This is a genomic window from Prosthecobacter sp., assembly GCF_046154365.1.
Lineage (GTDB): Bacteria > Verrucomicrobiota > Verrucomicrobiia > Verrucomicrobiales > Verrucomicrobiaceae > Prosthecobacter.
On the sequence record NZ_JBJXFV010000099.1, the window covers coordinates 1 to 57,671 of the forward strand.

The window sequence follows — 57,671 nt, forward strand, 5'->3', positions numbered from 1 at the left end:
GCAAGAAAACCTGGTCCATCGACCCCAGCGGCCAGTTCTACAACGGCCCCGCCTTCCAAGACTACTTCCAGCTCCGCGACCTCATCGCCGACAAGAGCGAAGACTTCGCCCGCGGCTTCACCGAAGCTCTCATCGAGTATACCCTCGGAAGACCCTATGGCTTCACCGATGCCGCGCTCGCGGAGGACATCGTAAAGCGTGCGAAGGCGAAAAGCTTCGCGATGAAGGAGTTCTTCGTCGCCCTGGCCTCCAGCAAAGAATTTCACAGGAAATAGCCCCTCGAACTACGTTCAACTCTCCTCGCCTCATGAAAACCCGTCGCCACTTCCTTCAATCCAGCACCTCGCTCATCGCGCTGCCGATGCTCGAATCGCTCGGCTTTCGCCGCTTTGCCTCTGCGGCGGCTGTAATGGCTCCACCGAAGCGACTGATCTTTCTCGGCTTCGGTTGGGGCATCACCGACACGACTTGGTATCCCGATATCAAGACGCCCGGCCCGGACTATGCGCTGACCACCGGCCTCAAGCCGCTGGAGCGGCACAAAAAGGACTTCAGTGTCGTGCAGGGACTTTGGAACAAATACAGCAACGAAGGCCACTGGGGCAGCACCATGTGGCTCACCGGTGCGAACCGCTATGCGCAGCCCGGCCAGAGCTTTCACAACAGCATCAGCGCGGATCAGGTCGCTGCGGCGCAAATCGGCCTGCAGACACGTTTTGCCTCCCTTCAGTTCAACAGCAGCGAAAACGGCGACATGAGTGGCCACGGCCCTGGACTCTCGATGGCCTGGGATGTGAGCGGAAAGCCCGTCGGCGGCCAAAATGGCCCCGTGGCGGCGTTTCATCGTCTCTTTGCCAAAGACAGCACGCCGCTCTCACAGCAAAAGGCGATGCTCGCGCAGAAGCGCAGCGTGCTCGATGCCGTGATCGATAACGCGAAGTCGCTCCAGCGCGGTCTCGCGAAAAACGACAACGCCAAGCTCGAAGAATACTTCCAGGGCATCCGCGACATCGAAACGCGCCTCTCCAAGGAGGAGCAGTGGATGGACGTGCCGCGTCCGATCGCCCCAATCAAAGAACCTGCCGCCACCGCGCAAGGCAACGGTCGCAGCGAAATCGAACTCATCTACGACATCATGATCGCCGCCATGCAGACGGACAGCACGCGCGTGATGACCTTCCGTCAGCCCGTGGCCACGCTGCTCACCGCCATGGACATCAAGGTGCATCCGCACGACATGAGCCACTACCACACCACGCTCGGCGAGAAGCTCGACGCCTCCCAGCGCCGCGACATCTCGCAGAGCGAGCTGCTCGCCGGATTCCTCGACAAACTCAAAGCGACGAAGGAAGCCGATGGCTCGTGCCTTTTCGACAACCTCGCCCTCGCCTATGGCAGCAACATTCGAACCGGTCACGAACTCTCGAACTGCCCGACGATTCTCACCGGACGCGGCGCAGGCATCAAACTCGGCCACAGCATCGTCGCACCCAAGGACACCCCGCTCTGCAACGCCTGGCTCACCATGCTCCATGGCATCGGCGTCAATGCCGAGCGCCACGGCGACAGCACCGGCGTGCTGAAAGAGATCGTTGCCTGACAAAAACTTCGTCGGGCGGACACTTTCTTTGTCCGATTACAGAGGCTCGTGCGGGATGGAGAGTCCGAATCGTCTCTATTGTCGCAAAATGTGGCGACAAACTGGCGACTTAGCAGCCTTCCAATCACATGAAACACATCCTCATCTTCCTGTTCACGTTTGTCTCGTTTGCGACTGCCACGCCGCTGATGTTTGAAGGCGCCGAAAGCCCAGGCATGGGCGAGAAAATCGTGCTCATGGCGGAAGACCATGAGCATCGCTCGGAGGAGTCGCTGCCTCAGCTTGCGCCCATTTTGGCAAATCATCAGGGCTGCAAGTGCACGGCGCTCTGTGACATCGACCCGGATGGCAACATCGCTGCGGGTATGCCGCAGCATGATTGAGCGTCCGATGTGCGTTCTATTTGCCCCTCAAACCTGAGGCTCACATCTCTCAATCATGAAGTTCATTTACATCGTCTGCTTTTTGATGTCGCTGCGTGCGGCATCTGCGGCTGACTCGCTGCGCTACAATCGCGACATCCGCCCGATCCTGTCGGATAACTGTTTTGCGTGCCATGGGCCTGACAAAGGCAATCGCAAAGCAGAATTGCGGCTCGATTTGCGTGAAGTGGCAATCCAACCAGCCAAATCGGGCGATACGGCCATCGTGCCGGGCAAGGTTGAGGAGAGCGCGCTCGTGGCACGCATTTTGAGCGATGATGAAGACGAGATCATGCCGCCGACAAAGTCGCACAAGAAGATCAGTGAGGCGCAGAAGGTGATCTTGAAGCGCTGGGTGGCTGAGGGTGCGGTGTATGAGAAACATTGGGCGTTTGAGCCGCCACAGCGCGCGACTTTGCCAGCGGTCAAGACGGCGGGCTGGGTGCGGAATCCGATTGATGCGTTTGTTCTCGCCGGATTGGAAGAGGTGGGCCTACAGCCAGCGGCAGAGGCTGACCGTCGGACTTTGGCACGGCGCTTGTCGCTGGATATGACTGGGCTGCCACCGAAGCCCGAAGAGGTGGAGGGCTTTGTGAATGACAAGTCGCCGGATGCTTTTGAAAAGCTGGTGAAGCGGCTGATGGACTCACAGCAGTGGGGGGAGCACCGTGGACGCTACTGGCTGGATGCGGCACGCTATGGCGATACGCATGGCATTCATCATGATGCATACCGCGAGATGTGGCCGTATCGCGATTGGGTGATCAGCGCCTTCAATAAGAACATGCGCTTTGATGCCTTCACGGTGGAGCAGATCGCGGGTGATCTGCTGCCGAACCCGACGCGAGAGCAATTGATCGCCACGGGCTTTCACCGCTGCAACATCACTACCGCCGAGGGTGGCACCATCGCTGACGAAAATCTGGCGATGTATGCCAATGACCGCGTGACGACGACTTCCTGGGTCTGGCTGGGCCTCACGGCAAACTGCGCCGCCTGTCACGACCACAAGTTCGACCCGATCACGCAAAAGGACTTCTATTCGATGGCCGCATACTTCAGAAACACCACGCAGGGTGCCATGGATGGTAATGTGAAGGACACGAAGCCGATTATCTACCTGCCGGAGTCAAAGGACGAAAAGCGCTTCGCTGAATTGCCAAAGCTCATCGCCGCTGCCAATGCCGCAGTGACCCAACGCCGCCGTGATGCCGCTAAGGATGCTGAAGCGTGGGCTGGCATCGTCACTCCGGAGAAGTTCGGCATCAGCGCAGAAGCGCTGGTGGACAATGTCGATGCCGCGAAGCCTTTCTCGGTGGCCGCACGCGTGAAGACGAGCAAAGACGGAGTCATCGCTGGCCAATTGTTCGTGCAAGGCAAAAAGTTTGGACTGCAAGCAGGCAAGCTGATCGCCATCTCGAAGCGCGATGTCATCACGCCCGGCAAAGAGCAGCACCTCATGGCCAGCTTTGACGGGAAAAATGGCATCGTGCTCTACCTCGATGGCAAAGAGGTGGAATCCGACCGCAAAGGTAAGATGACGGCCAAAGAGCAACTCGAAGGCGCGACCGATCTAAAGATGTATGCTCGCACACTCAGCAAGACCGACGCGCTCTCGTTGAATGATGAGGCTCGCTTGCGCAAAACGGTCGCCATCGCACTCGATAAACGAAATCCAAAGCAGAAGACCGAACTGACCGACTTCTACTTCCGCAGCGTGGATGAGCCATCCATGGAACTTGCAATGCAGATCGATTCACTGACTGCGGAAGACGCGGCGATCCGTGCGAGATCAACGCTGACACACGTTCAGGAAGAAAAACAGGGCGAGGCGATGGCCAACATCCTCATGCGCGGCGCTTATGACAAAGTGGGCGAAAAAGTCACCCCCGCTGGTTTCAGTGCGCTGCACGAGATGCCGAAGGATGCACCCAAGAATCGCCTCGGCCTCGCGCAGTGGCTTGTATCGCCGCAGAACCCTCTCTCCGCGCGTGTGACGGTGAATCGCTTCTGGCAGGAGCTTTTCGGCACAGGGCTCGTGCGCACGGCGGAGGACTTTGGTTCGCAAGGCGAGCTTCCGTCGAATCCCGAACTGCTCGATTGGCTGGCGGTGGAGTTTCGTGAGTCCGGCTGGGATGTGAAGAAACTCTTCACGCTAATGGTCACCTCCTCGACGTATCGTCAGGCCAGCAAGATCACGCCCGAAAAACTGGCGCGTGATCCACAAAACCGAATGCTCTCACGCGGACCACGCTTCCGTATGGATGCGGAGATGATCCGCGATTATGCGCTGGCAGTGGGAGGCACGCTGTTGCCCAAAATGGGCGGCCCCGGCACCAAGCCGTATCAACCGAGCAACATCTGGGAAGTCGTCGGCCTTCACGGCTCACGCTACACGCAGGACAAAGGCGAGAACCTCTATCGCCGCACGATTTACAACTTCTGGAAGCGTCAGGCTCCATCGCCAAACATGGAGGTCTTCAATGCCCCCACTCGCGAAGTCTGCACCGTGCGCCGTGAGCGCACCAACACACCGCTTCAGGCTCTCGTGACGCTGAATGACCCACAATTTGTCGAAGCGGCACGTCGTCTGGCTGAAGCCGTGATGAAGCAAAAGAAGGACGCGCCCGCCATCATCACTGAACTCGCCTCGCGTGTGCTCTTGCGCCCTCTGAACGATGCCGAAACGAAAGTCGTGAATGCGACGCTCGCAGAACTCGAGACCGAATTCACCGCGCATCCCGAGCGTGCCACCGCTTTCCTCAACATCGGCGAGACCAAGGCCGATGCCAGCCTGCCTGCGCCAAAACTCGCCGCCTACGGCATGATCGCCAGCCAACTGCTCAACCTGGACGAAGCGCTGAACAAATAACACGCCATGACCTGCAACTCCCATCTCTTTGATCATCTGCCGCACGAGACACGTCTGGAACTCACGCGCCGCCAGCTCTTTGGACGTGGTGGCAGCGTCGTCGGCGCCGCAGCACTCAGTTCTCTCATGGGCGAGAGTTTCGCGAGTTCGGGCAAGCCTGCGCTGCCGCATTGGCCGACGAAGGCGAAGAACATCATCTACCTGCACATGGTTGGCGGCCCTTCGCAGATCGATCTCTACGATCATAAGCCGAAGATGGTCGAGATGTATGACAAGGATCTGCCAGACAGCATCCGCAATGGTCAGCGACTTACCGGCATGACCAGCGGACAGGCGCGCTTCCCTGTCGCCCCATCTAAATGGAAATTCAGTCAGGCGGGCAAGTGCGGCTTGTGGATGAATCAGGAGTTGCTGCCTTACACCGCGAAGTCCGTCGATGACATGGCATTCATCCGCTCAATGAACACGGAGGCGATCAATCACGAACCCGCCATCACCGCCATGCAGACTGGCTCGCAGGTCGCCGGACGTGCCTGCATCGGCTCATGGCTCAGCTATGGCCTCGGATCCGTGAATCAGAATCTCCCGGCTTTCGTTGTGCTCATTGCTGAGCCCTCGCAAGGCGGTGCCATTCAGGCCATCTCCGGCAAGTTGTGGTCCAGCGGCTTTCTTCCAGGAGAACATGCCGGTGTGAGCTTCCGCAGCGCGGGTGATCCCATTCTCTACATCAACAATCCCGACGGTGTCACGCCGCAGATGCGCCGCAAGCAGCTCGATGGCATAAATCAACTCAATCAGATGGCGTATCAAAGTCTGGGCGATCCAGACACCAACGTGCGCATCCAACAATACGAGATGGCCTTCCGCATGCAGGCCAGCGTGCCCGATTTGACCGATATCAGCAAGGAACCCGACCACACCTTCAAGCTCTATGGCGAGACCGCACGCAAGCCCGGCAGTTTTGCCAACAGCGCGCTCATGGCCCGCCGACTCACGGAGCGCGGTGTGCGCTTCGTGCAGATTTATCTCAACGGCTGGGATCAGCACGGCAATGTCGGTGGCAAGTTACCGACGCAATGTCTCGACATCGATCAAGCCACTCACGGCTTGATCGAGGATCTCAAGCAGCGTGGCCTCTTTGAAGACACGCTCATCATCTGGGGCGGCGAGTTTGGCCGCACGATCTACTCTCAAGGCGGACTCTCAAAAGAGAACTACGGCCGCGATCACCATCCGCGGTGCTTCACCATGTGGATGGCTGGTGGCGGCGTCAAAGGTGGCACCATTTACGGTGAAACGGACGATTTCAGTTACAACATCGTCAAAGACCCCGTTCACGTGCGCGACTTCCACGCCACCATCATGCACCTGCTTGGCATCGATCACGAGCGCTTCACTTTCCGAGCGCAAGGTCTCGACTTTAAGCTGACTGGCGTCGATCCCGCTAAGATCGTGAAAGCCGTCCTCGCCTAAATTGCTCCTCATCCATTTCCAATACCCAACCCTCATGAAACACATCCTACTCATACTTTTCACCCTCGTTTCGCTCGCCAGCGCTGCACCGCTTGTCTTTGAAGGCACCGAAGGGCCCGGCAAAGGCAAACACATCGTCTTTTTGGCCGGGGATCATGAGTATCGCTCCGAAGAAACGCTGCCTGCTATCGCACGTATTTTGTCGAAGCATCATGGTTTTAAATGCACGGTGCTTTTTGACATCGACCCGGAGGGCAACATCGCTGCTGGTGAGCCGCAGAACATTCCTGGCATGGAGGCGCTCGACTCCGCGGATCTTGCCGTCATCTTTCTGCGCTTTCAGGGCCTGCCGCCTGAGCAGATGAAGCACCTCGATGCTTATCTCAATCGCGGTGGACCCGTGATCGGTCTGCGCACGGCCACACATGCATTCAAAGGCACGCCAGAGCCTTATGCCAAGTATGACTACAATTCCAAAGTCGCGGGTTACGAGTCCGGCTTCGGCCATCAGGTGCTCGGCCAGACGTGGGTTGGCCATTACGGCAAAAACCACTCACAGAGCACGCGTATCGCCATCGTGCCTGACAAGGCAGCGCATCCGATCCTTCGCGGTGTGAAGGACATTTGGGTGCAGGCAGGTGGTTACGTTGGCAAACCGACCGATGGTGAGATTTTGACGATGGCGCAGCCGCTGGATGGCATGACGCAGGATTCACCTGCGTCCAAGACACAGCCGCCACAGCCCAGCGAGTGGACACGCTCTTATAAAAGCGCTTCGGGCAAAGTAGGCCGCGTTTTCACCTCCCTTTACGGAACATCAGAGGACATCACAAACGAAGGCTATCGACGCATGATGGTGAACAGTTGCTTCTGGGCCGTGGGTCTGGAAGACGCGATCAAAGCGGATCTCAACGTCGCATTTGTCGGTGCGGCGAAGCCGAACACTTTTGGCGGCGGCGCTTATGCACGTGGGATCAAGCCAGAGATGTATGCAGGCTTTGAAAGCCCGATCCCGGCGAACAACAACACGCAGGGACCCGCGAAGTCGAAAAAGGAAGAAAGGACGGAGAAAAAGGCCGAGAAGCAGGCTGCTAAAATCGAAGTCTCTGCCAAGCCAACCGTCGCGACCGGCAAACCGGCTCGTTTTGTCCGCATTGAAATCCCCGGCGAGAAGAAGTGCCTGCAGATCGCCGAGATCGAGATCCTGAGCGGTGGCAAAAACATCGCAAAGGGCGGCAAGGCCAAGCAATCGACCACCGGACACGGCGGCGATGCAAACCGTGCGATGGATGGCGACAAAAACCCGAACTATGGGAATGGCATGACGCACACGCAGGAGAACCAGCCGAATCCTTGGTGGGAAGTCGATCTCGGTTCCGCACAGCAAGTGGATGCAATCAGCCTGTGGAGCCGTCGGGGCTTCCCGGATCGTCTTGGCGATTTCACGCTGCAATTGCTCGATGAAGGGCGCAAAGCGGTGTTCGAGCTGAAGAATGTGGCCGCTGGCGATTCGCTCACGATTGATGTTAAAGGCGGCGGTAAGATCGCCTACCTCTCCTTTGAAGGTAAGCCCGGCAAACCGGCAGAGAAGGGCAGCGGCGGCGGTCGTTCCGCGCCAGCAGCGGCGAAGGAGCCTGCGCTCGTTGAAGTTCCTGCGGACTACAAAGACACGCTGCCCTTTGCTTTCCAAAAAGGCGAAACCGTCGCCATCCTCGGTAACGGACTGCCGGATCGCATGCAGCACGATGGCTGGATGGAGACGCTGCTGCAAAGTGCCCTGCCAGAGCTGAACGTGAGTTTTCGCAACATGAGCGCCAGCGGCGACCGCCCCGGCTCGTATCCGCGCAGTGGTGGGCATATGCACATGACGGATTATTTGAGGCATGTGAAGGCGGACACGGTATTCGCGTTCTTCGGCTACAACGAGTCCTTCGATAACAAGCCGGACGATTTCAAAAAGCAGCTCGTTGATTTCGTGAAGTACATCCGTGGCACGCAGCCGAATGGCAAAAGCTTCCCGCGCATCGTGCTCTTCAGCCCCATCGCGCATGAAGACACGCGGAATCCGAACGTGCCGAACGGTGCGGAGCACAATCCGCAGCTCGAAGCCTACACGCTGGCCACCGAGGCAGCGGCGAAGGAAGCCGGTGTGGGCTTTGTCGATCTTTTCCATCCCTCGCTCGCTCTTTTCAAAGCTGCAAAGGAGCCACTGACGCTCAATGGCGTGCATCTCAGCGCTGAAGGTGATCGCCAGCTCGCGGAAGTCATCGCGAAGGCCTTGCTCGGCAAAGAAGTGACCGCGTCCGCCTCGCTGGAGGAGCTGCGTGAGGCCGTGCTCGACAAGGATATGCACTGGAACGCCCGCTACCGTGCCCGCGATGGCAATGACGTGTGGGGTGGCCGTTCGACGCTCGCTTTCACCGATGGTCAAACCAACGCCGCCGTGCTCCAGCATGAGCTGAGCATGTTCGATGTGATGACGGCAAACCGTGATGCGAAGGTCTGGGCACGCTCGAAGGGCGGCGACCTAAAAGTCGATGATAGCAACGTGCCGATGCCCGTGCCCGTCATCTCGAACGTCGGCGGCAAATCGAAGTCATCGAGTGCGGTGAAGGAAGGCCGCACGAGCTACATCAGCGGTCAGGAGGCGATCCAGCACATGGCCTTTGATCCACGCTTCGAAGTCGGCCTTTTTGCCGATGAAGCGAAGTTCCCACAGCTCATCAATCCCGTGCAGCTCCAAGTGGATAGCAAAGGCCGACTCTGGGCCGCTGTGTGGCCGACTTACCCGATGTGGGAGCCGCTGAAGAAGATGTCTGACGCCCTCGTCATCTGCCACGACGACAACTCCGACGGCCAATGCGACCGCATCACGGAATTCGCCAAAGTGCAGAACCCGCTCGGCTTTGAGTTCTGGAATGGCGGCGTCATCGTCACCTGCAATCCTGAGATTATTTTCCTCAAAGACACCGACGGTGATGACGTGGCCGACGTGCGCGTGATCATGCTCCAGGGCACCGACAGCGCCGACACGCATCACGGTGCGAACAACCTCATCATGGGGCCGGACGGCGGCATCTATTGGCAGAGCGGTGTCTTCATGGTGCATAATCACGAGCATCCGTGGGGGCCGTCGTTGCAGACCGGCGCGAGCGCGATGTATCGCTTTGACCCGCGTCGCTTCACCATCGCGAAGCACGCGGACAACTCGCCGAATCCGCACGGCATCAGCTTCGACGGCTGGGGCTATCATTACGCCACCGACGGCACCGGCGGCCGTGCTTACCAAGTCCGCCCTGATGGCAACGGCTTCAAAATGCACGAGCTGCTGAAGAAGGAAGTCCGCCCCGTCACCGCCAGCGAGATCGTCAGCAGCACCCACTTCCCCGAAGACATGCAGGGCGACTTCCTCATCTGCAACGTCATCGGCTTTCTCGGCATCAAGCACTACGACCTAGTCCGCGATGGCGAGAAAGGCAGCGTGTGGGGCGAGCCTGCGGGCGCGGAACTCACTGTCAAAGTCACGCAAGCCGACGGCAGCATCACCGAGGACAAATCCCGCGGCCTGCTCATGAGCGGCGACAAAAACTTCCGCCCCAGCGACGCCGTTTTCGGTGCCGATGGCGCGATGTACATCGCCGACTGGCACAACGTCATCATCGGTCACATGCAGCACAACGTGCGTGACCCGAACCGCGACCACAAACACGGCCGCATCTACCGCATGACCGCCAAAGGCCGTCCGCTACAAGCACCCGTCGCCATCGACGGCGCACCCGTCGCCGCCTTGCTCGAAAATTTGAAGCATCCCGCCGATGGCGTGCGCCACCGCACCCGCGTGGAACTCAGCGAGCGCCCCACCGCCGAAGTCATCGCCGCCACCAAGGAATGGATGAAGCAATTCGACGCCACCAAGAAAGAAGACGCGCACCACTTGCTCGAAGCGTTGTGGATTCACCAGCAGCACAACATCCGCGACACCGCGTTGCTCGCCAAACTGCAAACCTCCCCCGAACCCCACGCCCGCAACGCCGCCAACGTCGTGCAGCAACTCTGGTTCAACGTCGAAGCCAGCATGAAAGGTGGCGTCATCGCCGCCGAGAAAGAAGCGAAAGCGCAGAAGTCCGGCATCCTCAGCGACACGCCCGAGCTAACCACCATCCGCATCGGCACCGTGCCCGAGCGCCTCATGTATGACGTGAAGGAACTCACCGTGAAGTCCGGCAAGAAGATCAAGCTCCTCTTCGCCAACACCGACGTCATGCCACACAACCTACTCATCGTGAAGCCCGGCCAAGCCGACGCCATCATGAACGCCGCCATCGTCATGGGTGCCAAAGGCTTCGAAAACGGGTTCATCCCCGACGGAGACAGCATCCTCTGGCACACCAAGCTCCTCGACCACGGCAAAGAAGAAGTCCTCGAGTTCACCGCCCCCGCCGCCGGAGATTATCCCTTCGTCTGCAGCTTTCCCGGCCACGGCATCATCATGCGCGGGGTGCTGCATGTGAAGTAATTGGACATTCTTGTTCGTCATTGCTGGGGCCTCTTTAGGCCCCAGCACTTTTGGCATTGCCCAATCACGTTGCGACGAAGCGTTAATCCCACTCTATGACTCGACGCCTGATTTACGCTGCCACGCTGCTGGCCACTCTTCTTCACGCTCAGGAGCCAGTGGTGCTGCTCGAAGGTGAGCAGCTCAAGGTTTTGAAGTACACCGGGCAGGCGCGGCTGCAAGATTTGCGCTCGTATCGTCACATCACTTGGAGTGGGATGGCTCACCTGTGGTGGACGGGGGCGAAGCCGGGAGATGTGCTGGAACTCGCGCTGCCAGTGGCCAAGGACGGCGTGTATCGGCTCGGTGCGGGGTTCACGAAGGCGGTGGATTATGGCGTGTTTGAGTTCGCGCTGGATGGACAGCCGCTCGCGGGGGCCATTGACCTCTTTAACAGCAGCGTGATGCACGCAGGCACCGTTCCGCTTGGCAAAGCGATCACGCTGAAGGCTGGCGAGCATCGTCTGAGCATCACAGTGAAAGGTGCCAACGCTGCGGCAAAGAAGAGCTACATGCTGGGGCTCGATTACCTCGTGCTGGCGGCGGGAGCCGATGCGGATGTGGTGGCGCTGGCGAAGCCGCTCATCATCACTCAGCCAAGCAAACCTGCAGCACCGGAGGAGAAGCCCCAGCGCGACATCAGCTACAACAATCTCGAAGTGCAGCCTCTGAAGGCGGCGGAGCAACGGAAGAAGTTCACCGTGCCCGAAGGCTTCGAGGTGGAACTGGTGGCGAGCGAAGAAACCGGGCTGCCCAAGCCCACGATGGTCGCCTTTGATGATGCCGGGCGCATGTGGTCGGCCACGGCAACGGCGTATCCGTGTGACAAGGACAACATCATCTGGACGCAGCCGGGCAAGGATCGCATCGTCGTCTTTGATACGCCTACCGCTCGCACGCCGCAGACGGCACGCACTTTTGCTGAGGGAATGGTCATGCCCGTGTCGGTGCTGCCGCATGGACAGGGCGTGTTTGTCGCTCAGGGGCCGGAGATCTTTTATCTCGATGATCGCGATGGCGACGGCCACGCCGATGAGCGGCGCGTTTTGGCCAAAGGCTTCGGCGTGCAAGACACGCACACCGTTCCGCATCAGCTCACATGGATGCCAGGCGGACGCGTGACGTTTTCTCAGGGCCTGCTGAACAGCGGACGCATGACGGATGCGGAAGGAAAGATCTTCGTCTTCAATCGCACACTCGTCGCCTCCATGAAGCCGGACGGCACCGACACGCGCATCCTGAGCGCCGGACTGAACAACATCTGGGCCTGGGCGCATGGGCGCACGGGGCGTGTGTTCATCCATGAGGCAAACGACCTCGGCTACAGCGTCGTGCCGTTTGAGGAAGACTCGACCTATCCCGGCTTCGTGGCGATGAAGCTGCATCCGTCCTCGCCCATTCATCCACCGACAGCGCAGGACCTCAATCTCGGCGGCACCGGCTTCAGCGGACTCGCCATCTGCGATGACAAAAGCGGCAGCTTCCCCGCGCCATGGCACGGGCTGCTCTACATCGCGAATCCCATCCTCGGGAAGATCCACGCCGTTGCCGCCACGCTGGATGCACGCGGCGTGTGGACCTTTGAAAAGCGCGGCGATCTCGTCTCCTGCGCCGATCCGATGTTTCGCCCTGTCGCCATCACCTTCGGCCCGGATGGCTGCCTCTACATCACCGACTGGTATAATCGCATCATCTCGCACAACGAGATCCCGCGTGATCATCCCGCACGCGACAAAGAGCGCGGTCGCGTCTGGCGCATCCGCCACAACTCACAGAGCAGCGCAAAGGTGTCAGACATGACACGCGTGCCCGCGGGCGAACTGCCAGCGCATCTCAAAGCCCACAGCACCTGGGAAATGCGTGCCGCATGGCATCAGATCGGCCAGCGTGGAGGCAAAGAACTCATCCCCGCGCTCACGCAGTTGGCGGCGGACGTGAAAACCAGTGTCGATGCCCGCATTCACGCGCTCTGGTCGCTGGAAGAGCTGGGCCACTTCGATGCAGCACTGTGGGCGACGTTCCTGACCGATGTCTCGCCCGACCTTCGCCGCGAAGCCGTGCGCTCACTCAGCACGCTGAAGGTCGGCGAAGACGCCGCGTTCGAATTGCTCCAACCGCTGGCCGACGAACGCGAATGGACCGTGCGCTATGAAGTGCTGCGCTTCTTCCGCCGCGCCGCTGGGCCGGTGAATCCAGTGCACATCGCGTGGTTGAAACGCTGGAGCGCGAACCCCGCGCCCAAGACCGAGGTCAAAGGCTGGAACGGCACCTATCTCGCACTCGGCGGCAGCTACGAGCGAGCTTTCCAAGACTTCCTGCTCTCGCTCGCAGAAACGAAATCACCCGCCGCCGTGCTGAACGAATCCAAGTGGGACAAAACCATCGCCACAGCGCCTGAACCCACTGCGGATGAGGTCGCGGCACTCGCCAAGCGCATCGCCGCCGTGAAAGCTCTCCTGCCGAACGCGAAGCCCGATCAAGGCCGGCCCATCGTCGAAAGCACCTGCCTTGCCTGCCACAGCGCTGGCGGGAAAGGCATCTCACTCGCGCCGCCTCTCGATGGTTCGTCCAAGCGCGACACCGACGGCCTCCTCACCGCCATCCTCGCCCCCGACGCCGCCATTGAGCAGGTGTTCCGCCTCTACCGCATCGAGACTCTGGACGGTGGCAAATATGAAGGCTTCAAAAAGAACGAGAGCGACAAAGACATCACCCTCATGCTCATGGGCGGCGCCACGCAGGCCGTCCCCATCGCCAAGATCAAAAGCGCAGGCTACGTGGCCGGAAAATCCGTCATGCTGCCCATCGCCACCGGTTTCAGCGATGCGCAACTCGCCGAAATCGTGCGCTATTTGCAGACGTTGCAGTGATTCCTCGCCCCCACCTTCATGCCTGCCCACTACGCCCGCTATCCCTCGCTCGTTGATCGCACCGTCTTCATCACCGGAGGCGCAGATGGCATCGGCAGTGCGGGTGAATACCGTGCTCCCCGGCTGGGTGCCCACGGAGCGACAACTCACCAAATGGTGGTCGTCCGAAGGCGAAGCCGGAACCATGCGCGATCAAGCCCTCAAGCACCGCATCATGTCCGACGAATTCGCCCAGATGGTTCTCTTCGTCGCCGCCGATGATGGTGCCGCCTGCACCGCGCAGCAGTTCATCGTCGATGGCGGAAGCTTCTGAACCGAATCGCCCATTCTTCACCACTCATCCCGAACTCATGACAACCTCACCTCACGTCCTCTGCGCAATCTTCCTGGCTGCCCTAGCCCTCCCATGCACCGCTCAAGACTCCGCGAAGAGGAGTCGCGGCATCGGAGCCGACGCTCCCGCTGGCAAACCCTACATCTACAAAGAGAGCGCCGGAAAGCCGCGCCAGATGGAGATCTACTTCCCGCCGAATCATGATCCCGCAAAAGCGAAGGTGCCCGGCATGATTCTCTTCCATGGCGGCGGCTGGGAGGGCGGCTCGCTGGTGCAATTTCGCATCGCATGTGCTTACTTTGCCAGTCGTGGACTCGTCTGCGCCACGGCGGAGTATCAAATGCTCAGCAAGGCCGACATCGCGAAGCTTCCCGCAGTCCAAGCACGCAAACGCGTCTGCGTCACCGATGCGAAAAGCGCCATCCGCTGGTTCAAACAGCATGCGGGTGAGCTTGGCATCGACCCGCAGCGCATCATCACCGGCGGCGGCAGTGCGGGTGGACACATCAGCGCCCTCGCCACGATGAATCCCGGCCTCAACGACCCTGCCGACCCGAAGGGCATCGACACCAGCGTCGTCGCCTACCTGTGGTTCAATCCCGCTTTCGCCAACGGAGGAGACGACGAGCATGACCCTGAAATCGACGTGTTGCGTCATTTGAAAGCCGATCTCCCGCCCGCCATCACCTTTTTCGGCGACAAAGATGCGTGGAAGCCAGGCTGGGACATCGTCCACGCCAAATGGATGTCCCTCGGCACAAGGACCATCGACCTCCAGATCGCACCCGGCCAATCCCACAGCTTCTTCAACAGCGGTCCCTGGCAAACCGTCACCCTCATCGCCGCCGACCAATTCCTCGTGAAGCACGGTCTCCTCGCCGGCGAGCTGACGAAGACGATGCCTGCTAGTGGGGAGAAGCTCGTGCCAGAGAGTTCAAAGCCGTAAGCGTTACTTCGCCGCCATCAGCTATGTCGATGCCCAGGTCGGCCGCCTGCTCGCCGCGCTGGATGAAACCGGCCTCGCCAAGAACACCATCATCGTCTTCTGGAGCGATCACGGCTACTACATGGGCGAGCACACCTGGTGGGGCGCGAAGCACAACAACTACGAAGGAGCCACCCGCAACTGCCTCATCGTCTCCCAGAACGGCATGAAACAAGCCGGTGAAAAGACCAACGCGCTCGCCCAATCCGTCGATCTCGCGCCCACACTCACCGACTTGTGCGGCCTGCCCGCTAACGAAGGCTTCCAAGGCCGAAGCTTGAAGCCCGTGCTCGAAGATCCCGCCGCCACGGTGAATGACGCCGCCTTCAGTTGGTATCCCAAAGAAGGCTGGCTCGGCACCGCCATGCGCACCGACAAATGGCGCTTCGTCGAATGGACCAAGCCCGGCCAGGAACCCGTCCGCGAACTCTACAACCAAGTTAACGACCCGCAGAACAACCTCAACATCGCCGACAAACCCGAGCACGCGCAGGTGATCGAATCATTGACCAAACGGCTGAGAAAAAAGTTTCCCGTGCAGGAGTTCAAGGAGCCGGCGGCGGGGAAGAAGAGTGCCCGCTGAGCTGCGAGCGAGAATCGCGCATGCCGCCAGGGCTTTCGTTCCAGCCTTGGCAAAGTAAAAGTGCTGGCTACGATTCAGCGCATGATCGCATCTCCGAACATCCTCACGCCTCACGGCGAGCACCCCGTGCGGATTGAATTCGGCGGACCACACGACGATGTGGCGACCAGACGTTGGCGGGCACCTGGAAAACATTCCATGCCGCATCTGGCGGCAGATGCCATCGAGTTTGCCAGGCTCGCTGGCAAACGCTGGCGCTACTACCTCAAGCGCGGCGAGGCAGTCGGGAGCATTGGCGAGCTTCGCGCCAAGATTACCGCGCAGCCACAAGGCGAGTTCGGCTTCCTGCTGGTGGCACGACCCACCTGGAAACCAGCCCCTTCGGCCCTCGGTATCGCCTGGTGTCGGCGGACATGGTGCAATCACGTTGTACTGGATTTTCTTTCCGTTCATCCCGCGACCAATGACCCGGCGGGCGGCTACAAGGGCATGGGCGGTGCCATGCTCCGGGCCGTTGCGGTGGCGGCAGGCATGATCGGCTGTCCGCTCGTGTGGGGCGAGGCCACGGTTTCCTCCGCGACATTCTACGAGAAAATGCTTGGCGGGAAGAAGATCCAGGATCACTTTTTCTTCGACGAAGCGGCGCTCACTGCATTGCGAGCCGCGCTGCAATCACCAATCCCATCGAAACGCCGTTTAAAGCCATGAAAAAGCCCTCAAAAACCGCAGCTCCCGTCGGCAGCAACGCCACGGAATGGATTCGCTGGTTGTGGGAAGTCGAGGCCGAGCACTCGCCCATGATCGGCAGTCGGCTCAAGTTTGGCCTGCCGCTATCACCAGCGAAACCAAAGCGCCGGAAGGTCAAGGCTGCTAGGCGGGCTGCTGTCAAAGTGTAGCGAGCATCCCCGCGTCCCGGCGGGACGCAAGAAGTTAGCCGGTGGTGAAGGGAGCGCAGCGACCGAGAACCACCATTCCCCCACGCGCCCAACCGCCGCGTTCCGGCAGGAGCGCGAGAAGCCTCCGAATACCCAGCGCCCCATCTCACCACAGATACCGGTCGTCGTATTCCACCATGCCGCGCTGCAACATCGCCACATACTCCTCCTGATCACCAGTGCCACCCACGGCATGGGCGATGCCGTTCATGTTCCGAATCGTGCCGCCAATGTATTCGTGGACACGCTGCCGTGCGGTGGGAGCCAGCCAAGGTTCGCGGTTCTTCGTGCTGAACACGAGATGGTAATGCAGCGAGAGATGAGTCGAGGGCATGGCGGCAACTTCTCGCGCTCCTGCCGGAGCGCAATGTCTGGGTGCGCTGAGGTGGTCATTGCGATCCGGTGGTTCTCGCTCGCGGAGCCTCGCTTCACCACCGGCTAATCTCTCTCGTCCCTCCGGGACGCCTCTAGATATGCGAATGAACCCCGCCCTCGCCATCGTTCACGGCTGCATCGTGAAACCACTCTTCATTCTCGTTCTCCTTCTTTCGTCATTCGTCATTCCGCATTCGCCCGCCCGCAGCGCTTCGCGCAGCGATGCGGGCGGGTCATTTTCGGCGCAGCCCGACTCCGCCAAGGCTGCGACGGACAAGCCGAACATCCTCTGGTTCGTCGTGGATGACATGTCAGCGAATTTTTCCTGCTATGGGGAGAAGACGATCCAGACGCCGCATGTGGACCGCTTGGCGCGTGAGGGCACGAAGTTCACGAATGCCTTTGTCACCGCGCCGGTGTGCTCGCCATGCCGCTCGGCGTTGATCACGGGCATGTATCAGACCAGCATCGGCGCGCATCATCACCGCAGTGGGCGCGGGGTGGAGAAAATCACGCTGCCAGAGGGCGTGGTGCCGGTGCCGCAGTTGTTGCAGCAGGCGGGCTATTACACCTGCATCGGCAGCGGCCTGCCCGGCGTGAAGGGGAAGAAGGGCAAGGGCGGCGGCGGTCTTGGCAAGACGGACTATAACTTTGAATATGACGCCGGCATGTATGCCGGCGCCGACTGGGCAGGGCGCAAGGCAGGCCAGCCGTTCTTCATGCAGGTGCAGCTCAGCGGCGGCAAGCAACGCGGCGGCACGGATAAAAACGCGCAAGCCCTGTCCCAACGTGCCGCGAAGACGTTCGGCGCGGCGGTGCGGACTGAAGATGTGACACTGCCGCCTTACTACCCGCGTGATCCCGTGCTGCTGCGCGACTGGGCGGCGTATCTCGATGCCGTGCGCTTCACCGACCAGCATGTCGGCGCGGTCCTCGCGCGACTGGAGGCGGAGGGCATCCTCGACAACACGCTCATCATCTTCATCACCGACCACGGCATCAGTCATGCGCGCGGCAAACAGTTCCTCTACAACGAGGGCACGCACATTCCCTTCGTCGTGCGCGGCCCCGGCATCGCCAAAGGTGCCGTGCGTGAGGATCTCGTCATGCAGATCGACCTCGGCGCGATCTCACTGGCCGCCGCCGGCCTGCCGCTTCCAAAAATCATGCAGGGCCGCGATGTCTTCGCCAAAGACTACCCCAAACGCGATGCCATCTTCGCCGCGAGGGATCGCTGCGATGAAACCGTCGAGCGCATCCGCAGTGTGCGCACTGATCGCTTCCTCTACATCCGCAATTTTCATCCGCAGCGCCCACATCTGCAACCCAACGCCTACAAGGACGGCAAGAGCATCGTGCAGACCCTCCGCGCACTGCATTCAGGCGGCGTACTCGACCCGCTGAGCGAGAAACTGCTCTTCAGTCCCACCCGCCCCGCCGAGGAACTCTACGAATGGACCACCGACGGCTGGCAAATCACCAACCTCGCCACCGATCCTGCTCATCAAGCCACGCTCACGACTCTGCGCACCCGCCTCGATCAATGGATGGTCGAGACCCACGATCACGGCCCTGAAACCGAATCCAGATACGACAGCGACATGGCCGAGTATCTCGGCAAAGGCAATCCGACCGTGGATAAGAACATCGCCCAAATGAAACAGTGGGCGGCGGAGGGGAAGTAGGCCCCATGAAGCTGCTTTGCCTCATCCTTTCGTGTGTTCTGTGTATTCCGTGGTCAATCTCCGCCGAGCCACCCAGCGTGGAAACCGCCGTCCAGCGCGGCCTCGCACTCGTCACCACCGCCGCCAGCAACTGGCCGAAGCACAAGACCTGCTTCTCCTGCCATCATCAAACACTGCCCATGCTCAGTGTGATCGAAAACAGCCGCGCAGGCCATTCCATCGACCCCGTTTGGCTCAAAACGCAGTCCGACATCACTCACGCCTATTTTGAGGAGCGCATCGACGACATGCTCGCGGGCGACCACGTCCCCGGCGGTGCCACGACGGTCGGTTACGGCTTCTGGGTGCTGCAAATGACCGCGCAACCCGCCGATGACACCACCACGGCCATGGTGGCCTATCTCTTGAAAATTCAGGGCGTGGCCCGACTCAAAGGCCGCGAGCCAGCCAAACTCGAACGCACCGAAAACGGCCGTTGGACCACCTCCTGCCGCCGCCCGCCCCTGCAAGGCTCCGATGTCGCCGACACCGTGCTCTCCCTGCTCGGCATGACCAAATATGCCAGCGCCGAGCAACAGCCCGCGTTCGCCAAAGCCAAAGCCGCCGCCCTGAAATGGCTCGCGCAAGCCAAGCTCGAACGTCAGGAAGACCACATCTGGCGGCTCTGGGGGCTGCATCATCTCGGTGGCGATGAAGCTGCGAAACAAACCGCCCGCGATGCCATCATCAAAGCACAACAACCCGACGGTGGTTGGTCGCAAGCTGCTGATCTGCCCAGCGATGCCTTCTCCACCGGTCAGACGCTGTTCATGCTTCTCAAAACCGGTATCGCGCCTGATCATCCCGCAATTCAACAGGCGCGTGACCATCTTCTGCGCACGCAGCATGCCGACGGCTCCTGGCTCGTCGAATCGCGTGTGAAAAACAAAGTGCAGCCCTACTTTGAAAACGGTGATCCGCACGGCGAGCATCAATTCCTCTCCACTGCCGCCACGGCATGGGCCGTCGCCGGCCTTGCCCAACTTCTTCCTTCCAAACCATGAAACCGCTCCTGCTCATTCTTTTTTCATGTCTTGCGTGTGTTTCGCAGGCCGCTGACAAACGCCCGAATGTCCTGCTGCTCATGTGCGACGACTTGGCGGCCACGCTGACTTGCTACGGCCATCCGCAGGCGAAAACTCCAAACCTGGATGCACTCGCGAAGCGCAGTGTGCAGTTCAACCGAGCCTACTGCCAGTTCCCGCACTGCAATCCCTCGCGTTCGTCGATGATGAGCGGTCTGCGGCCCGGCACGACACGTGTCACCAACAACGAAGACAATCTTTACACCAACATCCCGAACGTCCTGACGCTGCCGCATCATTTCCGCTACAACGGCTACGCCACGGCGCGTTGCGGCAAGATTTTCCATCTCGGCGTTCCCACGGGCCTCGAAAGCATGGACGATCCACAGGCCTGGGACTTCGGCACGCCGTTCAAGAGCGAGCTGCCGTTTCCGCCGAAGCAGGAAAGCGCCGTCAAAGTGAAGTCCGGCAAGAAGCAGGGACTCGGCTGGCAGGAAATTCCTGGTGAGGATGATCAACTCGTTGATGGAGTCTTCGCGAAGACCGCCATCGAATGGCTCGGCAAACGCGACCAGGACAAACCCTTCTTCCTCGCTGTTGGTTTTCATCGACCACACCTGCCGCTCGTGGCTCCGGCGAAATATTTCGATCTGTATCCCTTCGACAACGTCACCCTGCCCGAAGCCCCCGCTGATGACGAGGCGGACATCCCCGCGCCTGCGCGCAATGGTGCCGTGCCTGGTTACGCGCTCACCGCCACGCCCGAACAACGCCGTGCTGCCATTCGCGCCTACCTCGCTTGTGTGAGTTATGTCGATGCGCAGGCCGGTCGTTTGCTTGATGCGATCAAACAGATGGGTCTCGATGACAACACGATCATCCTCTTCACCAGCGATCACGGCTGGCATCTCGGCGAACATGGATTGTGGCACAAACGCAGCCTATTTGAAGAAAGCGCCCGCGTTCCCTTCATCATGCAAACGCCCGGCATGAAGACCGGCGGCCAACGCAGTAACAGCCTCATTGAGCTGCTCGATGTCTATCCCACGCTCTGTGATTTGTGCGGCATTCCTGCACCGAAACATCTCCAGGGCCAGAGCCTGCGTCTGCTGCTCAATGATCCAGCAGCGTCCATTCACGATTACGCCTTCACGCAGGCCAGACGCGGCAAAGATGCTGAATTCTGGGGGCGCACCGTGCGCACCGCCCGCTGGCGTTGCACTGAATGGGATGAAGGCAAAAACGGCATCGAACTTTACGATCATGACGCCGACCCGCACGAGTACACCAACCTCGTGAGCGATCCGCAGCATGCGGCTGTGCTGAAGGATTTGCGCTCCCGGCTTGCTGAGAATCTGCCGCCCATCACGAGGTGATAGACTCGCATGCTGTGGGATGGGTGTGGCGACAGCCCGCCCGTCTCTGAGAGTGTGGCAAAGCACATCGTGATTCGAATGCCCCCAGAGTCGGGCGGTTTGGCGATGCAGTCTTTGTGTGATGGAGCAATCACAGCGCGCCAAACACACCCAACCTACGAAATTACTGCTGCCGCAATCGCAGCACCGCCGCGCGTGCTCGCACGAGGAAATCGGGTTTCGATTCGCCTTCGTTCAGACGGATCGGTTCGCCGAAGGTGACGCTGCCAAGAACGGGCACGGGAAGGACTTCGCCTTTGGGGAGGATGCGGTTGAGGTTTTCCATCCAGACGGGGACGAATTGCACGTCGGGCCGTTTTTTGGCGAGATGAAAGAGGCCGGGCTTGAAGGGCTGCGGCTCGGGTTGGTTGTGGCGGCTGCCTTCGGGGAAGAGGATGAGGGAATGGCGGTCGCCGAGGGCGTTGATCATGTCATCGAGCGGATTGCATTCCGGCGTCGGCTTTTTGCGTTCAATGAGCACGGCGTTGAAAACGCGAAAGGCGAGGAAGGGGCGTACGCGGCCCACGGACCAGTAGTCCTTGGCACCGATGAGCCGGGTGACCTCGCGTATCGGCGGCGGCAGCGAGGCCCAGAGCACGGGACCATCGAGATTGCTGGTGTGATTGGCAAAGTACACACGCTGTACCGGCTCCGGTGCGCAACCCTGCCAGCGGGCCACGGAACCAGAGAACACACGAAGCGAGCCGGCGATGAGACTGCGAATCATGCGCAAATGATGCGCGATGAAGATCAGGTTGTCACGCCTCTTGCTGGCTCGTAATGCATCACATGCCAAATTCCGACTCAACGCCGCCTGATTCATCCACTTGGATGACAGCGCTCGCCGATTTTTTGCTGGAGGAGCCGTCCATCGAGGCGATTCGGCTGAATCCAGAGTCGAAGCGCGTCGAAATGGCGACGCTGGGCCGGGTGGATGGCGAATTGCTGCAAGCGAAGCTCACGGAAGTGCTGCGGGCGGTGGATGCGCGGTGGTTGCAGAAGGCGGAGGCAGTTCCAGCGCACTCGGGCATGCTGGACGTGCAGCAGAAGGATGGTGCTTTCGTGTTGGAGAAGCCTTCATGCCCGACGGCACCGAAGTTCTGGAAGTGGCGTGATTTTGCGTGGCCGGAGCCGGATGAGATGGAGCAGGAGAGCGATGATGAATGGCGCACGCTGGCCTGGCAGGCGGCGATTTGTGGCGTGTCACTGTTGGCGGGTTATTTTTTCGATCATCCAGCTCTGTTCGCGATCTCGCTGATCGCTGGTGGCTGGGATGCGGCGAAGGATGCGTGGGAGAATCTGCTCGAACGTCGGCTTGATGTGCATTTCTTGATGCTGGCCGTCGCCTTGGGTGCGGTGGCGATTGGGGCGTGGGAGGAAGGCGCACTGCTGCTGTTCCTGTTCTCGACCTCGGGTGCGCTGGAGCATTTTGTGATGTTCCGCACGCACAAGGAGATCAATGCGCTGACCAAGGCCGCGCCCAAGATGGCGCATGTGCTACTGCCGGATGGCACGACGGAAGATCGCAGTGTGAGCGGCTTGCGCGTGGGTGATGTGATCGTGGTGAAGCCGGATGAGCTGTTTGCGGTCGATGGCACGGTGATTTCGGGATCGACGGCGGCGGATGAATCAACGCTGACCGGCGAAGCGCTGCCGATCACGAAGGAAACTGGGGCAGCCATCTTTGGCGGCACATTGAACCAATGGGGCATGGTGCAAGTGCGGGTGGACCGGCCGGCAAAGCAGAGTGCGCTGGCAAAGATCATCACGCTGATCCAAACGGCGCAGCATTTGCGCGCACCGAGCCAGCGCTTCACGGACCGTTTTGGCACGCGCTACACGATTTTGACGCTCGGCATCGTGGCGCTGATGTTTTTCGTGTGGTGGCTGGTGTTTGGCATCTCGCCGTTTGAGAACACGGCAGCATCGAAGTCGTCGTTTTATCGGGCGATGACGCTGCTGGTCGTCATGAGCCCGTGCGCGCTCGTTTTGTCGATCCCATCGGCCATTTTGGCTGCCATCGCGTGGGGAGCGCGGCGTGGTGTCCTGTTCCGTGGCGGTGCGGCGATTGAAAAGCTGGCGGAAGTCGATGTCATCGCCATGGACAAGACGGGGACGCTCACGGAAGGCGAATTGAAGGTGACGAAGATCGAAAGCTTCCCGGAGGGCCGCGAAAATGATGTTTTGCGCATCGCGGTGAGTTTGGAGGCGAACTCGAATCATCCCATCGCACGCGCTATCACGCGGCACGGGCAGGCGGAAGGCATCGTGGCGGAAAAACTGGCCGAATTTCAGTCCATCACCGGCCAGGGCTTGCGTGGACGCACGGCGGGCGGTTTGAGCTATGTGGGGCGGCGGGAACTCGTCAAAGACAGCCCCCTGGGCGAGGTGCTGGCAGGCGTGCCGGATGCGCCGCTGGGTTTCAGCGAGGTGTGGGTGCTGCATGAGCAGATTGTCGGTCGAGTGCTGCTCAAAGATGAGATTCGTGCCGGGAGCCGTGCCGTGCTGGAAAAATTGGCCGCCGAGGGCGTGCGCACGATCATGCTGACGGGCGACCGGCGTGCTGCGGCCATTGAGGTGGGCGAAAAACTCGGCATCGCCGAAGTGCGGGCGGGTTTGCACCCCGAGGACAAAGTGGCGGTGATCCGCGAACTGACGTTGGCAGGACATAAAGTCGCCATGATCGGTGACGGAGTGAATGATGCGCCGAGTTTGGCCGCCGCCTACGTTTCCGTGGCCATGGGCGCCCGGGGCAGTGATGCGGCGCTGGAGCAGAGCGATGTGGTTTTGATGCAGGACAAGATCGAAAAACTGCTCTCCGCCCGGCGGATCAGCCAGCGGGCGCGGCGGATCATTCAACAGAACCTGATCATTTCACTCGGCAGTGTGGTCGTGATGGCGGTGGCGTCGCTGTTTGGCATCGTGCCGCTGACGTTGGGCGTATTGACGCACGAGGGCAGCACGGTGGTGGTGTGCCTGAACAGCCTGCGGCTGCTGTTTGAGAAGGAATGAAACTCCGTGCTGGACGATTCCCCCCTTTTCTTCATAGAGTGAGCTAAATTACGGTATGCGCATTCTCTCCAAAGTCCTCTGGACCCTCGCCTTCCTCGTCGCCACCTTTCTCTGGATGGTGCTCTTTGAGCACGGATTCAGCATGAAGGGGCTGACCGAGGGGACGGGCGCGGAGTTGCAAGCGCTCGCCTCATGGTTTGGCGGCAGCAAAAAATAACCGTCGCCATCCACACCATTCAACCACGCCAACAGCACACAGGATTATGATCGTTCAGGAAGCCGAACTCGACCCCAGGTACCAAGCCCTTTGGAAAAAAGCGCTCATTTCAGCCGAGCGGAAGAACTGGGAGTATGTCATCGACCAGGTGCTGCCCATCGTGACGGCCAACTTTGGTTTCCTGGACGGCCGCAAGCTGCTGCGCAGTGCTGAGAGCGAAGCGAGCGGCGGCAGCGCGGGCAAGAAATTCAGTTTTGGCCTCGGCGGCTTCAAGCCCAGCTCCAAGAAGGACCCGGCAGAGGTCGTCGCGGACATGGAGGAGAACGTCTTCCGCAAAGATCCCTTCAATCTCAACGCGAACGAAACGCTCTACGACATCGGGATGAAGATGCACTTCCCGCAACTGGCTGCGTTCGCCCTCGAAACGATTCGTGCGGGGCATCCTGAGAACACGAAGCACATGCACAAGCTGGCGCAGCATTACATGGCGCATGAGGAGCCGGAGAAGGCCAGCGAGGTGTACCGCCTCATCGTCAAAGTCGATCCGCGTGACATGGAGGCCATGAAGGGCGAAAAAGACTCCGCCGCCCGCACCTCCATCCTGCGTCAGGGCTGGGGCGTCGGCGGTGACTTCCGCAGCGCGATGAAGGATTCCGGCGAAGCTGCGAAGCTGGAAATGCTCGGCCGTCAGGGCATGACCAAGGAGCAGATGGAGCAATTCCTGGCCGAGACCATCGAGCAGTACAACGCCGACCAGACGAACATCGCCATCGTCAAGCGCATGTCCGATCTTTATGAGAAACTCGGCCAGATGGATGACGCGCTGATGTTCTATGATTACGCTCTCACCCTGAATCCGGGGGACGTGGCTCTCCAGCGCAAGGTCGAGATCCTGCGCGACAAGGTCTTGGATCAGAAAATCGAGGACTACCAACGCGAGATCGAGGCCAATCCCGGCGCCCCCGACATCGACGACAAGCGTGCACAGGTGGCCGAAATCCGCCGCCAGCGCTCCAGCGTCGTCATTGGCGAGGCCAAAACCCGCGTGGACCGCAATCCGACCGACAAGACCCTGCGCTACGAACTGGGGCAGGCCTATTTCAACGCCGGCATGTACACCGAGGCAATCCCCGAACTGCAGCAGGCGAAATCGAACCCGAACATGCGCATCAAGGCGATTCTCATGCTGGGGCGCTGTTTCGAGCGCAAGAACATGAACGACCTTGCCAAGACCTCGCTGATGGAGGCTTCCAAGGAGCTGGTCATCATGGACGCCATTAAAAAAGAAGTGCTCTACGAGCTGGCGCATGTGCTGGAAAAAATGGGCGACAAGACCGCGAGTCTGGAGGCACTCAAGGAGATCTACAACGCAGACTACGGCTACAAGGACGTGGCGAAGCGGGTGGAGTCCTCCTACTCCTAAAATACACCGCCGAAAGGATGCCATCCGCCCCATTCCGCTGCGCGGGATGGGGCGATTTCATTTCAGGGCAAATGGTACTGGAAAGCATGATCTCGTCCTCCATCATGCGCGCTGATGCCTGCTGAACTCCTTGCCGTTTCCCTGCCCGAACTCTGGGCTTCTTTTGTACACGCCCTGCCCGTCATCATGGGCCTGGTTTTGATCGAGGGGCTGCTGTCAGTGGACAATGCACTGGCCATTGCGGCCATGGCCTCCCATCTGGACGAGAAGCAGCGGGCCAAGGCGATGAACATCGGCTACATCGGTGCGTATGGTTTTCGCCTCGTGGCGCTGCTGTTTGCCTCCTGGATCATCCATAACCACTGGGTGATGCTCATCGGGGCGCTGTACCTCGTGTGGCTGATGTGCGCGCACTTCGCCGGGCAGTCGGAGATGGGCGAGGACGAGGGTGAGGCGGTGAACGTTCATCATCGCACCTTCGCCAGCACCATCGCCATGATCTCCCTCATGGACCTGAGCCTGAGCGTGGACAATGTGGTGGCCGCCATCGCCTTGAGCCCAAATGATCTGTGGCCGGTCTATGTGGGAGTGACCATCGGCATCATCGCACTGCGGCTGGTGGCGGGCGTGGCGATCAAGATGATCGAGAAATATCCGGTGCTGGAGCACACCGCGTTCATCTTGATCGGCTATGTCGGGCTGCTGCTGCTTTCGGAACTGCATTTTCACGATTACTTCGAAGCGCTCGGCCCTTTGAAGGTGAAGATCATGAAGTTCGCGGGGATCGTTGTCATCACAGTGCTGACCATCGCTTGGTCGCGGGTGGAGGCGCTGCAGAAGGTGCTCAATCCCATCCTCCGCGTGCTGCTGCTGCCGATGAATTTGGTCGCTGCGTTGATTGGGTCGGTCATCGTCGCCATCACCTGGCCGTTTCGCTGGATCTGGACGGCAGTGCGGAGATAACCGCCGTCTCAATGTCATTAAGTTAAGGCACTTCTCTTGATGTGTTCCCGCAGATTCAGATAACCCGCAGATTTTTTCCGAATCCCAATCTGCGGGTTTTCTGAATCTGCGGGAACTCCTTCTTAACTTAATGACATTGACCGCCGTCTTACAATTTCCTTACAGCCTGCTCACAAGCCGCTGACTCATTCATTCCGGCCTGTGAGAAACTCACGCCAGATCAACGGAACGTGACTGCGGTCACCGAACGCTGAATCCCAAATTTCTCAAGGTAGTGGTTGTCCTTCTGGCTGTTGGAAACACCTGCAAATCCCGGGGCGGACCGAAAAGTCCGCCCCGGTTCTTTTATGGATTTTATAAAATTCGGATGACCGAATAGATGGCGAGGCTAAATTATGAGCCTCACGCATGCTGCAACGCCGCTCCACAATCCTGTTCATCATCCTGGTGGTCCTCCCCCTGGCGCTGCTGGCGTGGCTGGGAACCTACCTCATCCGCGACGCGGAAAAACGCACCGACGCCTCCATGCAGGCCATCCTGGCCGAGCGCCTCAGCTCCGCCGACCACCATCTTTTGCATGACATGCGGCAGCTCACCGACCGGCTCGACAGTTGGGGAGCGCAAAGCATCGGCTCCGCAAGTTTGATGTCGCAGCGGCTGGCCACACATCCGTGGATCGCCCAAACCTGGTCCAAAACGGGTGAAGACGGAACCATCGAGTCGTTTGCGGGTAAAACCGCCTTTCAACCCGGCCAGGGCTTCAACGCCGCCGATCGCATCCAGGCCATCCATGACTCGACCCGGAACCCTGACAGCATGCCGGAGTTCGTTTCGACGCTGGACGATGGCGGCCCGCCATTTCAACGCATCTTCGTGCCGGGAGCACTGTCACCGGCACCGCAGCGCTCCTCACAATGGATGACCTATTTGAAAATGTACGGCTACCACATTGATGACCGGCCCGTGCAGTCTGAAGCACCGCTGACCTGGAGCGGCTGGCATGTGGGCGATTCCATGTTCATCTACTGGCATCGCTTTGCCGACGGCAGTCTGAGCTGTGCGCTGATGCATCCGCAGGCGCTGATGAACGCCCTGTTTCAACGATTGCCGCAGCCCGGTCTGGCCTCTCCTCCAGGCCGCATGATGCTCGCCACGGTGAAAGGCATCCAGTTGCATCAATGGGGCAAAAAATTGGCCGGTTCTGAAGGTCCCTCATCCGCGCACCGCGCCTGCTCTGAACCGTTGTCGCAATGGGAGCTGGCGTATGCGCACGCGAACGAGGAATTCCCGAAACCCTACCTCTTCCCAATCTTGCTCGGCGTCAGTTCCGGCATCGTGCTCGTGTTTGTCGTCGGCTGGCTCTACTTCCACGAAAGCGCGAGCGAGATGCGCGTCGCTCAGCAGCGTGTGACCTTCGTCAATCAAATCTCCCACGAGCTCAAAACCCCGCTCACCAACATCCGCCTTTACGCCGAAATGGCCTCCCAGCGGGCCGAATCGCAGGGCGATACCATTGCGAAGCGCCAGCTCGGTGTCGTTGAGGCTGAAACTGCGCGCCTTGACCGCCTGATCCAAAACGTCCTCAATTACGCCCGCCAGCAGCGCGACAAGCTCACCATCCAGCCCAAATCGCTCGTGCTGGACGATAACGTCTCGCGCATCGCAGACTTCTGGAAGCCGCTGCTCGAAAACAAAGGCTTCGAGATCGTCACCTCCCTGCATGGTCCCGCCACGATCCAGGCCGATCCTGATGCCATTGAGCAGATCCTTGGCAATCTCATCTCCAACGTGGACAAATACGCCAACACCGGCAAGTGGATCAGCATCCGCACCGAGCATGACGAGGGTAGCGCCCGCATCATCGTCGAAGACCGCGGCCCGGGCATCCCCGCCGGCAAGCGCCGCACCGTCTTCGAGCCGTTTGAACGCCTCCGCCACGATCTCGCCGAAGGTGTCAGTGGCACCGGCATTGGATTGACCATCTCGCGCGAACTGGCACAATTGCACGGCGGTTCCCTCACGGTGTGCCCCAACTATCGCGACGGCGCGCGCTTCATTCTCAACCTACCCAACAAGTCATGACCAAAATACTCATCGCCGAAGACGACGACCACACGCGCGATGCCTTGCGCGAGGTGCTCACCATGGAAGGTTACGAAGTCATCCCCGCCAGCGACGGTTTGCAGGCGGTGGACTTCTTCCGCGTCGAAAATCCCGATTTCGTCTGCCTCGACGTCATGATGCCCGGTCTCAACGGCTACGAGGTCTGCAAACAAATCCGCCGCCAGGATGAAAAAGTCCCCATCCTCTTCCTCACCGCCAAATCCGAGGAAATCGACACCGTCCTCGGCCTCGAACTCGGCGCTGACGACTACATGACCAAGCCCTTCGGCGTGAAGGAAATCATCGCCCGCATCCGCGCCATCCTCCGCCGCACCGCCTCTCGCGGCGCTGGCAGGGCTGACGACGACTTCACCATGGACGACCTCCGCATCGTCCCCACCGAGCTGCGTGCGTATCGCGACAAGGTCGAACTCGCCCTCAGCCCACGCGATGTCAAAGTCCTGCGCCTGCTCTACGAACGCCGTGGCAAGGTCATCGACCGCAACACGCTCGCCGACGAAGTCTGGGGCGTCGATTACTTCCCCGAAAGCCGCGCCCTCGACCAGCACATCTCACAGCTTCGCAAACGCATCGAAAAAGACCCCGCCCAGCCGCGCATCATCCGCACCGTCCACGGCGCAGGCTATCGCTATGAATGACGTATGATCGAATCAGCGTAGAGTGAGACTTCTTTCATCATTCCCCGCCATGCTCACCTTCGACGCCCACCTCGACCTCAGCCTCAACGCCCTCGGCGGCTTCAATCGCGACCTCCGCCTCCCTGTTCATGAGATTCGCCGCCGTGAGGCCGGCATGACCGGCAAGGGCCGCGCCGCAGGCACCACCGCCTTCCCCGACATGCGTCGTGGCAAAGTCGGCCTCTGCGTCGCCACCCAGCTCGCCGGTTGCATGCCTGGCGTCTCTCCAATCGCGAATTGGATGTCTCCCGAGCAGGCTTGGGCCGAAACACAAGGCCAGCTCTCATGGTATCGCGCCATGGAAGAAGCCGGTGAAATGCGCCAGATCACCAACCTGCGCGAACTCGACGAAATGATCGCGCTGTGGAATGACGCGAGCATTCCCGACGACACCAAGGCCATCGGTTACATCCTCAGCCTCGAAGGTGCCGACTCCATCCGCACCGTCGGCCATCTCGAAGACGCTTGGGCACAGGGCCTCCGCGCCATGGGCCCCGCGCACTACGGCGTCTGCCGTTATGCCCTCGGCCATGATCAAGTCGGCCCACTGCCCGCCGGTGGCAAAGAACTCATCCAGGAAATGGACCGCCTCGGCATGATCCTCGACGTCACGCATCTCAGCGATGAATGCTTCTGGCAGGCCCTCGACATCCACCACGGCACCGTCTGGGCCAGCCACAGCAACTGCCGCGCCCTCGTCCCCGATCCCCGCCAGTTCAGCGACGATCAGCTCAAAGCCCTCATCGAACGCGGCGGCGTCATCGGTGCCGCCCTCGATGCCTGGATGATGATCCCCGGCTGGACCCGTGGCAAAACCACCCCTCAAGAAGTCGGCCTCAAACTCGAAGTCATCTGCGACCACATCGACCACATCTGCCAGCTCGCTGGCAATGCCAATCACAGCGGCATCGGCACCGACCTCGACGGCGGCTACGGCACCGAGCAAACCCCCGCCGACCTCGACACCATCGCCGACCTCGCCCGCATTCCCGCCATGCTCCAAAAACGCGGCTACAAAGACGCAGACATCGCCAACATCATGCACGGCAACTTCCTCCGCCTCATCCGCGAGGCTTGGGCTGAATGACAGGCACCTGCAGCGATTGCGCCCAAAGATTCACGCCGACCGTGCCACCGTTGTCGCCGCCGATGTAGCTGACCCTGGTTCCACATCCGCCGCACGCTACCGGGCTTCTGCTTCCCGCAATTTCAGATACGATCCCGACATGATCCGGTCTTCGCGACCTTCACCGGCTTTGATGATGATGGCGGATTGTTTCAACAGGTTCTTTTCGAGGCCGTTGATGCCGAAGCAGCGGGTCTGGCAGATGCCGCAGCCAACGCATTTGTCGGTGAGGACGACGGGCGCGAGGTGGCCGGTGCCTTCGATGGGTTGACCAGCGGCATCGACCTCGGTGTGGACCTGGACGAACTCGATGGCGTGATAACCGGCGGCGTGGCATTCATCGACGCAGAGCTGGCAGGCCTCGCGGTTCGCATGCGGCAGGCAGGCTTGCAGATCGACGATGGCGAGGCCCATGCGCGCGACTCTTTTCTCGGCGAGCGGCAGCGGGCGGATGGCTCCGGTGGGACAAACTTGTCCGCAGGCATTGCAGCTTGATTCACAACCGGCCCAGTCGGCCTTCACCATCGGTGCCCACAGGCCTTCGAGACCTTGCTCGAAGCCCTCAGCTTGCAGCACATTATTCGGACAGACTTTGAAGCACTCGCCACAGCGGATGCACATGTCGAGGAATGCAGGCTCCGGCACGCTGCCGGGCGGGCGCACGGGCCGGAAGGCATGGGGATCATTGAGATTCGCGCCCCACAGCTTCGTCGTCGCCGCGATGGCGCCGCCGCCAGCGACACCGATGCCTGAGCCGGTGATGAGCGACATGAAGCCACGCCGACCGAGCGCGGTCTCGCCAGTGGGCGGATCGTTCACGGCTTTGAGGTCCATCACGTTCCAGCGCTCGACAAATTTGATCGACTGCGTCGGACACACGCCGCCACAGGTCTGGCAGAGCGTGCAATCGGTCACACGCGTGGTGAAGTCAGGCTTGATCGCGTCGAAGGGGCAGATGGCGACGCATTTGTTGCAGTTGATGCAGCTCGACTCGACCTTGCGCTCGCTGACACGAAACAAATTGGCCACAGAGAACACCGCACCGCTCGGGCAGACGTATTTGCACCAAAAACGCGGCTTCAGCAGCCCGAGCGCAAGCACACCGAGGAACAGCAGGATGGAAACAACGTGTCCGGCATGCATCGGCGGCACCAGATGCCATTCGCGCGCGATTCCACTCTGCAATGGCTCACCGATGAATAAGAGGCCGCGAGTGATGACCGGAATGGCCGCGACGTAGCCGGAAATGAGCACGCCGCCGAACGCCGCGACTAGCACGGCAAGCAGCAGGTAGTATTTGATGTGAACCCACCAGCCGTCTTTGGCGACACGGAAGCGCGTCACGCGTTTACCAATGGCCCAGTCAAACAAATCGATCAGCGTGCCGAGTGGACATAGATAGCCGCAAAAGCCGCGCGGAATGAACACGCACACGATGAGGATGACGCCCGCGCACACCAGCGACCACACCCAGCTCCGCGCCGCGATGGCGGTGGAGAGACTGACGAGCGGATCGATGATGAGGAAAGTCTCGGCGGGCACGATTTCTTTGCGCGCGAGATCATCGGTGTAATGCGACGGCCATTGGCCCGGCTCCGTCTCGTGCAAGGCCCACGGGCCGACACCGAAGAGCATCTGGTCGATTTGTTTGGCGCTCAGCGGTGCATCCGGCATCAGATGCACACGTTTGTCTTCGATGCCGGTGATGTTGAAGCGTCCCACTGCGGCACCTTGATCAACCAGGAAACGTTTTTGACCTGCCCGCAGGTTTTCAGCACCGTTGTCATGCTCCAAGCTCAACCCGCCGCTGTTTTGATCAAACTCCGCGACACGCCAGCCTGCTTGAATCATGCCAGCAGCATGCGGTCGGGCGTGGTAGGGCCAGCAGACATAAAAAAACAGCCAGAGGAAGCTCAGGAAGCAAATCGTCTGCACCACTCGACGAACGGGCGAGGACAGCATCGTTGGCCCGATGCGTCGCAGCAGCTTGCGCACGGATGATGCGGCGGTTTTCGCCTGTGGCTTGCTCGACGCGCGTTGGAATGGCAGGAAATGATCGAGCCGAAACAAGCTGCGTTTGCGCTGGGGCGGTTCGTGCGGATCCATTTTTATGCCTCCGCCTTTTCGATCCAGTCATGCGTGGCCGCCTTCATACATCACGCGCCCTTTCGTTGTGATCTCCTCCAGAAAGCAGTCGCCCTCCGGAGCCGGGCGCGCACCAGCACATCCACATCCACATCCACATCCACATCCGCGTCAGGCTTCGGCCTGCCGCAGCGATCGCGGCGCAGTAGCGCTGGTTGTCCTGCATTAAAATCATGGGTCGAGTAAAAGCCGCCGCCACTGTCCGGGCAATCAGATTCTCCGCGCACTTTTGCGTGCTGGAAGTGGGCACCTCTACAATGAAAAGCACGATACACGCTATGGCTGTGCCACTGGATCAAACCCATCACGAAAGCCGCGCAGGGAAACCTGCGCGGCTCTTTGTTTGCTCGAAAGGTGTGGGTGCTGCCTGCGTTTCACGCGGCCATGAAAATCATCTGCACTTTCCTGGCGCTCGCCTTCATCAGCATCACCGCCGTTGCGGCAGATGCAGCCAAACCCAACATCGTGCTCATCTACGCCGATGATCTCGGCCTGGATGGCGTCAGTTGCTACGGCGCGGATAAGCATCAGACGCCGAACATCGACAAGCTGGCCGCCTCTGGCACACGGTTCACGACCTGCTACGCCGCACCATTGTGCGGGCCGTCGCGTTGCTTGCTGATGACCGGACGCTACGCCTTTCGCACCGGCGGCATTACGAACGGCTCCTGGCGCAATGGCGGCCCAGGCGCCAAATCGGCTGACGAACCGTCTGTCGCACGACTTTTGAAGCAAAGCGGCTACGCGACGGCGCAAGCCGGGAAATGGCGGCAGGTCGGCGAGACGCCGCGTGACTGGGGTTTCGACGAATACGTCACCGACCCGACCGCTGGCGGCTGGTTTTGGAAGGACTCGTATGAGAAGAACGGCGAGCAGGTGAACGCGGGAAAAGACGCCTACAATCCCGACATCATCCACGCCTTCAGCATCGACTTCATCACGCGGAACAAAGAGAAGCCGTTCTTCCTCTACTACGCGATGCATCTCGTGCATGGACCGATCCTGCGCACGCCGGACACGAAGGAAGGCGGTGACCTCTACGAAGACAATATCCGCTACATGGACAAACAGGTCGGCGGCATCGTCGCTGAGATCGAGAAACTCGGACTGCGGGAGAAGACGCTGATCATTTTCTCCGCCGACAATGGCACCGCACTCAGCTACCCCAGCACCATCGGCGGACGCATGCTCAACGGCAAAAAAGCCAGCATGCTCGAAGGCGGCTCTCGCGTGCCCTACATCGCCAGTTGGCCCGGCGTCACACCTGCGGGCAAAGTGAGCAATGACATCATCAGCATCGCCGATCAGCTTCCCACCTTCGTCGATCTCGCTGGTGGCAAGCTGCCTGAAGGCGTGAAGATCGACGGCATCAGCCACGCACCGCAACTGCGCGGTGAGAAAGGCACGCCACGCGAGTGGGCCTACGTTCAGCTCGGCAAAAACTGGTTCGTGCGTGAGCAAGGCTGGAAGATGAACGAAGCCAACGAACTCTTCGACATGAGCGACGCCCCCTTCGTCGAAAAACCCGTCGCCGCCGCAGAAGACACCGAAGCCAGCAAAGCCGCCCGCACCCGCCTCACCGCCGTGCTCGCCGAACTCAATCCCGCCGCCGGCAAAACCGACGGCGGCGATGGCAAGAAGCCGGGCAAGAAAAAGAAGAAGGGCAAGGCGCAGTGAAGCAACTCGCGGTCACGGCGTGCTACCGGCTCTCCACGCGCAGCGGTGCGTCCATCGACTTGATCAGGCGTTCGGTCCGCACCAGACGCGAGTCGCTAAAGTGGTAGCGGGCCTCGGCCCGCGTGCTGGTCAAACTGCCGCCGATGCTGATCACGAGCGCCGATCCATCCTGCCAGCAGGCAAACTCATAGGCACCGGATTCGACCGTGAAGGCACCGTCCGAGGGAACGCCATCATCGGCAAACGGCCACATCGGCAGCCGCACCTCGTTCTCGCCGAGCTTGAGCAGGCATTGCGCGCCGCTGAGGCGCAGGGTGGCTGGCGGCTGCGAGGCAAAACGCACCGCGCCATCCTGCACGAGCGCCGTCACGGGACGCAGGCCGGCTGGTGGTGGCAGGTGCTGAGTGATGTCGATCATCTGCGGTGTGGTGCAGCCGGAGACGAGAAGGATGAGGGGCAGGCAAAACTTGTTCATGGCGGGCCTAGTCATTGGCGTTCCCGCCTGAAATTTCAAGGCTTCATCCCCAACACCTGCTCCAGCACGCGATACTGCTCCTCGTAAATCCGTTCCATCTCCACCGTCGCCTTCAAGCGGCCATGCGGGATGGATTCGGCGATCTCCCAGCCGACATAAATCAACGCGCCCTTGCCGACCGTGATGCGGCACAGCGTGGTGAGTCCTTCCGGCGTGCCGAGGATGCGCTCGCCCTTCACAGCGCGCAGCGGCGCGGCGTTTTTCGCGGCGAGCCACGGATGCGGCGAGGCATCGAGATGTTTCACCCATGGATGTTGTGGAAGCAGCAGTTGCGCCGGTGCGGCAGCCAGTTTGGGCGTCTCGCCGCACAGTTCCCGCAAAAAGGCCTGCCCATGATCGCTGGCGAACATGTCGTTGGTCGCACGCAGCAGCACCAGCGTGCCGCCTTGCTCCAAAAACGCCCGCACACGCGGCAGGTCGTCCGCGCTGAACTTCGTCACGGGTGATTTCGCCCGCGCAAGACTGCCCGCATACACCACCATCTCGAATTCCGGCAGACGAGTCGCATCCAGCCACGCACGCTCGATGACTTCGACCTTTTTTCCCTGTTTGCGCAACGCGTAGCGCACCAGCGGCGCATCAAAGGCCGGATAACCTTCGACGATGGCGACAGGTTTGCCGGTGGTGGGCTTCATCTCGATCTGTGGCAGCGCCAGGCTCGCATGATCGTCTATTTTCACGCCCGCATGCCATGCGTCTGATCCGGCGGGAATCGCGCCGAGATCCTTCGTGGACAACGGCGCCGGCCATTCCTGCGGAATCGCGACTGCGGCACCCATAACCGGACTTTTGGGCTGCGGACGCAAAACGGCATCCAGCAACGGATCAGCGAAAAGATCGTGCCGCGCGGCCTGCAGCTCCTGTGCGGGCCGTGCGCCGCGCAGTTTGCGCAGAAACTCGTCCGCGTTGATCCCGGCGGCTGCGTCCGTGCTCCAGTGCAGATTGCCATCGCCGATGAAATCCGGTTTGTTCTCCTGCATCACGGTGCCCGGCACACCCTTGGCCTGCACGACGCTGTTGTTGAGCAGACGACGCGGCGAACCGCTCGCGATGCCACGCCCGAGTCCATCGAGATATCCGCCGCGAAACGGCTCGTTGCCCGCCAGGATCGTGTTGTGATAGAAGAACAGCGGCTCCCACGCCGGGCTGCCGTGATCCCCGCACAGGCGGCCGGTGAAGGTGAACTCCTGCGGCTCCTCAGCGTTTTGCGGCTGAAAATACGGCACCCATTGCCGCAGATCGAAAATGTTGTTGTGCGCCCACACGCCCACGCCGGTCTGGCTGCCGGTGGGCAGCATTTTCTGTCTGCCATGGCCGACGCCGAAGGCAAACACGGTGAGGCAGCGCTCAAAACGGTTCTGCCAGAGATGCACATTGCCGCCGTGCGTCGTGCCATCCGGCGCGGTGCCGCACGTGAGAAACAGGCCGTCATCGCTGACGTTGGCGACGAGGTTGTGATGAAAATTCACGCCACGCACGTTGCCGATGAACACGCCGTCCACGCAGTCGGTGAATTCGCAGTGCGCGATCTCAAAGTCTGCGTTGTCACCGCCACTCGGCGTCCAACTGCTCGCGGAAAAGATGCGCGCCTCAATCGAGCGATACTTCAGGCTGCTGCGGAACGTCCACGGTGCCGCGATGCCGCGCAGCGCGCAGTTGGACATGCGCAGGCCCTTGGTTCCTTGAACACGGATCGCCGCCGCGCCGCCATAGGCCGTCACACCTTCAAACGCGATGCCCGCGCAATCCTCCACGTCCACCGTGGCCATGCGCGCACCGCGCACCACGATGTCCTGCACGCGCACATAACGCGCCTCGCGCAATGTCAGCACCGAACCTGCGTTCAGCGTCGCGATGACGAGTTTCAGTCTGCGCGGATCGGTTTCGCCGCGATAATTATCTTTTCCGAGCCCTTGCAGCGTCGTGTGGGCGAAGCGGGCATGAATGCGCTGCGTCTTCATATCGTAGCAGATGCTCGGGCCGCAGTAGATGAACTTCTCCGCGCTCACCTTGTCACTGCCGCCGAGCGTCCAGAGCAGGTTCGTGCTGCGCAGATCGCCCATCGCGTGGCAGCCTTGCAGCGGCACCATCGAATCCGCGAAACTGCCCAGCAGCGTCGTTTCCATCTGGTCGTCCGTGCTCGCACTGCCCGCATTCTCATACGTCTTCGTCGAGCGAAACTCCCCCGGCGCTCCTTCAGCGAAGGGTTCCCACGCTGTTTCCGGCGCATCGAAGAAATCCGCGATGCCGCCATCCAGAATCACCAGTTCGTTGGGATGCGAGCGGATCGTGATCGGCTTCTCATGCGTCCCCGCACACTTCACCGTCACATGCTCACGATAAATCCCGCCGCGCAGCACCAGCGTGTCGCCTGGAGCCAGTTTTGTCACTGCTAGGCCAAGTGTGCGCCACGGCTTCGCCACGGAACCATCACCCGCATCACTCCCATGCGTCGTATCGACAAATTTCAACGGCCCAGGCGGCAGTGGCCGAGCGGAAGCCACCGGCAGCGGCCGCATGGGCGGATGAGTGGCTCCTGCTGCGGCTAACAGCGGCAACGCAGAACAAAACAGCAACGCGAAGATAAGAGGTGCAGTCATGCCACACATCCCAGCAGGTTCCTGGACAAACGTCCAGTCTGTTCAATCACCCAGGCACCAGCCACGTCCCCGCGAGCCTGTCCTGCAAGCCGCGCTGCCGCAGCGCGAGCGAGGCGATGACGAGGATGACGATCAGCGCGGCCTGCGCCGCGTATTGCGGCAGTGAGGCTTCGAAGATGTCGGGATTGGCGAGCTGGATCATCAGCGCACTGATCAAAACCGGCGACCACGCGATGCAGGCGCGGCCCAGCATTCGCGGCCGCGAAGCCTCCGCGCCGTCGCGCGTGACGACCGCGATGCCGAGGACGCGGAACAGCGGCCCACAGCGGAAGACGAGCGCGCACACCAGGCTCACGCCCGCGATCGCGACCAGCAGCCAGTTGACCAGGATGTGGCCGAGCGTCCGCATGATCTTGGCTGCGTCGGGCAGCTTCTTGCCATCGGCAGTTTCGTTGTCCACTGCGCCGAGCAGCGGCTTCAGCTTGGCCTCGGCCTGCTGCAACTCCTCATCACTCACTTGCGGATGCGCCGCGACGATGCGCTCGACTTCGGCGCGCTGTTCCGGCTCGATCATCAGCTTGTAGGTTCCGGAGGACCATCGTTTTGGATCACGGACGAGTTGTCCATAGCGACCGGCGATGACGATCTCCAGCGCGGTTTTGCCTTCGGCAAGCGGGTAACCCAAGGTCTTGTCGGTCATGTGCCCGCCAGTTTCCATCTGCTGGTGCATCGCCAGTGTCGTCATCATCGGCATGAGTTCCGGCTGCGTTGTTCGCCAATTCCCCACGAGCATCGCGCCCAGGAGCATGAACGCACCGATCCCCAGCGCCGGAGCGGCACAGGCCAGCACGGTGACGAGCCGCTTCCACCACGAGACGCAAGGCGGCGTTTGCAGCAGCGGCTTGAGCCTTGCCGTGAAATCCTGCACTGCTAACGGCGTGGCGAGGTCGCGCAGAACCGCACGGGCACCGAGTGCCAGAGGTGCCTCGACGATGAACTCCGCTTCCTGCGCGCTCACGATGCGGCCCTCCAAGGCAGACTTGGCGACTTGATTGAGGAAGATGTTGCCCGCAGTCGCTGGTGACGTTGCTTCAGCGCCCGGTGCGGTGAAGTTCAACAGCTTCACTCTGCCATCCGTAGTGATCCATAGGCGGTCGAGACTTGGCGCATCCGGCAGGGTGCCGTCTTTCGCCGCGACATCGAGTTCAGACGAGAGGTCATGCAGCCAATGGCGCACGATGTCCCACGGCTGGCGCTCATGCAGCAGGTTCACCAGCGGAGCGCCGCCCACGGCTTCATACGCGTCCCACGTCTCGCCCGCGTTGCGCTCGCCCTGGAGCCAGCGCAGGCGGGCGGGCCGTGCGAGATTGCGCAAAGCCTGTGGCAACGGCGGTTCGCCGGTACTGCATTGGCGGATCCAAACCTTGCGCAGCAGTCGCGTGTCGTAGCCGAGAGAAATCGTTTCCCTGTCGCTCGTCGAAAGCGTCGAGAGCAAGTGATACGGGCCGAGCTTTGGCATCGCCTCCGTGGGCGCCACCACGGCCTCGGTCTGAGTGACGACGGTGCGCGGCTGATACGCGGACTTCTGGATCACACGCGTGCCGGTGAGCAGATCATGCACAGCGGCGAAGCCGTTCTTGCGCCGCGCGGTCACAAACATGCACAGCACATAGGCCGCGCCGAACGCGATGAAACCGAACGACTGCATCTGCGTCTCATGCGACATCGCATCGTAAGTCTTGAAGTAAGAGCCGCTGAATACCACATAGCTGGCCAGCGTCGTCCAGCTCAGGATGAAGCGTCGCGCCATTGCGCGCGGGATGCCCGGCGCGCTGCGGTTCAGCCGCGCCACCCGCAGGCCCACGAGCACCTTGCCCACGGAAGCTCCCCACACACCTTCGAGCATGCCCCAGTAGCAGAGCTGCAGCCCGAATAGTCCGAGGGAAATCCAGAGCCACTCGGCGCTTTGGAAGGGCGTCGGATCGGTGATGAAATCTCCGTAGTAGAGACCCATCACCGTCCAGTTCAGCACCGCGATCAAAATCGTATCCACAGCCATCGCGACGAAGCGCAGACCAAGCGTCGCCGGTGTCGGCGCGGTGGAGCTGAAGGGCAGCAACGCGCGGCGCAATTCTTCGTAGCTGGCGAAACGCGATGCCGGAAGTTTTTCCAAACAACGCAGCACCACACGCGACAGCGAGTCTGGCACCTCCGCGCGAAACTGCGTGGGTGACGGTGCGGTCTTCTCCAGTGCGTTCGCCAGAAGCTGCACCATGTTCTTGCCCTCGAACGGCGTGCGCCCGGTGAGCAGGTAGAACAGCGTCACGCCCACCGAATACATGTCCGAGCGCACGTTCAGCTCATCGCCGCGCAACTGCTCTGGCGAGCAAAACGCGGGCGTGCCGAGGAAAGTGCCATCAAGCGTGAGATGCGACTCCCCACGCCCGGCGGTGGAGATGCTCAGGCCGAAGTCGCCCACCTTCACGCTGCCGTCGAGGTCGGTGAAGCAGTTCGCCGGTTTGATGTCGCGATGCAGGATGCCGATGGCCTGCGCCGCTTCGAGTCCCGCGATGATTTGCAGCGCCGCATCCACCGCCACGCCCACCGGCAGCGCTCCACCGTGCTGAATGCGATCCTGCAACGTGCCGCCCGCGATGAGTTCCATCGCGATGACCGGCGTGCCCTCAATCTCCTCCGTGCCGAAGACATAGACGCTGTTCGGATGGTTGATCGAAGCCGCCAGCCGTCCCTCGCGCAGGAATCGCGCCCGCGCGTCCGCTGAATCAAGCTGATGGCTCAACACCTTCAGCGCCACCCGTCGTCCGCTTTCCAACTGCTCCGCCGCATACACCGCACCCATGCCACCGCGTCCGAGTTCGCGCTCAATGCGGTAGCTGCCAAACATTTCGCCGATGGTCGGCAGCACGCGCGGCTTCGGTTTCTCGACAAGCATCGTCATGTCGGGATTGGATTGTGAAGGCAGCGCGCCGGACATCAGACAGGCCGGGCAGAGGGATTCAGGCGCGTCTTTGGGAAGGGCAGCGCCGCATTGGGGACATTGGTTTGGAGTGTTCATGGCTTGGTTGGATTTGGTTTCCATGAGTTCCTGAAAGAGAGAGGCGGGCAGGTTACAGAAAAAACTCACCTCGAAAATCCGCCTTAACTTTTGCCCAGCATCTCCAGGTGTTTCGCGTGCAGGAATTTCTCCAGCTCCTTCTGCGACGGCAGTTCCACGGCGTATTTCGAGACGAAGAGCTTGTTGTCCACGCTCGCCGTAGCGTAGCGCACTAATGCGTGGTCTTTGTTCGTGCAGAGCAACAGGCCGATAGGCGGATTGTCACCCGGCGCCATTATGTGCTCGCGATACCACGTCACATAGGTGTTGAGCTGGCCGAGGTTCTCATGCGTGAACGGCTCGATCTTCAGATCCACCAGCACATGGCACTTCAGAATGCGGTGATAGAAGACGAGATCGACAAACCCGCGCGTCTTCCCGATCACGATACTCTTCTGCTGCGCCTCCAGGCAGAAGCCGTGGCCCAGCTCCAGCAGGAACTCGCGCAAATGCTCGATCAAGGCCGCCTCCAGATCGCTCTCCGCCACCGCGTCCTTCGCCCGCAGGCCCAGGAACTCGAAGATGTAAGGATCACGGATCGCCAGCTTCGGTTCCGCCGCCTCGATGCCTTCATTTACCATGCGCGAGAGTTTTTCCTTGTCCTTCGACAATCCCGACCGCTCGAAATACAGCGAGCCGATCTGCCGCTTGAGATCGCGGACCGACCAGTTGCCGCGGATGCACTCGATCTCGTAGAAGGCGCGCTTCAAGGGTTCCTCGATGGAGATGAGTTGTTCGAGATGGGAGAAGGACAGTCGCTCAATCAACAAGCGCCCGTCTGTCGCGAATCCGGGAGGCGCTGTCTCCCGAATCGTTGTCAGCCATTGCGAAGCTGCCTCGCCAATCGTTTCCCCGGCGGATTTGGCGGTTGCTGACCGCCGAATCCTCACGGTGGGAGATTGTTCGGTCAGTGTCCGAACTTTTGCCGCCCGCCTGGACTCTGGGAGCGCTGGGCGCAATTGTGCGGACACTGTCCGCACAATTTCAGGCGGGGCGTGTTGCAGTCCGGGGAGGGTCAGAAAAGATTGTGCGGACGCTGTCCGCACAATCTGCGGGTAGGTGCGGTAAAGCGTCAGGTAAAGATACAACTGCCGCCTTCCTGCATTGGGGACATTTGTTTCATCGAGCTTGTCTGCCAGCACATCCAGCAATCCATCCCCATACCTCGCCCGGTCGGAGCCGTTCAGCTCGTAGTGATGGATGTAGGCCCCGATCACCCAGTTCCGCAGCGTCAGCGTGGTGTTCACCGTGCGGTTCACGGCGGCGGCGCTCTCCGCGTGAACATGCCTGATGGCGTCCACGAGCGATGTGAAATTCAGCCCGGCGGCAAGCTTTAGCGCAGCGGGCTTCTTTGCGGTTGTCGGACGCTTGGAGGATTTGGCGGCGGGCTTTTTCATGGCATTGCAGAGGTCGGCCTCTGCGATTGATTCGATGTTGAGCGCGGCTTGTTCAAGTCCTGTCAGCGCTGCTGCCACTTCCGCACCATCCTGACGATGGAACCGCGCAGGGCGATGCAACCTGCGAGCGAGGCGACCGTGGCAACGAAATAGCTTTTCCTATCTGAAAACAGCACGATGCCCAGCGCCAGCACTGCGAGGCCCGCCAGCACTCCGGTGATCAGCAACCACCACGGCGCGTGTGGCTCCCACGGGTGGCCGCAGTCGGCGCAGCGGTGCTCAAGCACCACGCGGAAGGAGAAAAACGTGGTCTTCGGCTGCTCAGGCGCGACTTCCGTGTTGGTGCTTTGACAGGCGGGGCAGGACAAGGGCGGTTTCATGAGGTTGCGGGGTGGATTGCGGCTCAATGTGATCACCTCGGCACCAGCCAAGTCTTCGCCTGCTCATCGTGGAAGCCTTGCGCGGGACGGAGGATGGCGGCGATGATGCACAAGACCCAGACGAGGCCGTAAGCGGTGCATTTGACGATGTCCGCCGTTCCCTGGTCTTTGTGAGCAAAGGCGGCGACCTCCAGCCTTGCAAACAGCAGGATGAACGGAATCCACGCGATGCACCAGCGCCCCAGCATCCGCAGGCGTCCGGCGATCTCGCCCTTTTTGTTCACCATGGCGAAACCGAAAACTTTTTGGCCCAAGGTGACGCCGAAGATGAGGAGAGAGAAGAACTGCGTGATGGCGATGACGGCGAGGATGTTCCGCAGCACCTGGAATCCATTGATCCACGGACGGCGGCCCTCTTCGATGAGGAACTTCGGGAGTTCGGTGTGCAGCGTGGCATCGGCGCTGGCGATCATCTCAGGAGTGAGCGGCTTGGAGAGACTTTTGATGGTCGCCGGATCACTCAACACTCGAAACTCGGGTGAGATCAATGGGTAAAAGTCAGCCAGCACATGCTTGCTGAAGATCACCGCGATCGCGACACGCTCGTCTTTATCGAGAGGCAGGTCTGCTGCTGCGGCCGATTTGTCCGGTTCCGCCACCGGTTCATCAGCCACCGCCGCGCCGAGCTTGTCGAGATAATGCGCCGCAATGTGGATGCCCGTCGCGTTATGCGCGCCCCAGTTGGACCTCCATGCGAAGAACGGTCCCTCTTCAGGATCGGATGCCGCGCGCAGCCGCAGCACGGCGGAGAGCGGCGGCAGCTCAGGATGGCGTGCGCGCCATTGATCATCCTTGCCCTTCGTATCAAACTGAATCGAGAACCACAGCAACGCAAATATGGACGCCAGTACCGCAGGAACCAGCAGCAGCGAGGCCGCGCGCCGACGAACGGAGATGACGGCGGATTTACCGAGCAGCGATTGCAGATTGCCCGCGAGAAAGCTCATGCGGTCAAAGACGCCGGTGGCGAGCTTCTGCAAAACATCGCGCGAATGCAGTGGCACGGTCTTCGGATCGAGCGCGTGCTGCGTCACGGCATCGAGCAACAATTGCGCGGCCTGGCAAGTGCCGGCGGTTTCCAATCGCCGCTCTTTGTTATCCAGCAGCACCGCCCGGCCCGCGCTGTTGATCCAAACTTGATCGAGATCAAACCGCTTTGGCAGCGTGCCATCCTTCTCCGCCGCCGCGATCTCATCCGCGAGATCAGCGAGCCACCACCGGACGACAGCCCATGGTTGCGAGGCTTTTTCAAACGCGAGCAGCGCTTGGCCACCCGGAGCTTCGAAGGCATCCCATTCCGCCGTGCCACCGAGCCAGCGCAGGCGACCAGGACGCGCCACATCGCGCCGCGCCTCGTTCACAGGCTGAAAGCCCGTGCCACGAACGATCCACACCCGCCGCCGCAGCGCAGGATCGTGCGCGAGCGACAGGTTTTCGCTGAGCGGCTTGATCACGATGAAGGGGCCGATGCGCTCGCCCTTCGCAGGTGCTTCGTCCTTGGCTTCGCTGATCTCCAGTCGCGGACGCGCCGTCGTTTTTGCTTTCCGCACCACGCGCGTCCCGCTCACGAGATCATGCACGGCAGCGAAGCCGTTGCGGCGGCGCATCGTGAGAAACGACGCGACCCAGGAGGCAAGAAAACAGCCGGCAAAGAGCGCGAACCAGAGAAACTCGCCGTCATCCGAGACCAGCCGGCGATCATACTCCGCGCCAGTCATCGTGAGGAGCGCGAAGATGGTGGCGGTTTCTGTTACCAGCATCACGCACGCGATACGCACACAGGCGCGCCGCAATCCCGGTGCCGCACGATCTGGCCCGATCACCCGCAGCCCGCACAGTGCCTTCCCCAGACCCGCGCCCCAGATACCCTCGCACACCACATAGTAGGCCCCATACAGCATCAGCATGCCCGCCCACGGCAGAAACGACATCAGCGTGCGATCCACCAGGAACTTGTCCATCAGATCATAACTGATGAAGAACCCCAAAACGATCTCCGGCAGCACGAGGAGCGTCTCATCAATGAACCCGGCGAAAAAACGCAGTCCCAGCGGCGCAGGCTCCGGCACCTGCGAGCTGAACGGCAGCAGCGCATCACGAAGCCCCGCGTAATCCACGAAACGCATCTCGCGCTTCTTCGCCATGCAGCGCGTGATGACCTCGGCGAGCGCGGCAGGCACCTCTTTTCGATGTTCAGTCACCGGCGCGGGCATTTTGTCGAGCACCGCCGCGACGACCTGCACCGCGTTGGTGCCTTCAAACGGGGCTTTACCGGTGAGCAGCGTGTGAAGCGTCGCGCCGACGGAATAAATGTCGGCGCGCACGTCGAGATCATCGCCGCGAAGCTGCTCCGGCGGCGCGAAGGACGGCGTGCCGAGCATCATGCCGCTGGCAGTGAGTTGTGAGTCCTGCCGCGCCAGCGTGGACACGGACAGGCCGAAATCGCCGACCTTCGCCGTGCCATCGGGCGCGAGGAAGCAGTTCGCCGGCTTCACATCGCGATGCAGAACTCCGCCCGCGTGCGCGGCCTCGAGTCCGGCGATGATTTGCAGCATCGCATCCACCGCCTCCTTCACCGGCAGCGGGCCGCGTCGTTTCAATTCATCCTTCAGTGTGCCACCACCCGCGATCTCCATCACGATGACCGGCGAGCCTTCGATCTCCTCCGTGCCGAAGATGTAAATGCTGTTCGGATGCGCCACCGCCGCCGCCAACCGTCCCTCGCGCAGAAAGCGCTTCCGCATGTCCTCGGAGTCAAGATCATGCCCCAGCACCTTCAGCGCCACACGTCTTCCCGACTCACGCTGCTCCGCCTCATACACCGCGCCCATGCCGCCGCGACCGAGCAGCGACAGCACACGATAGCCGCCGAACTCGAACGGAAACATCGAAGGCAACGCCGCGCCCTTCGCGATGACATTTGCGCCCGTAAGCTTCATCGTCGCCTCCGAGTCCGATGGAATCGCCCCGCTCATCAAGCAGGCGGGGCAGAGAGCTTCAGGCGCATCGGTGGGGAGCGGAGCGCCGCATTTCGGGCAGGAGTTTGATGTGTTCATGGTCAGCAGTTGGTGGGTTCACTGACTTCCTGAAAGACGGCGCGGCCCAGGTTACATTTTTTATTGCCGAGCGGCCAGCGGCAACCCATTCTCCGTGTCATCCCATGAAAACCTCCCGACGCCGCATCCTCAGCACCGCGTTGCACACCGCCATCGTCACTGGTGCCAGCCGCGCGCTCCCACTCCACGCCGCAGCCACGCCGGACCTCTCGCTTGAGGTGAAGCCCCTGCCACGGCCGATGGTCTCCTTCTACTATTCGCAGAACATCTGGTCCGATGGGCGGCACAATGGCTTTCCTGGCATCGCGCGCGTCGGCGATTTCTACTACGTCACGTTCCGCAACTCCGATTCGCATCAGGCACCGTCGTCGAAGATCGTCGTCATCCGCGCCAAGGCCACTGATCTGAAAAAGTGGGAAAAGGTGGCCGAATGGACGCGTGACCACGACTGCCGCGACCCGCTCGTGTTCGACAACGGCGGCAAGGTGCAGGTCGTGTTCCACTCGAAGGAGGATTTTTATTCGCAGTCCGCCGACGGCGTGACGTGGAGCGAGCCGCGCGAGTTGGAAGCCGAGTTCGTCGAGCCCACGCCAGGCAGCGGACTGGTCTTGAAATCAAACCGCCGCTGGCTCTTTCGGATTCGCAAGGGACCGGACGGCGCGTTCTACAGCCTCGCGCGTTGCGGCATCAAAGAGGACGGCCCTGGTCCCTTCGGCCTGATCCTCTACCGCTCCGAGGACGGGGTGAAATTCAAGGCCATGCACACTTACGGCGAAGGGCCGACGCGCGCGATGGCCAAGGGCGGCCCCGGCACCGGTTTTGGTCACGAGGCCGATGTGACGTGGACGACGGACGGCACGCTCGTCTCCGCCATCCGCACGTCGAAGGACGGCGTCATCGTCTTCGGATCGGAGCCAAACGGCCCGTGGAAGGCCTATGCCACCGGCGTGAACAACTTCGGCGGCCCGGCGCTGCACATGACGAAAGGCGGCGCGATCCTCCTCGCCGCACGCGACGTGCGCGAGCCGCGACCCGACGGCTACCCCGCCGTCTGCAAAGTGTGGACGGTCACGGAAAACGGTCTGGAGAATCCGTGGATCATCCCGAGCGGCGGCGACAACGCGTATCAAAGTTTCGCCGACGGTCCGGGGGAGGAAGTGTTGCTCTGCTATTACTCTTCGCACGAGTATCCGACGACCAAGGGCGCGGCGTTCAACCCGGCGAACATCTACCTTGCGCATCTCCGCGTGCGCGCGCCGAAGCCCTGACAAAATCGGGGCAGCAACCTGGGGAGTGAGTGATGAGCGTGCGTTGTTTCATGGCCGCCGTTCATACTCACGTTTTGCCCCGCGATGCGCCACGATGATCGCGCGGAGACGCGCCAGGCCGAGACTGCGGACCATCGTGGTCTTGCCGGAGCCGGCGTTGACATAGATGATGACACGGCTCTGCATCACTCACAGTCCTCCAGTTACGCCTTGATCCGCTTGGGCATTGAAGGGCAGAGGCCAGAAGCTTTCACTTCGGTGTCCGCGCTGTCTTTGAGGAAGAAATGCAGCGCGCCTTGCTTGTCGCAGAACCAGACTTCATCCGCGCCGGCTTCAAAATAGAGGTCGCGCTTGGTTTCCAGCTCCTGCCGCGTGTTCTTTGGGGAGATGACCTCCACGCAGATCTCCGGCGCGATGGTGAGCACCTCGCCCTTCAGTCCACGCTTGATTCTGCCTGCGGAAATCCACGCCACATCAACACCTTTGACGCCGTCGGTCGTGAGCACCGCGCATTCGGTCAGCGAGCGGCCTCCGGGCAGCTGTGTTCTGAGCTGAAACATGATTTCAGACTGGCGCGACGAGTGCGGGAAGCCAGGTGGTGGCATCATAAGAATGTGTCCGAAGCGGTTGGTTTCGACGCGGCCTGGATACCGGTGCAACTCTGGATCAGCATAAACTTCCGCCCAGCGCTTCAGGTGAAACGCTCTCGTGTCTTTGATGTGCGGTATTGCAAGCAGGGCTGCCACGACGAGGAGGATACGTTTTCAGGCCAGTCGGGCAAGAGAAAGGTCGTCTGGCCGCAGCAGCGCTGCCGCACATGTGCTGTCATCGACGAAGGCGACACGCGAGCAAAGAACCCAAAATGCAAAGCGCCGCCATAGCAAAGGCCGCCAACAGCCAAATCAGCAAGCCCGGGCCTTCAAACAACACGAATAGTAGGCAGAACAGCCCCCAGACGAGCATGGGCAATGAAAAGCTGGCGCTCCACAGCAAGGCCTGACGCGGCTGAATGGCTCCCACGATGAAGCCCCAGATCACCGGGCTGCCGAGGATGATGAAGGCGATCATCGGCAGCACATTCGAAGACGCCCTCGCCGTCAGCGCGATGCCCAGCATCGCGATCATGGCCACGGCCCCGAGGGCGATGCCGAGAATGAGCAGCAGGAAGGACATCACGGTGCCGTCCTCGCCACGCACCAGCCATTGCCAGAGCTTGCTTCGTGTCAGCGCGTTGGGTTTGGCCATGGTGGATGGGTGTGAAGGATGAATCACTTCTGGCGTGAACGCACGAAACCAATGATCGCGCCGATAAGCAGCCCGAGCACGAAGCCACCCGGACCAGTGAAGAAGATGCCGAGCATGGGGCCTTAAGGCGAGTCGGGTGCAAAGATGATCGGGCCGACGAAGCCGACAATGAAGCCGATGGCACCGAGCAGACAGCCGCCTTTGACAGACGTACTGCCAATGTTGGGCGGCGTTGGTGCTTGCTGGTTCACGGCCACGGCTCCCACGGTGAAGGCGGCATCGTCACTTCCGTGTAGCGACGATTTTCGACGCGGATGCTGGCCGGATCGTCCGCGTTTACCTCAGCGGTCCAGTGCTGGACAGTCGAGTAACTCGGCGTCCACGGCTTCGGATTTTTCGCAGGCATTTGAAGATTGTGCCAGGTGTTCGCCGACGGATCGCTTCCGCTGATGGTGATGATCTCGCCAGCGCGGAACTCGCCCTTCCAGGTCCCGCCGGGCTTCGTCACGGTGCTGTGGTCTTTGAAGACGATGGTCACGGCTTTCGTCCCCGTGTTCTTCAATTCGAGCAGCGCATGCCACTGCGGCGGGAGGATCATCTTGATGGCGAAGACGCCGACGATGAAGACGGCGAGCACCGCGATCGGCATCCACTTGGGGTAGCGTTTCTGAGATTGAGGGTGGTCTGATGGGTTCATGGTTTGATGAGTTCACTGGTTTCCTGACAGATGCAGAACGGCGGGTTACCGCAAAACTCACGGCGCGGGTGGTGCGCCCAACAGTTGCTCCAGCTTCTTCAAGAGCGCCTCCGGCGTTGCGTCCTTCGCAAACAGGATGCCGTGCAGCTTGAGTTGTGTTTCGGCCAGGGCACGCCCGAGATTGGTGCCGGCCTGCGTAATGAGCGCGGCACGTGGACTGGCGGTGGCGCGCACGGTTTTGGGATCGAGGGCGAGCATTTGCGAAAGCTCGTCCAGCCGCACAAGGTCGATGAAGACCTGCATGGTGTCCCAGCCTTTGGTGAAGCCGGTGGTTGCATCGTCCGGGCGCGGTTCGTGCAGGATGTCCCTCTCCGCCTCCCAATCGAGGACGTAGGTGCCGCCGCTGATGGCGCGCAGCATATCGAAGCCTTCGCCGGATTTGCCGGTTATCTTTTCGCCATCGCGCTCCCACACATCCTCGACGTGGAATTGGCCGTTCTCCTGCCAGATTTCGGCGCGCACGTTGAATTCACCGGCATGGCCGAACAAGCCCAGCTTCCACACCTCGCCGCGCACAGGTGTGTCGATGATGTCCTTGCCTGCGATGTCGCGCAGTTCCTTCGCCAGACGCTGGGCGAGGTCAAAGCTGCGATCCGGGAACGGCTTGATCTCCTTCACCAGACGGCCGCGCATGCTGCGGAAGATGCTGTGGTCGTTTTCCAGCTTGAGGAAGTCGAACTGGGCGCGATTCAGCGCTGCATTGACCTTCTCCAACTGCTCCGGCGTGAGCTTCAGCTCGTCGGCGATGGCCTTTTTTATGGCGAGGCTCATGCTGCCGGGCCGCGTGAAGTCGGGATGCACCTGCTTTGCGTCTGCCCAGCGCGGACCGAGATCGATGCGCACCTGAAACACGATCATGCTGCCGATGCCTGCAATGAACAGCACAGCGCCTGCCACGGCATTCAAGAAGAACTTCTGCTGCGGCGTGTCGGCAGATGGGTCAGCGAGCGTGCGGCGGCGCTTCTGTTCGCGTGTGAGCCGAGTCAGCGCGGTGCCTGCAAACAGCGCGGCGAGGCCAAAGAGCGCGGAACCGGCCAGGAAGTTCATGCCCGACTCCGTGCCGCCACGAGTGCCGGTCTTGTGATGCAGGAGATACAGCCAAGGATCACCCAGCCCGACGGTGACATCCCGCAGATTGCGCACCACCCCGCTGTGATCCGCCGTGGTCGTGGTCTGCATGCGGAAAGAGAAAAAGCAGAGCAGCGAAAGCACAAAGACCACGCCGAGCAGGATCCTCATGACCTTCTGTGCCCCCTGCGAACGACCGAACCACCACGCCTCCCGGCGGAAGATTTTTTCTGGTTCCGCCGCTGTCTTCGCTTCCGGCTTTGCCTGCGGAAACAGCGCCTTCACCTCCGGCTTGCTCAGCAGCACCAGCGCGTAAATCGCCGCTGGCAGGCCGAAGATGCAACCGGGCGGCGAGAGGGCGGCCATCACGAGCGGGAAGGTGATGTTGCCGTCGTCATTGCGATGCAGCAGGAACAAGGCGCTGCCGATGGTGTAATACACGACCGCAATGCTGCCCAGGCTGAGCAGCAGCTTCACCACCAGCCAGCCGAGCGGCGCTCCATGCTCCATCGCTTCCACGAGCGCACTGACACTTCCTCCGATCCAGACAAGACCGGCAAAGGCATCCAAGATGCCTGCGAGCAGCAGGCCGATGGCCGCGTGCCGGATTTTTACACCGACGTCCACCTCCGCCTTCGGTGAGGAAGGCGGCCTGCCGACGATCTTGCGCCACGCGGAGCGACCGGCGAAGAAGCACGCGGTGAGCGCGACGATCAAATCGAAACAAATGAAGGTCATGATGGGGCGGTTGGCCGGACTCGGCGCGATGACGTTCGTGCGCACGCCGCCCTGGTAGCTGTAGCCCGTGTGGGTGATGGTCCAGAGCACAATCTGAAGGATGTGCGTCAGCGCGAGCGCGACGGTGCCAATAACTAGCAGTGGGATGAGCATGCGCGCGAAGGTGGCCAGCGGCAGACCGTAGATTTTTCCGCCGGACCCTTTGATCTGCGCGATGGCGGTGCGTCCGAGGAATGTGGAGGCGCACAAAGCACCGAGGCCCACGACGATCATCACGGCGAACAAAGGTGCGCCACCGGGGAACGTCGCCACCTGGCCGGTTTCCCATTTTCCGCCACCTGCCATCCACGCGCCCTCGCTGCTGGTATCAATGACGATCGTGCGCAACAACATGCACCAAGTAGCGATCCCAGGCACGGCCAACGTTGCGCCCCACAGCGCGTGAAGGCTGAGGCGCTGCTCGGGGGGATCTATGGGCACCAGCAGTTGCACCGGTGACATGGAGGAAGTAACCGGCGCTGCCTGCGGCCTGCTCGTCACCTTCTCCACCGCTGTCTTCACCTCGCTCACATGCTGGTAGCGGAGTTCCACGTCGCGCTCCATCGCGTGCAGCACGATCTCATCGAAGCGGATATCGACTTGCACCTTCTGCGACGGCGGCGCGAAGCGGCCCATCGGGATCTCGCCGGTGAGCATTTCATAAAACACGACACCGAGACTGTAGATGTCGGCGCGATGATCCACCGTGTCCGGCTTGTCCACCTGCTCCGGGGCCATGTAGCGCGGCGTGCCGAGATGCATGCCGGTGCGCGTGAGCGTGTCGCCCGGCGCGTCGTGGCCGAGCAGTTTCGCGAGGCCGAAGTCGGCAATCTTGATGCGGCCCTTTTTGTCCACGAGCACGTTCTCCGGCTTGATGTCGCGATGCACCACGCCCTCGTCGTGCGCGTATTGCAGCGCGTCGCAGAATGCGGGGATGAGCGCCAGCGCTGCCTCGGGTTTCATCTCGCCGCTGCGGATGAGCGTGCGCAGGTTCGCGCCATCGACGAACTCCATGAGGAAGTAGAACAGGCCCTCGCTCTCGCCGAAATCGAACACGCTGACGATGTTGGGATGATTCAGCTTCGCGAGCGCCTGCGCTTCGCGTTGGAAACGCTCGGCGAACTGCGGATCAGCGCCGGCTTCGGCAGAGATGATCTTCAGCGCCACGAAGCGGTTCAGCTTCGGCTGCCGCGCCTTGTAAACCGCCCCCATGCCGCCGCGACCGAGCAGCTCGATGATCTCAAGCTGCGGAAACAACGGCGCGAGTTCCTCCGGCAAGGGCGTGGGAACTGGCTGCGACGGCGTCGGCTTCTGCGAGGGCGTCATGCGGATGGTGGCATCCGTCGCGAAGCCGCCCTGCATCAGGCAGGCGGGACAAAGGCCTTCAGGCGCATCGGTGGGCAGTGAGGAACCGCATTTGGGGCAGGTGTTGGGCGTATTCATGGTCTGTTTGGTCGTGGTCACTCCTTCCTGAAAGAAATTTAAGCGCTGGTTACAGGAAACTTCACACGGCTCGCAACACCGCCACCAGATGCCGCATCTCGTCCTCGACATCGCCGGGCGCATCGACCGTCTCCGCGATCTCGGCCCGCAAGACCTCGCGGTAGCGCTGCCGCAGGCGATGCACGGCCACTTTGAGCGCGCCCTCGGTCATGCCGAGCTTTTTCGCCAGTTCCTCGCGCGATGACTCCGCACCGCTGAGTGTGCCTTTGAGCGCATCGAAAGTCGCCTCGTCTTTTTTCGCCGCAAACTCGGCGCGCAGCCGTTTCATGGCTCGGTCGAGCAGTTCCATCGCCCAGCGCTTGTCATAGAGCGCGTCGGCGTCGGTTTGCTCTGACGGTTCCAGTGCGTAGCGCGATTCGGCATCCAGCGCGTCCCACTCGACGAGCTTCTGTCCACCGCCGCGCTTTTGCGTCTGCTGGCGGTTCCATTCATTGGCAAGGAAGTGCTTCAACGCGCCCAGCAGATACGAGCGAAATTTCCCACGCGAGGGATCGGCCTGCGTGGGATTGCGCTCCAGCAGATCGGTGAAAAACGCCTGCGTCAGATCCTGTGCATCATGTGGCGAATGACCGCGCCGGCGGACGAAGGCATACAGCGGATACCAGTAGTCGCGGCACAGCGCCGACATCGCCTGCCGCGCATGCGTGCCGTCTTTCTCATGCTGTGCCGCCAGCACCAGGCTCCAGCGCGTGGTGTGAAACTCGCGTGCGCCGGGAGCGATGGAGTCGTGCATGGCTGCGGTTCTATCACGCGGCCTTCGGAAGCGCAATACTCAACCTAAAGGCGGCAGTTGATGCGGCAGTTGATGGTTGATGGCCTGACACTGAAGGTCTTGCGTGTGGAAGCGGTAGTCACCTGCTGGGTGAATAGCTGGGCCGTTTGCCAACGGTTGGTGTTCGCTTCGCGGCTTCGCAGCAGGCCATCAACTATCAACCAGCCACTATCAACTGAGGTTTCTAGGCTCAAGACTCGACCCGCAGGGTGCCGTCATCCTCGATGACAAACCGGAAGCGGAAGGCCGATTCGTGGCGTTCATCCGTGTAGTAGAGGTGCTTGCCGGAAAAGATCGCCTCATAGCGCGAAGGCTCGCTCTTCTCGCTGTCCAGATGCACTGTCGCTTCGAGATGCACAAAGGTCTGGATGACGCCGCTCTGCATCAAAAACCACGCGACGGCTCGTGGCGCGAGCTTGCGGCCCGGTTCATTGAGCTTACCCAGCGTGATCTTGCCCCCTTCGGCCAGGGTGGTGACGTTCACCATCGTCAGATCGCTAAAACAACGCTCATCCAGCACCGCCTGCGTCTTGTCGGCGGCGAACCACAGCAGCGGCTGGCCGTCGATGCGATGCTCCGCCGTCGTTGTCACGGCAATCATCGTCTGCGGGTCGATCTTCGCCGCCGGGAAGGCTTTTTGGAAATCATCCGCGTGCTGGCCGACGCGGCGCTGCTCAGCGAGCACGGAAGCACCACTGGTGAAGGTAAGGATGTCGGTCTTGCTCATGTCCTTGGTCTGGGCGCTCACCAGACACGGGATCAGCAGCCCCAGCAGGCAAAAAATGATTTTCATGCCCGGATTCTGCCACAAGCGCCGTGATTTGACGCCAAGAAAAATAGCCATCATCGCTCCGCGTGGTGCGCACACGGCTCCCGTTCGCACTCCACGTCACCGAAACTCGAACGCCCAACATTAAAGGGCGAAAGCGCTCCGCTCGTCACGCGGAGCGCTGACGGTTACTTTATAGCGCCTTCGCCACCGCATCGGCGGTGATGCCGAGTTCTTTGAAGACGGTGTTGCCGGGGGCGCTGATGCCGAAGCGGTCAATGCCGATGATCTGACCCTGCGTGCCGACGTATTTCCACCAGAGGCCGGAAACACCGGCTTCGATGGCGATGCGCTTGGTGCAGGCCGCTGGCAGGACGGATTCGCGATAGGCGGCGTCTTGGCGATCAAAGCGTTCGAAGCATGGCAGGCTGACGACGCGGACGCCGGGCTTGCCTTTGGCACCTTCGACCGCGTGTTGGACTTCGGAACCGGTGGCGATGACGATGGCTTCCAGCGGCGCGGTTTCCTTCACGAGGATATAACCACCTTTGAGCGTGCCGTCGCGACGCGTGGCGGCGCTGGCGATGCCCTGATGCGGCAGATCCTGGCGGCTCAAGGCGAGCAGCGTCGGGCCGTCGTTGCGGCTGAAGGCGGCGGCAAAGGCAGCGGCGGCTTCTTCGGCATCGCCGGGGCGAATGACGTCGAGATTTGGAATGACACGCAGGCCGCTGACGGTTTCGACGGGCTGATGCGTCGGGCCGTCTTCACCGACACCAACGGAGTCGTGCGTGAAGATATAAGTCACGGGCAGTTTCGCCAGTGCGGCGAGGCGGATGCTCGGGCGGCAGTAATCGGCGAAGACGAGGAAGGTGGCGCCGCTGGCGAGGAACAGGCCGTCGTAAGCGAGGCCGTTGCAGATTGCGCCCATCGCGTGTTCGCGGATGCCGAACCAGATGTTGCGGCCGGTGTTGTTCGTGGCGCTGAAGTCGCCAAGGCCGGTGAGATAGTTCTTGGTGGAGCCAAACAGGTCGGCGCTGCCGGTCACGAGATGCGGGACGGCCTTGGCGATGTGATTCAAAATTTCGCCGCCGCTGTTGCGCGTGGCCGCTTTGCCTTCGGCAGGATATTCCGGCACGACTTTGAGCAGGTCCTCGGCCTGAATGGTGCCGTTGCGTGCGGCGTCGAGTTGTTTGGCGAGTTCGGGATTCGCAGCACTCCAGGCGGTGAATGTTTGGGTCCATTCGGCATGCGCGGCGGCACGCTGGGCCTTCAAATCGGCGAAGTAGGCCTTCACCGCATCGCTCACATAGAAATGCGTGCCTTCAGGCAGACCAAGCCCCTTCTTGGCGGCATCGACGAACTTTGCGCCGCCTTCGCCGTGGCCTTTGGCGGTGCCGGCGACTTCCGGGATGCCTTTGCCGATGATGGTCTTGGCGATGATGATCTTCGGCTTACCGTTGTCGCTCTGCTTGGCGGTTTCGATGGCTCCGAGGATGGCGTCGAGGTCGTGACCGTCGATGGTCACGGCATCCCAGCCGATGGCGGTAAACATCGCCTGCGCGTCTTCGCTCTGCGTGATCTTCGCCATCGCATCGAGCGTCACATCGTTGGAATCGTAAATGAGGATCAGATTGTCTAGGCCGTTGTGTGCGGCAAACGAGACGGCCTCACGCGCCACGCCTTCCTGCAAGCAGCCGTCACCAGCGAGAGCGATGACATGGTTGTCGATGATCGTGTGCGCGGCGGTGTTGTACTTCGCGGCGGCCATTTTGCCGGAGAGCGCATAACCGACCGCATTGCCGACGCCCTGACCGAGCGGGCCAGTGGTGGACTCGACGCCCGGTGTTTCATGGAACTCGGGATGGCCCGGCGTGATGGAATGCAGCACGCGGAACTTGGACACGTCATCAATCGACACCGCGTAGCCGCTCAAATGCAGCCAGGAGTAGATGAACATCGAGCCGTGACCGGCGCTGAGGATGAAACGGTCGCGGTTGAGCCATTTCGGATCGGCAGGATCACAACGGAGGGCCTGACCGAAGAGCACGGCACCGATTTCCGCCGCACCGAGGGGAAGTCCGAGGTGACCGGAGTTGCACTTGTGGACGGCGTCCATGGCGAGACCACGGGCTTCGTTGGCGGCTTGGGCGAGGAGGGGTTTGTTCATGAGCAAAGAGCTGAGAGCGTAGGGCTAGGAGTTGGGAAAACGCACCGGAGGCGGCCAGGCGCAGGGGGAGCGTTCTTTACTGGCACAAGGGGGGGATTCAAGGCCGAAAAGTGGGCTGGATCGGCCATCGCCCGATCTTGGTCAACGGGTGGCCTTTTGCAGCCAGTCACGCACCAGCCAGAGCCAGTCGGCGAAGGAGATGTCAGCCTCGTGGAAGTTGAGTTTATGGATCATCTGAGGCACATCAGCGGTGAACCGTTTGTAGAGTCTCAGAAGTGTCTTTCCACCGGGCAGCAGCGTGTCCTTGGCAAAGACGTTCAGCCAATCGCGCACGGCATAGACCACACGGCCAGGGTCATTCCCGTGAGGTTTGATGTCCTGCCCGGCGATGTCGGAGATGAATTTCTGATAGCGGAAGCGCTCCGAGTCGAGCACCAGCGTATGCTTCTGACGCTGTACCGGGTTTCCAAAGTATGCTGCGCCGAGAAACAGGCCAAGCTCCAACGGCATGTTGAAGCGCGGCAGGCCGTTCTCGGGATCGAGCGCGGTGCGGGATATGTCATGGATGCCAAACTGGCATTCTTTGATTAGGCGCAGAATCTTCGACATGCGGACCTCGCCAGCATCCTGAGATTCCAGGGCGCAACGCACCTCATAGCCACAGGCTTGAATCACAAAGACAAGGATGCGGAACATTGGCAGATATTCCGCATCGAACGGGCAGTTGATAAAAACATACCGCTCATAGGCCCCTGGAGTCGTGGGCCTCATGTTTTCGATTCGAGTGCCTTGCGATGCGCGATCGCCATGTCCACTATCTTGCGCAGCACGCTGATGGGCTGCTTATGCTTCCCATGAATCCGCTGGACGAGCTGAATCTCAATGCCGTCAATGATGGCTGTTGGCGGCTTGCGCGTGCGACGCGTTTTTTTGCGGGTGGTTTTTGCGGGCATGGTCGGAGGATAAACACGCATCTTTGAAGCTCAAGACTGATTTCGTACGCACCAGCCACGATTCTGGCCGGACAAGACGTATCAGGCCCATGCATGCGCTGAATCATCTTTCCCGCCGCCGCTTCCTCGAAGCATCCGCCCTCACTCTCGGCTCTCAATTGCTTGGCCAAGTCTCTGGCGATCGTCCGCAGCAAGACGCTGCCGTGAAAGTGATCAATCCGCGTGGCCGGGTGCCGGTGAGCATCATCATCGACGATTCGACCTGCCTCGTGAACCTCAACAAGTTTGCCATCCCGCAGTTCGCGACGGTTCAGCCCGGCAAATATGACCACTATCCGTGGCAAAGCTGGCCGGATGAGATTCCCGACAGCTTCGTGCGCAAATTCGCCGATTGGGCGGATGAGAATGGCGTGAAGGGCAAATACAGCATCGTGCCGTTTCCGGCGTGTGTGGGTCGGCTTGATCGCGAAATCCCTGGCTGGAGCCAGCGTGACCTTCAAAACAGTGTCAAGCTCGTGCGCGAGCGCATGACGCCGAACTGGGACATCCATCCCGAGATGGTCACGCACACGCGCATCATCGACACGAAGACCGGGCACCCGTATCCCGAGATCAGTCCGCGCTTCATGGAGAACTGGGACTGGTGCAATGGGCGTTCCGCCGACGAGATCGCCGACTACATGAGCTATGCGCTCACGATTCTGAAAAACATCGGCC

The 57,671-nt window shown here is 60.9% G+C and carries 45 protein-coding genes (1 of these 45 running past the window's edge); 25 read left to right on the forward strand and 20 right to left on the reverse strand.

Annotated elements, in window-relative coordinates; genetic code table 11:
- The 12 genes from ACKVY0_RS12570 to ACKVY0_RS12625 all read left to right on the forward strand — a co-directional run.
- A partial coding sequence (locus ACKVY0_RS12570; RefSeq protein ID WP_409215168.1) for a DUF1585 domain-containing protein occupies nucleotides 1–275 on the forward strand: 275 nt, incomplete at its 5' end.
- A gap of 32 nt (nucleotides 276–307) precedes the next feature.
- Complete coding sequence (locus ACKVY0_RS12575; protein WP_409215169.1) at nucleotides 308–1,600, forward strand: DUF1552 domain-containing protein; 1,293 nt, start codon at nucleotides 308–310, stop codon at nucleotides 1,598–1,600.
- A gap of 128 nt (nucleotides 1,601–1,728) precedes the next feature.
- Nucleotides 1,729–1,983 (forward strand): hypothetical protein, encoded by a 255-nt coding sequence (locus ACKVY0_RS12580; RefSeq protein ID WP_409215170.1) that lies wholly within the window; start codon nucleotides 1,729–1,731, stop codon nucleotides 1,981–1,983.
- A 55-nt stretch (nucleotides 1,984–2,038) separates the two neighbouring features.
- Complete coding sequence (locus tag ACKVY0_RS12585; protein WP_409215171.1) at nucleotides 2,039–4,894, forward strand: PSD1 and planctomycete cytochrome C domain-containing protein; 2,856 nt, start codon at nucleotides 2,039–2,041, stop codon at nucleotides 4,892–4,894.
- Nucleotides 4,895–4,900: 6 nt separating this feature from the next.
- Entirely contained in the window at nucleotides 4,901–6,367 is a 1,467-nt protein-coding gene (locus tag ACKVY0_RS12590) for a DUF1501 domain-containing protein (RefSeq protein ID WP_409215172.1), read from the forward strand.
- Nucleotides 6,368–6,401: 34 nt separating this feature from the next.
- On the forward strand, nucleotides 6,402–10,883 hold the full coding sequence (locus ACKVY0_RS12595; RefSeq protein ID WP_409215173.1) for a PVC-type heme-binding CxxCH protein: 4,482 nt from the start codon (nucleotides 6,402–6,404) through the stop codon (nucleotides 10,881–10,883).
- 95 nt (nucleotides 10,884–10,978) lie between these two features.
- Nucleotides 10,979–13,792 carry a PVC-type heme-binding CxxCH protein gene (locus tag ACKVY0_RS12600; protein WP_409215174.1) on the forward strand — a complete coding sequence of 938 codons (2,814 nt, stop codon included), beginning with the start codon at nucleotides 10,979–10,981 and terminating at the stop codon, nucleotides 13,790–13,792.
- A 52-nt stretch (nucleotides 13,793–13,844) separates the two neighbouring features.
- On the forward strand, nucleotides 13,845–14,105 hold the full coding sequence (locus tag ACKVY0_RS12605) for an SDR family oxidoreductase (RefSeq protein WP_409215175.1): 261 nt from the start codon (nucleotides 13,845–13,847) through the stop codon (nucleotides 14,103–14,105).
- Nucleotides 14,106–14,142: 37 nt separating this feature from the next.
- Nucleotides 14,143–15,072, forward strand: coding sequence for an alpha/beta hydrolase (locus tag ACKVY0_RS12610; RefSeq protein WP_409215176.1), 930 nt, complete (start codon nucleotides 14,143–14,145; stop codon nucleotides 15,070–15,072).
- Entirely contained in the window at nucleotides 15,035–15,694 is a 660-nt protein-coding gene (locus ACKVY0_RS12615; RefSeq protein ID WP_409215177.1) for a sulfatase-like hydrolase/transferase, read from the forward strand. Before ACKVY0_RS12610 ends, ACKVY0_RS12615 begins: the two co-directional genes overlap by 38 nt.
- Before the next feature lie 81 nt (nucleotides 15,695–15,775).
- Nucleotides 15,776–16,402, forward strand: a complete 627-nt coding sequence (locus ACKVY0_RS12620; protein ID WP_409215178.1) for a GNAT family N-acetyltransferase — start codon at nucleotides 15,776–15,778, stop codon at nucleotides 16,400–16,402.
- On the forward strand, nucleotides 16,399–16,590 hold the full coding sequence (locus ACKVY0_RS12625) for a hypothetical protein (RefSeq protein WP_409215179.1): 192 nt from the start codon (nucleotides 16,399–16,401) through the stop codon (nucleotides 16,588–16,590). Before ACKVY0_RS12620 ends, ACKVY0_RS12625 begins: the two co-directional genes overlap by 4 nt.
- Nucleotides 16,591–16,735: 145 nt before the next feature.
- Here the strand turns inward: ACKVY0_RS12625 and ACKVY0_RS12630 are convergent, their stop codons facing one another.
- On the reverse strand, nucleotides 16,736–16,963 hold the full coding sequence (locus ACKVY0_RS12630) for a hypothetical protein (protein WP_409215180.1): 228 nt from the start codon (nucleotides 16,961–16,963) through the stop codon (nucleotides 16,736–16,738).
- A gap of 145 nt (nucleotides 16,964–17,108) precedes the next feature.
- Here ACKVY0_RS12630 and ACKVY0_RS12635 point away from each other — a divergent pair, with 145 nt between their 5' ends.
- From ACKVY0_RS12635 to ACKVY0_RS12645, 3 genes are all read left to right on the forward strand, one after another.
- Nucleotides 17,109–18,689 carry a sulfatase gene (locus ACKVY0_RS12635; protein ID WP_409215181.1) on the forward strand — a complete coding sequence of 527 codons (1,581 nt, stop codon included), beginning with the start codon at nucleotides 17,109–17,111 and terminating at the stop codon, nucleotides 18,687–18,689.
- Between the two features lie 77 nt (nucleotides 18,690–18,766).
- Nucleotides 18,767–19,732 (forward strand): prenyltransferase/squalene oxidase repeat-containing protein, encoded by a 966-nt coding sequence (locus ACKVY0_RS12640; RefSeq protein WP_409215182.1) that lies wholly within the window; start codon nucleotides 18,767–18,769, stop codon nucleotides 19,730–19,732.
- Nucleotides 19,729–21,129 carry a sulfatase gene (locus ACKVY0_RS12645; protein ID WP_409215183.1) on the forward strand — a complete coding sequence of 467 codons (1,401 nt, stop codon included), beginning with the start codon at nucleotides 19,729–19,731 and terminating at the stop codon, nucleotides 21,127–21,129. Before ACKVY0_RS12640 ends, ACKVY0_RS12645 begins: the two co-directional genes overlap by 4 nt.
- A 163-nt stretch (nucleotides 21,130–21,292) precedes the next feature.
- Here ACKVY0_RS12645 and ACKVY0_RS12650 read toward each other — a convergent pair whose 3' ends face one another.
- Nucleotides 21,293–21,895, reverse strand: a complete 603-nt coding sequence (locus ACKVY0_RS12650; RefSeq protein WP_409215184.1) for a lysophospholipid acyltransferase family protein — start codon at nucleotides 21,893–21,895, stop codon at nucleotides 21,293–21,295.
- Between the two features lie 104 nt (nucleotides 21,896–21,999).
- Between ACKVY0_RS12650 and ACKVY0_RS12655 the strand changes: the two genes are divergently transcribed.
- The 7 genes from ACKVY0_RS12655 (at nucleotide 22,000) to ACKVY0_RS12685 (ending at nucleotide 30,671) form a co-directional block, all read left to right on the forward strand.
- Nucleotides 22,000–24,180 (forward strand): heavy metal translocating P-type ATPase, encoded by a 2,181-nt coding sequence (locus tag ACKVY0_RS12655; RefSeq protein ID WP_409215185.1) that lies wholly within the window; start codon nucleotides 22,000–22,002, stop codon nucleotides 24,178–24,180.
- A gap of 55 nt (nucleotides 24,181–24,235) precedes the next feature.
- Nucleotides 24,236–24,397, forward strand: coding sequence for a hypothetical protein (locus tag ACKVY0_RS12660; RefSeq protein ID WP_409215186.1), 162 nt, complete (start codon nucleotides 24,236–24,238; stop codon nucleotides 24,395–24,397).
- 46 nt (nucleotides 24,398–24,443) lie between these two features.
- Nucleotides 24,444–25,820: a tetratricopeptide repeat protein gene (locus ACKVY0_RS12665; protein ID WP_409215187.1), complete on the forward strand. Its 1,377-nt coding sequence runs from the start codon at nucleotides 24,444–24,446 to the stop codon at nucleotides 25,818–25,820.
- A gap of 114 nt (nucleotides 25,821–25,934) precedes the next feature.
- Complete coding sequence (locus tag ACKVY0_RS12670; protein WP_409215188.1) at nucleotides 25,935–26,783, forward strand: TerC family protein; 849 nt, start codon at nucleotides 25,935–25,937, stop codon at nucleotides 26,781–26,783.
- Between the two features lie 408 nt (nucleotides 26,784–27,191).
- Nucleotides 27,192–28,865 (forward strand): sensor histidine kinase, encoded by a 1,674-nt coding sequence (locus ACKVY0_RS12675; protein ID WP_409215189.1) that lies wholly within the window; start codon nucleotides 27,192–27,194, stop codon nucleotides 28,863–28,865.
- Nucleotides 28,862–29,545: a response regulator transcription factor gene (locus ACKVY0_RS12680; RefSeq protein WP_409215190.1), complete on the forward strand. Its 684-nt coding sequence runs from the start codon at nucleotides 28,862–28,864 to the stop codon at nucleotides 29,543–29,545. The genes ACKVY0_RS12675 and ACKVY0_RS12680 overlap by 4 nt, the downstream gene beginning before the upstream one ends.
- A gap of 49 nt (nucleotides 29,546–29,594) precedes the next feature.
- Nucleotides 29,595–30,671 (forward strand): dipeptidase, encoded by a 1,077-nt coding sequence (locus tag ACKVY0_RS12685; RefSeq protein WP_409215191.1) that lies wholly within the window; start codon nucleotides 29,595–29,597, stop codon nucleotides 30,669–30,671.
- A 96-nt stretch (nucleotides 30,672–30,767) separates the two neighbouring features.
- Here the strand turns inward: ACKVY0_RS12685 and ACKVY0_RS12690 are convergent, their stop codons facing one another.
- Nucleotides 30,768–32,816 carry a 4Fe-4S binding protein gene (locus tag ACKVY0_RS12690; protein WP_409215192.1) on the reverse strand — a complete coding sequence of 683 codons (2,049 nt, stop codon included), beginning with the start codon at nucleotides 32,814–32,816 and terminating at the stop codon, nucleotides 30,768–30,770.
- 423 nt (nucleotides 32,817–33,239) lie between these two features.
- Between ACKVY0_RS12690 and ACKVY0_RS12695 the strand changes: the two genes are divergently transcribed.
- Nucleotides 33,240–34,532: a sulfatase-like hydrolase/transferase gene (locus ACKVY0_RS12695; protein WP_409215193.1), complete on the forward strand. Its 1,293-nt coding sequence runs from the start codon at nucleotides 33,240–33,242 to the stop codon at nucleotides 34,530–34,532.
- A gap of 22 nt (nucleotides 34,533–34,554) precedes the next feature.
- Here ACKVY0_RS12695 and ACKVY0_RS12700 read toward each other — a convergent pair whose 3' ends face one another.
- The 6 genes from ACKVY0_RS12700 to ACKVY0_RS12725 all read right to left on the reverse strand — a co-directional run bounded on the left by ACKVY0_RS12700 (nucleotide 34,555) and on the right by ACKVY0_RS12725 (nucleotide 45,675).
- Nucleotides 34,555–35,007: a hypothetical protein gene (locus ACKVY0_RS12700; RefSeq protein ID WP_409215194.1), complete on the reverse strand. Its 453-nt coding sequence runs from the start codon at nucleotides 35,005–35,007 to the stop codon at nucleotides 34,555–34,557.
- A 35-nt stretch (nucleotides 35,008–35,042) separates the two neighbouring features.
- Complete coding sequence (locus ACKVY0_RS12705) at nucleotides 35,043–37,667, reverse strand: hypothetical protein (RefSeq protein ID WP_409215195.1); 2,625 nt, start codon at nucleotides 37,665–37,667, stop codon at nucleotides 35,043–35,045.
- Between the two features lie 46 nt (nucleotides 37,668–37,713).
- Complete coding sequence (locus ACKVY0_RS12710) at nucleotides 37,714–40,743, reverse strand: protein kinase domain-containing protein (protein WP_409215196.1); 3,030 nt, start codon at nucleotides 40,741–40,743, stop codon at nucleotides 37,714–37,716.
- Nucleotides 40,744–40,826: 83 nt separating this feature from the next.
- The gene (locus ACKVY0_RS12715) at nucleotides 40,827–42,179 is read right to left on the reverse strand and encodes a PDDEXK nuclease domain-containing protein (RefSeq protein WP_409215197.1); all 1,353 of its coding nucleotides are present in this window, start codon (nucleotides 42,177–42,179) and stop codon (nucleotides 40,827–40,829) included.
- A 62-nt stretch (nucleotides 42,180–42,241) separates the two neighbouring features.
- Nucleotides 42,242–42,559, reverse strand: a complete 318-nt coding sequence (locus ACKVY0_RS12720; protein ID WP_409215198.1) for a hypothetical protein — start codon at nucleotides 42,557–42,559, stop codon at nucleotides 42,242–42,244.
- A 32-nt stretch (nucleotides 42,560–42,591) separates the two neighbouring features.
- Nucleotides 42,592–45,675: a protein kinase domain-containing protein gene (locus ACKVY0_RS12725; RefSeq protein WP_409215199.1), complete on the reverse strand. Its 3,084-nt coding sequence runs from the start codon at nucleotides 45,673–45,675 to the stop codon at nucleotides 42,592–42,594.
- Between the two features lie 104 nt (nucleotides 45,676–45,779).
- Between ACKVY0_RS12725 and ACKVY0_RS12730 the strand changes: the two genes are divergently transcribed.
- The gene (locus ACKVY0_RS12730; protein ID WP_409215200.1) at nucleotides 45,780–46,943 is read left to right on the forward strand and encodes a sialidase family protein; all 1,164 of its coding nucleotides are present in this window, start codon (nucleotides 45,780–45,782) and stop codon (nucleotides 46,941–46,943) included.
- A 48-nt stretch (nucleotides 46,944–46,991) separates the two neighbouring features.
- Here the strand turns inward: ACKVY0_RS12730 and ACKVY0_RS12735 are convergent, their stop codons facing one another.
- The 11 genes from ACKVY0_RS12735 to ACKVY0_RS12785 form a co-directional block, all read right to left on the reverse strand.
- On the reverse strand, nucleotides 46,992–47,129 hold the full coding sequence (locus tag ACKVY0_RS12735) for a hypothetical protein (RefSeq protein WP_409215201.1): 138 nt from the start codon (nucleotides 47,127–47,129) through the stop codon (nucleotides 46,992–46,994).
- Between the two features lie 17 nt (nucleotides 47,130–47,146).
- On the reverse strand, nucleotides 47,147–47,689 hold the full coding sequence (locus tag ACKVY0_RS12740) for a Uma2 family endonuclease (RefSeq protein ID WP_409215202.1): 543 nt from the start codon (nucleotides 47,687–47,689) through the stop codon (nucleotides 47,147–47,149).
- Between the two features lie 79 nt (nucleotides 47,690–47,768).
- Nucleotides 47,769–48,188 (reverse strand): hypothetical protein, encoded by a 420-nt coding sequence (locus ACKVY0_RS12745; protein WP_409215203.1) that lies wholly within the window; start codon nucleotides 48,186–48,188, stop codon nucleotides 47,769–47,771.
- Between the two features lie 122 nt (nucleotides 48,189–48,310).
- On the reverse strand, nucleotides 48,311–48,439 hold the full coding sequence (locus ACKVY0_RS12750) for a hypothetical protein (protein ID WP_409215204.1): 129 nt from the start codon (nucleotides 48,437–48,439) through the stop codon (nucleotides 48,311–48,313).
- Nucleotides 48,436–48,885, reverse strand: coding sequence for a hypothetical protein (locus ACKVY0_RS12755; protein ID WP_409215205.1), 450 nt, complete (start codon nucleotides 48,883–48,885; stop codon nucleotides 48,436–48,438). The genes ACKVY0_RS12750 and ACKVY0_RS12755 overlap by 4 nt, the downstream gene beginning before the upstream one ends.
- 57 nt (nucleotides 48,886–48,942) lie before the next feature.
- On the reverse strand, nucleotides 48,943–52,233 hold the full coding sequence (locus tag ACKVY0_RS12760; RefSeq protein WP_409215206.1) for a serine/threonine-protein kinase: 3,291 nt from the start codon (nucleotides 52,231–52,233) through the stop codon (nucleotides 48,943–48,945).
- 61 nt (nucleotides 52,234–52,294) lie between these two features.
- A complete protein-coding gene (locus ACKVY0_RS12765) occupies nucleotides 52,295–53,026 on the reverse strand; it encodes an RNA polymerase sigma factor (RefSeq protein ID WP_409215207.1) in 732 nt (243 codons plus the stop codon).
- Nucleotides 53,027–53,255: 229 nt separating this feature from the next.
- Nucleotides 53,256–53,858, reverse strand: a complete 603-nt coding sequence (locus ACKVY0_RS12770) for a hypothetical protein (RefSeq protein WP_409215208.1) — start codon at nucleotides 53,856–53,858, stop codon at nucleotides 53,256–53,258.
- 169 nt (nucleotides 53,859–54,027) lie between these two features.
- Nucleotides 54,028–56,001: a transketolase gene (gene tkt, locus ACKVY0_RS12775; protein ID WP_409215209.1), complete on the reverse strand. Its 1,974-nt coding sequence runs from the start codon at nucleotides 55,999–56,001 to the stop codon at nucleotides 54,028–54,030.
- 141 nt (nucleotides 56,002–56,142) lie between these two features.
- Nucleotides 56,143–56,697 carry a hypothetical protein gene (locus tag ACKVY0_RS12780; protein ID WP_409215210.1) on the reverse strand — a complete coding sequence of 185 codons (555 nt, stop codon included), beginning with the start codon at nucleotides 56,695–56,697 and terminating at the stop codon, nucleotides 56,143–56,145.
- Between the two features lie 71 nt (nucleotides 56,698–56,768).
- Nucleotides 56,769–56,954, reverse strand: coding sequence for a hypothetical protein (locus tag ACKVY0_RS12785; RefSeq protein WP_409215211.1), 186 nt, complete (start codon nucleotides 56,952–56,954; stop codon nucleotides 56,769–56,771).
- A gap of 89 nt (nucleotides 56,955–57,043) precedes the next feature.
- Between ACKVY0_RS12785 and ACKVY0_RS12790 the strand changes: the two genes are divergently transcribed.
- On the forward strand, nucleotides 57,044–57,671 hold the start of the coding sequence (locus ACKVY0_RS12790) for a hypothetical protein (RefSeq protein ID WP_409215212.1). It continues 722 nt past the right edge of the window; only the first 628 of its 1,350 coding nucleotides appear in the window; it begins with the start codon at nucleotides 57,044–57,046; its stop codon lies off the right edge, out of view.

What these genes read in the sequence shown, in the direction of transcription:
- ACKVY0_RS12575 (WP_409215169.1), top strand. Translation starts at nt 308, where the DNA reads ATGAAAACCCGTCGCCACTTCCTTCAATCCAGCACCTCGCTCATCGCG.
- ACKVY0_RS12580 (WP_409215170.1), top strand. Translation starts at nt 1,729, where the DNA reads ATGAAACACATCCTCATCTTCCTGTTCACGTTTGTCTCGTTTGCGACT.
- ACKVY0_RS12585 (WP_409215171.1), top strand. Translation starts at nt 2,039, where the DNA reads ATGAAGTTCATTTACATCGTCTGCTTTTTGATGTCGCTGCGTGCGGCA.
- ACKVY0_RS12590 (WP_409215172.1), top strand. Translation starts at nt 4,901, where the DNA reads ATGACCTGCAACTCCCATCTCTTTGATCATCTGCCGCACGAGACACGT.
- ACKVY0_RS12595 (WP_409215173.1), top strand. Translation starts at nt 6,402, where the DNA reads ATGAAACACATCCTACTCATACTTTTCACCCTCGTTTCGCTCGCCAGC.
- ACKVY0_RS12600 (WP_409215174.1), top strand. Translation starts at nt 10,979, where the DNA reads ATGACTCGACGCCTGATTTACGCTGCCACGCTGCTGGCCACTCTTCTT.
- ACKVY0_RS12610 (WP_409215176.1), top strand. Translation starts at nt 14,143, where the DNA reads ATGACAACCTCACCTCACGTCCTCTGCGCAATCTTCCTGGCTGCCCTA.
- ACKVY0_RS12620 (WP_409215178.1), top strand. Translation starts at nt 15,776, where the DNA reads ATGATCGCATCTCCGAACATCCTCACGCCTCACGGCGAGCACCCCGTG.
- ACKVY0_RS12625 (WP_409215179.1), top strand. Translation starts at nt 16,399, where the DNA reads ATGAAAAAGCCCTCAAAAACCGCAGCTCCCGTCGGCAGCAACGCCACG.
- ACKVY0_RS12630 (WP_409215180.1), bottom strand. Translation starts at nt 16,963, where the DNA reads ATGCCCTCGACTCATCTCTCGCTGCATTACCATCTCGTGTTCAGCACG.
- ACKVY0_RS12635 (WP_409215181.1), top strand. Translation starts at nt 17,109, where the DNA reads ATGAACCCCGCCCTCGCCATCGTTCACGGCTGCATCGTGAAACCACTC.
- ACKVY0_RS12645 (WP_409215183.1), top strand. Translation starts at nt 19,729, where the DNA reads ATGAAACCGCTCCTGCTCATTCTTTTTTCATGTCTTGCGTGTGTTTCG.
- ACKVY0_RS12650 (WP_409215184.1), bottom strand. Translation starts at nt 21,895, where the DNA reads ATGATTCGCAGTCTCATCGCCGGCTCGCTTCGTGTGTTCTCTGGTTCC.
- ACKVY0_RS12655 (WP_409215185.1), top strand. Translation starts at nt 22,000, where the DNA reads ATGACAGCGCTCGCCGATTTTTTGCTGGAGGAGCCGTCCATCGAGGCG.
- ACKVY0_RS12660 (WP_409215186.1), top strand. Translation starts at nt 24,236, where the DNA reads ATGCGCATTCTCTCCAAAGTCCTCTGGACCCTCGCCTTCCTCGTCGCC.
- ACKVY0_RS12665 (WP_409215187.1), top strand. Translation starts at nt 24,444, where the DNA reads ATGATCGTTCAGGAAGCCGAACTCGACCCCAGGTACCAAGCCCTTTGG.
- ACKVY0_RS12670 (WP_409215188.1), top strand. Translation starts at nt 25,935, where the DNA reads ATGCCTGCTGAACTCCTTGCCGTTTCCCTGCCCGAACTCTGGGCTTCT.
- ACKVY0_RS12675 (WP_409215189.1), top strand. Translation starts at nt 27,192, where the DNA reads ATGCTGCAACGCCGCTCCACAATCCTGTTCATCATCCTGGTGGTCCTC.
- ACKVY0_RS12680 (WP_409215190.1), top strand. Translation starts at nt 28,862, where the DNA reads ATGACCAAAATACTCATCGCCGAAGACGACGACCACACGCGCGATGCC.
- ACKVY0_RS12685 (WP_409215191.1), top strand. Translation starts at nt 29,595, where the DNA reads ATGCTCACCTTCGACGCCCACCTCGACCTCAGCCTCAACGCCCTCGGC.
- ACKVY0_RS12690 (WP_409215192.1), bottom strand. Translation starts at nt 32,816, where the DNA reads ATGGATCCGCACGAACCGCCCCAGCGCAAACGCAGCTTGTTTCGGCTC.
- ACKVY0_RS12695 (WP_409215193.1), top strand. Translation starts at nt 33,240, where the DNA reads ATGAAAATCATCTGCACTTTCCTGGCGCTCGCCTTCATCAGCATCACC.
- ACKVY0_RS12700 (WP_409215194.1), bottom strand. Translation starts at nt 35,007, where the DNA reads ATGAACAAGTTTTGCCTGCCCCTCATCCTTCTCGTCTCCGGCTGCACC.
- ACKVY0_RS12705 (WP_409215195.1), bottom strand. Translation starts at nt 37,667, where the DNA reads ATGACTGCACCTCTTATCTTCGCGTTGCTGTTTTGTTCTGCGTTGCCG.
- ACKVY0_RS12710 (WP_409215196.1), bottom strand. Translation starts at nt 40,743, where the DNA reads ATGAACACTCCAAACCAATGTCCCCAATGCGGCGCTGCCCTTCCCAAA.
- ACKVY0_RS12715 (WP_409215197.1), bottom strand. Translation starts at nt 42,179, where the DNA reads ATGAAAAAGCCCGCCGCCAAATCCTCCAAGCGTCCGACAACCGCAAAG.
- ACKVY0_RS12720 (WP_409215198.1), bottom strand. Translation starts at nt 42,559, where the DNA reads ATGAAACCGCCCTTGTCCTGCCCCGCCTGTCAAAGCACCAACACGGAA.
- ACKVY0_RS12725 (WP_409215199.1), bottom strand. Translation starts at nt 45,675, where the DNA reads ATGAACACATCAAACTCCTGCCCGAAATGCGGCGCTCCGCTCCCCACC.
- ACKVY0_RS12730 (WP_409215200.1), top strand. Translation starts at nt 45,780, where the DNA reads ATGAAAACCTCCCGACGCCGCATCCTCAGCACCGCGTTGCACACCGCC.
- ACKVY0_RS12735 (WP_409215201.1), bottom strand. Translation starts at nt 47,129, where the DNA reads ATGCAGAGCCGTGTCATCATCTATGTCAACGCCGGCTCCGGCAAGACC.
- ACKVY0_RS12745 (WP_409215203.1), bottom strand. Translation starts at nt 48,188, where the DNA reads ATGGCCAAACCCAACGCGCTGACACGAAGCAAGCTCTGGCAATGGCTG.
- ACKVY0_RS12755 (WP_409215205.1), bottom strand. Translation starts at nt 48,885, where the DNA reads ATGAACCCATCAGACCACCCTCAATCTCAGAAACGCTACCCCAAGTGG.
- ACKVY0_RS12760 (WP_409215206.1), bottom strand. Translation starts at nt 52,233, where the DNA reads ATGAATACGCCCAACACCTGCCCCAAATGCGGTTCCTCACTGCCCACC.
- ACKVY0_RS12765 (WP_409215207.1), bottom strand. Translation starts at nt 53,026, where the DNA reads ATGCACGACTCCATCGCTCCCGGCGCACGCGAGTTTCACACCACGCGC.
- ACKVY0_RS12770 (WP_409215208.1), bottom strand. Translation starts at nt 53,858, where the DNA reads ATGAAAATCATTTTTTGCCTGCTGGGGCTGCTGATCCCGTGTCTGGTG.
- tkt (WP_409215209.1), bottom strand. Translation starts at nt 56,001, where the DNA reads ATGAACAAACCCCTCCTCGCCCAAGCCGCCAACGAAGCCCGTGGTCTC.
- ACKVY0_RS12780 (WP_409215210.1), bottom strand. Translation starts at nt 56,697, where the DNA reads ATGTTCCGCATCCTTGTCTTTGTGATTCAAGCCTGTGGCTATGAGGTG.
- ACKVY0_RS12785 (WP_409215211.1), bottom strand. Translation starts at nt 56,954, where the DNA reads ATGCCCGCAAAAACCACCCGCAAAAAAACGCGTCGCACGCGCAAGCCG.